This window comes from Microbacterium sp. Y547 (assembly GCF_057669785.1).
Genome location: NZ_JBYHFN010000001.1, coordinates 449964 through 507634, shown reverse-complemented (window position 1 = coordinate 507634; position 57671 = coordinate 449964). Strand labels below are relative to the sequence as shown.

Sequence of the window (57671 nt, the reverse complement as noted above, 5' to 3'; positions counted from 1 at the left end):
GACCGCGCGGCGCTGCGCACGGCGAACCGGCTCGTCGGCAACGACGAGGGCGCCGCTGTGATCGAGATCACGATGGGCGGCTTCCGCGCCGTGGCCGAGGTCGATGCGTGGTTCGCCGTCGCCGGAGCCTGGGGTCCGCTCACCCTCGACGGCCGCGCGATCGATCCGTACACGGCGCACGCGTGGCCGGCCGGAAGCGAGCTGCACATCGACTCCTTCGTACACGGTGCGCGGGCCTACCTCGCCGTGCGCGGCGGGTGGATCCCGGTGGGCGTGCTCGGCTCGCGATCGACCGACCTGCTGGCGGGCCTCGGCCCCGACCGGCTCGCCGCGGGCGACACGATCCCGATCGGCGCCGAGCCCGCCGCACGCATTCCGGTCGCCGACATCGCGCCGTGGGGAGCTCCGCGCCATGACGAGCTCCACCTCGAGCTCGCACCGGGACCGCGCGCCGACTGGTTCGCCGCATCTGCCCTCGAGTCGCTCTTCGCCGCGGTGTGGACCGTCTCTCCCGCCGCCGACCGCGTCGGAATCCGTCTCGACGGCCCCGCGTTGACGCACGTGCGTGACGAGGAGCTGCCGAGCGAGGGCATGGTTCCGGGTGCGCTGCAGGTTCCTCCCGACGGGCTGCCCGTCGTGCTCGGCGTCGACGGGCCTGTGACCGGCGGCTACCCCGTCATCGCCGTCATGACGGATGCTGCGCTGGATCTGCTGGCCCAAGCACGACCGGGAACACGCGTGCGATTCCGGCACGCGCGCGCCGTCATCGTGTGACACGACGCGCGTCTATACCGCAGCAGGGCAAGCTCGTCAAGAATCGAGCTGGACACGGCGCGTCTGGCGGGCTATAGTCGGTAGTTGCGCTCTGGTTCCCCTGCCCTCATATGGTGGTCGGCTGTGCCCGTGTGCCCCCGCCTCACTCACCATCGGAGTGTCGCGCGCGTGGCGCCGGGCTTCGGGAGGACGGAGCACTCCACCTGACGACAAGGAAACGGGCCCTCGGGTCCACGGAGGTATTCCCCTTGGCTGCTGCGCGCAACGCAACCAACCCCACCACCCCCAAGAGCGGACGCGGCGCTTCTCGCCTCTCGTTCGCCAAGATCTCCGACACGCTGGAGGTCCCAGACCTCCTCGCGTTGCAGACGGAGTCGTTCGACTGGCTCGTCGGCAACGACGGCTGGAAGGCCCGCGTCGCCGACGCGAAGGCCGCCGGACGCACCGATGTCCCCGAGATCAGCGGTCTCGAGGAGATCTTCGAGGAGATCTCGCCCATCGAGGACCTGAGCGAGACGATGCAGCTCTCGTTCACGAACCCCTACCTCGAGCCTGAGAAGTACTCGATCGACGAGTGCAAGGAGCGCGGCAAGACCTACGCCGCCCCGCTGTACGTCGAGGCCGAGTTCATGAACCACCAGACCGGTGAGATCAAGACGCAGACGGTCTTCATGGGCGACTTCCCCCTGCAGACCGGCAAGGGCACGTTCATCATCAACGGCACCGAGCGCGTCGTCGTCTCGCAGCTCGTCCGCTCGCCCGGCGTGTACTTCGACCGCACGCCCGACAAGACCTCCGACAAGGACATCGTCTCGGCGCGCGTCATCCCCAGCCGCGGCGCATGGCTCGAGTTCGAGGTCGACAAGCGCGACCAGGTCGGCGTGCGCATCGACCGCAAGCGCAAGCAGTCGGTCACCGTCTTCCTCAAGGCCCTCGGCCTCACGACCGAGGACATCCAGAACGAGTTCGCCGGCTTCGACTCGATCGAAGAGACCCTCGCGAAGGACACGATCCTCTCGAAGGAAGACGCGCTGCGCGACATCTACCGCAAGCTCCGTCCCGGCGAGCAGGTCGCCGCTGAGGCCGCCCGCGCGCTGCTGGACAACTTCTACTTCAACCCGAAGCGCTACGACCTCGCGAAGGTCGGTCGCTACAAGATCAACCAGAAGCTCGGTCTCGACACGCCGCTGAGCGATTCGGTCCTCACCGTCGACGACATCGTCGCGACGATCAAGTACCTCGTGCGCCTGCACCGTGGCGACCACACCTTCGAGGGCATGCGCGACGGCAAGCCGGCCGAGATCCGTCTCAACATCGACGACATCGACAACTTCGGCAACCGTCGTATCCGCGCCGTCGGCGAGCTCATCCAGAACCAGGTCCGCACGGGTCTTTCCCGTATGGAGCGCGTCGTGCGTGAGCGCATGACGACGCAGGACATCGAGGCCATCACGCCGCAGACGCTCATCAACGTGCGTCCCGTCGTGGCCGCGATCAAGGAGTTCTTCGGAACGAGCCAGCTGTCGCAGTTCATGGATCAGAACAACCCGCTCGCGGGCCTGACCCACAAGCGCCGCCTCTCGGCCCTCGGCCCCGGCGGTCTGTCGCGTGAGCGTGCCGGCGTCGAGGTTCGTGACGTCCACCCCTCGCACTACGGCCGCATGTGCCCGATCGAGACGCCGGAAGGCCCGAACATCGGCCTGATCGGCTCGCTCGCGTCGTTCGCACGCATCAACGCGTTCGGCTTCATCGAGACGCCGTACCGCAAGGTCGTCGACGGCAAGGTCAGCGAGCAGATCGACTACCTCACGGCATCCGTCGAGAGCGACTACATCGTCGCGCAGGCCGGAGTCGCCCTCAACCCCGACGGTTCGTTCGTCGACGAGCGCGTCCTCGCCCGTCGCGGACAGGGTGGCGAGGTCGACCTCTTCCACGCCGACGAGATCGGGTACATGGACGTCTCGCCGCGCCAGATGGTGTCGGTTGCGACCTCGCTCATCCCGTTCCTCGAGCACGACGATGCGAACCGCGCTCTCATGGGTGCGAACATGCAGCGTCAGGCTGTTCCGCTCCTGCGCTCGGACTCGCCCGTCGTGGGCACCGGTATGGAGGGCTACGCCGCGATCGACGCCGGCGATGTCGTCACGGCAGCCAAGGCCGGTGTCGTCGCCGAGGTCTCGGCAGACGTCGTCACGGTCCAGCTCGACGAGGGCGGCACGCAGGACTACTACCTGCGCAAGTTCGACCGCTCGAACCAGGGCACGTCCTACAACCAGCGCGTCGTCGTGTCGGCCGGTGACCGGGTCGAGGTCGGCGAGGTCATCGCCGACGGACCGGCCACCGAGAACGGCGAGCTCGCGCTCGGCAAGAACCTCCTCGTCGCGTTCATGATGTGGGAAGGCCACAACTTCGAGGATGCGATCATCCTCAGCCAGGAACTCGTCAAGGACGACACCCTCTCTTCGATTCACATCGAGGAGTACGAGGTGGATGCCCGTGACACGAAGCTCGGCAAGGAGGAGATCACCCGTGACCTCCCCAACGTCAGCCCCGACCTGCTGAAGGACCTCGACGAGCGCGGCATCATCCGCATCGGCGCCGAGGTTCGCCCCGGCGACATCCTCGTCGGCAAAGTCACGCCCAAGGGTGAGACCGAGCTGTCGGCCGAGGAGCGCCTGCTCCGCGCGATCTTCAACGAGAAGAGCCGCGAAGTGCGCGACACGTCGCTGAAGGTTCCCCACGGCGAGCAGGGCACGATCATCGCCGTCAAGGAGTTCAACGCCGAGGACGGCGACGACGAGCTCGGCTCGGGCGTCAACCGCCGCGTCGTGGTCTACATCGCCCAGAAGCGAAAGATCACCGAGGGTGACAAGCTCGCCGGCCGTCACGGCAACAAGGGCGTCATCGCGAAGATCCTCCCCGTCGAAGACATGCCGTTCCTCGCGGACGGCACGCCGGTCCAGGTCGTCCTGAACCCGCTCGGCATCCCCGGCCGCATGAACTTCGGCCAGGTTCTCGAGCTGCACCTCGGCTGGATCGCCCAGCAGGGCTGGAAGGTCGAAGGCACGCCGAAGTGGGCCATGGGCCTGCCCGACGCCGCACGTGAGGCCGCCCCCGGCACGAAGGTCGCGACCCCCGTGTTCGACGGTGCGTTCGAGGAGGAGATCGCAGGTCTGCTCGACTCGACCCTTCCCACGCGCGACGGTGAGCGCCTCATCGACTCGACGGGTAAGACGCGTCTGTTCGACGGCCGCTCCGGCGAGCCGTTCCCGGCGCCCATCTCGGTCGGCTACATGTACATCCTGAAGCTGCACCACCTGGTCGATGACAAGATCCACGCGCGTTCGACGGGTCCCTACTCGATGATCACGCAGCAGCCCCTGGGTGGTAAGGCCCAGTTCGGTGGTCAGCGGTTCGGTGAGATGGAGGTGTGGGCACTTGAGGCCTACGGTGCCGCGTACGCGCTGCAGGAACTCCTCACGATCAAGTCCGACGACATCCTCGGCCGCGTCAAGGTCTACGAGGCGATCGTCAAGGGCGAGAACATCCAGGAACCCGGGATTCCCGAGTCGTTCAAGGTCCTCATGAAGGAGATGCAGTCGCTCTGCCTGAACGTCGAGGTGCTCTCGGCCGACGGCACGCCGGTCAACCTCCGCGATACGGACGACGACGCATTCCGCGCGGCAGAGGAGCTCGGAATCAACATCTCCAGCCGCTTCGAGTCGTCCTCGATCGACGAGATCTGACGCTTCGGCGCTCAGACCAACGACTGACTCACCAAGAATTCCGATACAGGAGAACTGAGACTAGTGCTCGAATCAACAACTTTCGATGAGCTTCGCATCGGTCTCGCCACCGCCGACGACATCCGTCGTTGGTCGTACGGCGAGGTCAAGAAGCCCGAGACCATCAACTACCGCACGCTCAAGCCCGAGAAGGACGGCCTCTTCGGCGAGCAGATCTTCGGACCTTCCCGTGACTGGGAGTGCGCCTGCGGCAAGTACAAGCGCGTCCGCTTCAAGGGCATCGTCTGCGAGCGCTGCGGCGTCGAGGTCACCAAGTCCTCGGTCCGCCGCGAGCGCATGGGCCACATCGAGCTCGCCGCGCCCGTCACGCACATCTGGTACTTCAAGGGTGTGCCTTCGCGCCTCGGCTACCTGCTGGACATGGCTCCGAAGGACCTCGAGAAGGTCATCTACTTCGCTGCCTACATGGTGATCTCCGTCGACGAAGAGGCGCGTCACCGCGACCTCGCGACGCAGGAGAACAACATCCGCCTCGAGATCAAGACGCTCGGCGACCGCCGTGACGCCAAGGTCGCCGAGCGCCTGCTGAAGCTGGAAGAAGAGCTCGCGGCGCTTGAGGAAGAGGGCGCCAAGGCCGACCAGAAGAAGAAGGTCAAGGACGCCGCCGAGAAGGAGATGGCTCAGACGCGCAAGAGCGCCGACGAGCAGATCGCCAAGCTCGAGCGCGTGTGGGAGGACTTCCGCACCCTCGACGTCGGTTCGCTCAAGGGCGAAGACGAGATCTTCCACGAGCTGCAGGACCGCTTCGGTCAGTACTTCGAGGCCTACATGGGCGCCGAGTCGATCCAGCGCCGCCTGCAGGCGTTCGACCTGGCCGCCGAGGCCGAGAGCCTGCACCTGCAGATCTCCGAGGGTAAGGGGCAGCGCAAGATCCGCGCGATCAAGCGTCTGAAGGTGGTCAACTCGTTCCTGCAGACGGGCATGTCGCCCGCCGCGATGGTGCTGGATGTCGTTCCGGTGATCCCGCCGGAGCTGCGTCCCATGGTCCAGCTCGACGGTGGCCGCTTCGCGACCTCCGACCTCAACGATCTGTATCGTCGCGTGATCAACCGCAACAACCGTCTTCGTCGACTGCTCGACCTCGGTGCCCCCGAGATCATCGTCAACAACGAGAAGCGGATGCTGCAGGAAGCCGTCGACGCACTGTTCGACAACGGTCGTCGTGGTCGTCCCGTCACGGGCACCGGCAACCGTGCGCTCAAGTCGCTCTCGGACATGCTCAAGGGCAAGCAGGGCCGGTTCCGTCAGAACCTCCTCGGCAAGCGCGTCGACTACTCGGGCCGTTCGGTCATCATCGTGGGCCCGCAGCTGAAGCTGCACCAGTGTGGTCTTCCGAAGCAGATGGCGCTCGAGCTGTTCAAGCCGTTCGTCATCAAGCGCCTGATCGATCTGGGTCACTCGCAGAACATCAAGGCGGCCAAGCGTGCCGTCGAGCGCACGCGTCCCGAGGTGTGGGACGTGCTCGAGGAGATCATCCGCGAGCGTCCTGTGCTGCTCAACCGTGCGCCCACGCTGCACCGCCTGGGCATCCAGGCCTTCGAGCCTCAGCTCGTCGAGGGCAAGGCGATCCAGCTGCACCCGCTCGTCTGCGCCGCGTTCAACGCGGACTTCGACGGTGACCAGATGGCCGTCCACCTGCCGCTGTCGGTCGAGGCCCAGGCCGAGGCCCGCATTCTGATGCTCGCGTCGAACAACATCCTGAAGCCGTCTGACGGCCGCCCCGTCACGCTGCCTTCGCAGGACATGATCATCGGCCTGCACCACCTGACCACGGTCATCGAGGGTGCTCAGGGCGAGGGCCGTGTGTTCGGCTCGGTCAGCGAGGCGATTCTCGCTCGCGACGAAGGCACGCTCGATCTGCAGGCCAAGGTGCGCATCCGCATTCCGGGTCTGACGTTCCTCGAGGGTGACGCCCCCGACGGCTACGAGCGTCACGGAATCGTCGATGCCTCGCTCGGTCAGGCGATCTTCAACGACACGCTGCCCAAGGGCTACCCGTTCGTGCGGGAGCAGGCCGACAAGGGCAAGCTGTCGCAGATCGTCAACAAGCTCGCCGAGGAATACCCCAAGGTCGAGGTCGCTGCATCGCTGGACCGGATCAAGGACGCCGGCTTCTACTGGGCCACGCGTTCGGGTGTCACCGTCGCGCTCTCGGATGTCCTCACGCCGCCCAACAAGGCGGAGATCGTCGCGGGCTACGAGAAGCAGGCCGCCAAGGTGCAGGCGCAGTTCGAGAAGGGCCTCACGACCGACGCCGAGCGTCGTCAGGAGCTCATCAAGATCTGGACCGAGGCGACCGACGAGGTCCAGAAGGCGATGCGGGACAACTTCCCCGCCGACAACACGATCAACCGCATGGTGTCTTCGGGCGCCCGTGGTAACTGGCTGCAGATCCGCAACATCGCGGGTATGCGCGGTCTCGTGAACAACCCGAAGGGTGAGATCATCCCTCGCCCGATCATCTCCTCGTACCGCGAGGGGCTGTCGGTTGCGGAGTACTTCATCGCCACGCACGGTGCCCGTAAGGGTCTCGCCGACACGGCTCTGCGTACGGCCGACTCGGGTTACCTCACCCGTCGCCTCGTCGACGTCTCGCAGGATGTCATCATCCGTGAAGAGGACTGCGGAACGTCCAAGGGTCTCGAGTTCACGATCGCGGCGCCCGGCGCCGACGGTGCGCTCATCAAGGACGCCAACGTCGAGAACTCGGTCTTCGCGCGCACCCTCGCCGAGCAGGTCACGTCGCCCTCGGGCGAGGTGCTCGCCGCCGCGGGTGACGACGTCGGCGACGTGCTCATCAACGCGCTCGTCGAGGCCGGTGTCGAGACCATCAAGGTCCGCTCCGTGCTCACGTGCGACTCGGCTGTCGGCGTCTGCGCGCAGTGCTACGGCCGTTCGCTCGCGACGGGCAAGATCGTCGACATCGGCGAGGCGGTCGGCATCATCGCCGCCCAGTCGATCGGTGAGCCCGGTACGCAGCTGACGATGCGTACCTTCCACACCGGTGGATCGGCCTCGGCCGATGACATCACGCAGGGTCTTCCCCGCGTGCAGGAGCTGTTCGAAGCGCGTACCCCCAAGGGTGCGTCGCCGATCGCAGAGTCTGACGGTCGCATCACGATCGACGAGACCGATAAGGCGAAGAAGATCATCCTGACGCCCGACTCGGGCGACGAGCCGCATGTCTACCCCGTGCTCAAGCGCGCGACGCTGCTGGTCGAGGACGGCCAGCACGTCACGGTCGGCCAGCAGATGCAGGTCGGAACGCTCGACCCCAAGGAGGTCATGCGTGTCATGGGTGCTCGCGAGGTGCAGAAGTACCTCGTGAACGGCGTCCAGGGTGTGTACCGCTCGCAGGGTGTGCCGATCCACGACAAGCACATCGAGGTCATCGTGCGCCAGATGCTGCGCAAGGTCACCGTCGTCGACCACGCCGACACGAAGCTGCTCCCGGGTGAACTGGTGGACTTCAAGCGCTACCAGCGCATCAACCGCGAGACGGTCGCCGAGGGCAAGCGCCCCGCGTCGGGACGTCCCGAGCTGATGGGTATCACGAAGGCGTCGCTCGCGACGGAGTCGTGGCTGTCGGCCGCGTCGTTCCAGGAGACCACCCGCGTCCTGACGCAGGCGGCCATGGAGGGCAAGAGCGACCCGCTCCTCGGCCTCAAGGAGAACGTCATCATCGGAAAGCTCATCCCCGCCGGAACCGGCCTTGCGAAGTACCGCAACGTCGTGGTCGAGGCGACGGAGGAGGCCAAGAGCGAGCGGTACCCCAACCGCATCTTCGCCTCGGACGGGGCGTTCTCGGACGCCGACCTGAGCTACGTCGATTTCGACAGCTTCTCGACGGACGGCGACTTCACGTCGTACAACTGACGACCAGCTGAACGAAGGCCCCCGGCACGCGCCGGGGGCCTTCGTCGTTCCGAGGCGACGGAAACAGTTCCGCCCCGCGCGCCGGGCGTGCTCGCTGACATCCCGTGCCTACCGTTGAGGGGGAGGACGGCATGGCGCGCACGGAGGGACGTAACCTCTGGTTCGCCGTACCCTCGGTGCTCGCGTGCCTCGCTGTCATCGGCGCACTCGTGTGGCTTGCGGCGCCGATGGTTCCGGTCGCCGTCGACTGGGTCGGCGACACGCTTCGGGCCAGGGCCGACGCCCAGGAAGAGGCAGAGAGCAAGCCCGCCCCGATCGAGCGGATCGCGGCCGGCGAGACCGTGGACTGCCGTGATCTCTATCCCGACCACCTGTGGGCAGAGCTCATCTGGCACGGCGATGTGCTGCTGAGCCAGACGATGGCACGTCCCGCCATCGCAGCGGGCGACCTCGTCGAGGCGCTCGCGCCGACCGTCTCCGTCAACTGCAGCTGGGCCCTCGGGGGCGGGGAGTCGATCTCATCGACGATCTCGGTCATCTCCCCCGACGCCGTCGGCATCGCGCAGGCGGCGCTCTCGGCGCAGGGGTTCGCGTGCACGACAGGCGACGCGGGGCTCGAGTGCGCGCGGGTGCGGGACGGCGTGCGCGAAGAGCACGTCATACGCGACACGGTGTGGCTCGTGAGTGTTGGCACGGGATGGCGCCCGGACGACTACTTGGCACGCCTCACGGCACACATCTGGCCGTGACCCCGGGCTGCGGAGGCGAATTCCGTCCGTCTCTCTCGCGCCTCGACCGGCATGGCTACGCACATGCGGGCACGGACGGGGTTACCCTCGCACATGTGGGGAGCGGCCCCGCGTGAGGAGTGCGTCCGATGAGTGACCCCAAGTCGTCCTACGGCGAGCCGGTCGAGGAACCCACAGCGGTCGACGATGTCGTCGGCCGTGCTCACGAAGGTCTCGCCGACGCAGAGGCGGCCCGCCGCGACGCCGTCGACCCGTCCGCGACCCCCGAGGTCGAAGAGATCGTCGTCGAAGAGGAGATCGTCGTCGCCGACACGCCGTCGGCTGCGAACGAGTGGGCCGCTGAGCCCCCCTCGTGGGCCGTCGATGCACCGATGGACGACGAGCCCGTCGCAGCGGCAGAAGAGGTCGTCGTCGTCGAAAGGACCATCGACAAGCCCACCGTGGCCGACGACTCGACCGTCGCCTACGAGCCCGTCGCCGCCCCCGAGCCCGTCGCCGAAACCGTCATGGTGCCGCCCGCCGCGTCTCCGCAGCCCATCTTCGTGCAGGCACCCGAGGCGCCGCGCCTGCGTGGCAACCGTGGCGCCGCCGGCGCGATCGGCCTGCTCGCCGCGCTCGCCTTCGCCGTCCTCTACCTCGGCGCGACCCTCGGCTTCGGCGCGATCCAGGGCGACGTCACGGCAGAGACCTTCGCCACCGATGCCGTCGCCGCGCTCACGACGTGGGCTCTGTGGGTGCCGACCGTCGTCTTCTTCATCGCCTTCTGGCTGCTCGGCGCGATCATCAACCGAGGCCGCTGGGCGGCGTGGGTGATCATGGGCGTGCTCGTGGGCGCCGCCGCCTACGGCGGCCACCTTCTCGGCCAGCTCTTCCAGGCGCCGTTCTGGATGCTCACGGCGTCCGAGGGAGCCGCGCTCGTCGAAGCACAGCTGCTCGCACCGCTCGCGATCGTCGCATTCGTGCTGGGTCGCGAGCTCACCATCTGGTTCGGAGCATGGGCCGCCGCGCGCGGCAAGCGCGTGACCGAGCTCAACGTCGAAGCGCAGCGCGAGTACGAGCGCACGCTCGAGGCCGGTCCGCAGCTCGTCCGGCCATGACGACCGGCGGCGCGGGTGGGGGGACCGATCGCGGTCCCGTCGCACCCGCGCTCGCGGTCGTCTTCGCGACGATCGGATACGTCGCTCTCCTCATCTTCGGGCTGGGGATGCTGTCGCTCGCCCTCGATGAGAGCGTCATCGAGGCGCCGGGCCTGGGCCCGCTTCCCGGGGTCGCCGCGACGACCCTGTCGGTCGTCGTCTTCGGGGCGAGCCTGTGGGGCACCGTGCGGCACGCGCAGCCGTCGTTCTGGAACGCGGCGTGGATCGTGGCGACGACCTTCCTGGCGTATCTCGCGGGGCTGTGGATCATGGCCGTCGCCACGGGGACCTCGGTCGGAGTCGCCACGGGTGTCGCGGGCCGAATCGCGACGACGGGGTTCGGTGTGGTGATCGCCGCGGCCGCCCTCGTCGCCGGCTGGTCGGGGATCGCTCTCGTCCGCACGCGGGCTCGCCGCCCCCAATGGCCCTGGGAATCCGACGACGAAGAGACGCTGTGACGGCGCAAAAGCCGGGATCCGGCGCGCCGAGAGGATAGCGTTGTCGCGTGGAGCGCTCGCTCGAGACGCAGGTCAGCCAGGCGGTGGACGCCTGGCTCGTGTGGCTGCCGCGCTGGCAACCCGCGACTCACCGCGGGCGCGTCGCTCCTTGCCGTCGCTGTTTCGGATCTCCGATCCTGTCGGCGGCGGGTCTGGGCTCCGACGTCCCCCACGGCGTGCAGCACGGGCTGTCCATCCGCATCAAGGCGATCGTCGACCGCTCCGTCGCCGACTACACGTCGCGCAACCTCCCCATGCTGCAGGCCGAGCTCGACCAGCAGGCTGCGCGCAACCGTGCGCGCGCCTACCGCCCCGCCGAGGGTCTCGAGCCCGAGTTCGAGGGGATGCCGCTGGACCCTGAGCCCCAGCCGGGTGCTCCGTTCCTGTTCACTCTGTCGGGGATGGCCGAAGAGGCCGAAGCGCAGGTGCCCGACCTCCCACCGCTCACGGAGGAGGCCAAGGCGGCGCTGCGCCAAGAGGTCGCGCTCGCCGACGACTACGCGAACATGGTGGGCCGCGAAGTGTGCGCCGTGCTGCTGCCGCACCGCCTGCGGATCCAGGCCGCCGTGACACAGCACGTCGAGCCGCAGATCGCGGCCCTTCTCGATGATCTGGCGCGCACCCTCGACGCACCGTTCGACCCGCAGGCACCCGGCGACTGAGGTTGTGCACACGGCCCGGGCGATTGCCCAGGTCCCCGGAGCGGGTTTTGTTAGCATTGCCCCACTTCTGCGCACCGTTGCGCACTTGATGCTGATCACTCGGCGCAATCATCCTGGGGGAGGGATCGGTGGCCGCACGCCTGCCCTCGGCACCTCCGCTGCTTCCCGGGCTCGCCTACATCCGGCCCCTCGGCTCGGGTGGGTTCGCCGACGTCTTCCTGTACGAACAGGACATGCCTCGGCGCAACGTCGCCGTCAAGGTGCTGCCGAGCGACGTGCGCGATCCGGATCTTCGGCGCATGTTCAACGCCGAGGCCGATGTGCTCGCCCGCTTGTCGGCGCATCCCGCGATCGTCACGGTGTACCAGGCGGGCATCTCGGCTGACGGGCGCCCCTATATCGTCATGGAGAACTGCCCCGGGTCGCTCGCGCGCCGGTACCGCATCGAGCGGATCCCGGTCGACGAGGTGCTCGCAACCGGGGTGCGCATGGCGGGCGCGCTCGAGTCGGCGCACCGTGCCGGCGTGCTCCACCGCGACGTGAAGCCCAGCAACATCCTCATCACGACCTTCGGCACGCCCGTGCTCGCCGACTTCGGCATCTCGTCGTCTCTGCTGCGCGAGACAGCCGACGAGGTGCTCGCGATGTCGGTCCCGTGGAGTGCGCCCGAAGTGGTCGCCGAGCAGACGGCCGGCACCGTCGCGAGCGAAGTGTGGAGCCTGGGCGCGACGGTGTACTCGCTGCTCGCGGGGCAGAGTCCTTTCGAGCGGCGCGAGCGCGGCCAGAACACGAAAGAGCTGCTGCGCCGCCGGATCGCCCGGGCGTCGTACACCGACATCTCGCGCGCCGATGTCCCCGCATCCCTACAGGCGGTGCTCTCCCGGGCGATGAGCCGCGATCCCGCCAAGCGGTACCCGTCGGCGTGGGCGTTCGCCGAGGCTCTGCAGCAGGTGCAGATCGAGCAGGGCTCGTCGCCGACGCCGATCGATGTGCCCGAGACCGAGTGGGCCCCCGCCTCGGAGCGCGTCGACTTCTCGGATGCCGGTCTGCGCGGTCCCGTCCGCTCCAGCGTCGACCACGTCCGCCGCCGCAAGGCGCCGACGGATCCGGGTGTCGCGCGGCTCGCGCGCGATGAGGAGACCGCCTTCTCCGCGCCCGGCAGCGGTCGTCCGCGGCGCGCCGGGCTCGTCGTGGGCATCATCGGTGCGACCGTCGTGGTCGCGTCGTCGGCGGTCGTCGCGGTGCTCTACGCGACGGGGATGCTGTGATGCGCCGGCGTACGCTGGCCGGACTCGCCGCGGCTGCCGCCGCTGTCACGCTCGTGACGACGGCGAGCATCGTGTGGCCCGGCCTCGATGCGAAGGAGACTCCGGCAGTCGACGCATCGGTGTGGGCGCTGCAGACGGGCGACGGCAGTCGCTACGCGCGTGTCAACACCACGGTCGGCGAGCTGGATACGGTCCGCAGCGTCAGCAACCCCGACCTCGTCGTTCAGACGCCCGAGGCGGCCTATCTTTTCAGCGACAGTCTCAGCACGCTGACCCGCATCGACGAGGCCCTGCCCGCCCACCTCGACGACGAGACGCTCGACACGTCCACCCCGACGCCGCAGGGCACGATCGACGTCGCGACCGCCGATGACTTCGTCGCCTACCTCACCGACGCCGGCACGGTCTTCGCGGGGCGGCTGTCGCTCGGCGACGCCGCGCAGCTCGCGCCGTTCACCGACGGTGACGACAATCCGCGGTACACCGCCGACGCGATCGCCGTCGACGAGCGCGGCATCCTCTTCGCGTACTCCCGCGCCGATCGCTCGGTGCTGCGATACGACATCGCGGCGTCGGTGGTCCGCGGTCGCGACGCCGTCGCGGTCGGTGCCTCCGAAGCGCTCGCGATCACGGCAGCCGGCGATACGTGGACGATCGTGGACACCGAGACGGGAGCGCTGTGGCGGCGAGGGGCGGATGCCGCCGAGCAGGCACCCCTGGCCGGACCCGTCGTCGTGAGCGAGCCCGATGCCGACGGCGACGGGGTGTATCTCGCCGACGAGACGTCGATCGTGCGGGTCCCCGTCGACGGCGCTGTCGAGCGCGCATTCGGCGGCATCGGCGACACGGTCCTCGGGGTTCCCGCGGCGCCGGTCGTGTACGACGGCGACATCTATGCCGCGTGGCTCGGCCAAGGCGGCGCGGCCGGCGTGATGTGGAACTCGCGCGACGATGTCGGCGTGCCGCTGGACTACGGCGGCGATGTGCTGCCCGACCAGCGCCGGCCGGTCTTCGTCGAAGGACGCGATGCCCTGCTGCTCAATGAAGCACGATCGGGCTGGGTATGGACCGCGCCCGCGGGCGACCTCGTGCCGTCGAGTCAGGATTGGTCGCTCGATGAGCGCGTCGAGGCCGAGTCGGTTGTGAGCGACGAAGAGCTGCCGGTCATGCTCGACCCCAAGCCTCCTGTCGCCGAACCCGACGTCTTCGGCGTACGCGCGGGCGGCATCGCGGCGCTTCCCGTGCTCATGAACGACCACGACCCCAACGAAGACGTGCTCAGCATCGTGGGGTCGTCGGTCACGGGGCTCGATCCCGCCTTCGGCACGGTGTCGCTCACCGATGACGCGCAGCGGCTCGCCGTGCGGGTCGCCCCGGGGGCGACGGGATCAGCGACGTTCTCGTACGCGGTGACCGACGGCACGTCTGCCGACGGCCTCGTCTCAGAGCCCTCGACCGTGACGATCACGGTCGAACCCGAATCGATCAACACGGCCCCGCAGTGGTGCGGTGTCGACGGCTGCCTGCTCGAGTGGCCCGAGCCCGACGTGGCCCGCGGCGGCACCGTGACGGTTCCTGTGCTGCACGGCTGGGTCGATCCCGAAGGCGACCCCGTCATGCTGCTGTCGGTCGACAACGCCTCGCAGATAGGCAGTGTCGCCGCGACCCCCGGCGGCGAGGTCGTCTATCAGCACAGTGACGACGGGTCCGGCGGCGAACAGCTCGTCGAGCTCGCGCTGACCTTCGCCGACACGCGGGGCGCCACGACGGTCGAGGTGCTGAACGTCCGGGTCACGCCGCAGCCCGCGCTCGACGTGCGCTCGTTCGCGCTCGTCGATGTGCTCGGCCCCGGAACGACGGTTGACGTCGCGACCCACGTGACGGGCACGACGGGGATGCTCTCGCTCTCGTCCGTCCGCGTGCTCGACGATGCGCCGGCATCGGCGACGATCGTCGGCGGCACGACCGAGTTCGACTTCTCGGCGCGCGCCCCCGGCACGTTCCGCGTGGATTTCACGGTGACCGACGGCGTCGCAGAGGCCAGAGGCACGGCCCGCATCACGGTCCTTCCCGAAGGAGCCCCGCCGCAGCTCGCCACGGCGCCCGTCGTCGCTTTCGTGCATCCGCAGAAGGACGCCACGATCGACGTCCTCGAGGCGGTGTACAACCCGACCCGTCGCGTGCTGCTGCTCAGCGACATCGAGCCCATGCCCGAGCCGGGCGCGAGCCTCTCGGTCGACGCCGTCGGCCAGCGTCACCTGCGCGTCTCGGGCGCCACCGCGACCGGAGCACCCGGGCCGTTGGGCACGGTGCGTTATGTCGTGAGCGACGGCACCGAGGATGAAGGCGCCCGCGTCGAGGGCGAGGCCACCGTCTACCTGCTCCCGCCGGCTCCCGAGGTCGCCCCCATCGCCGTCGACGATCGTGTCGTCGTGCGCGCCGGCGCGCAGGTCGACATCCCGGTGCTCGAGAACGACATCGCCCCTGCCGGCGAACGGCCCGTCCTCGACCCGTCACGGGTCGTCTCGTCGACCGATGACGCGCTGGCCTTCGCCTCGGGCGACCTACTGCGCTATCTCGCGCCGACCGACCCCGGCGACTACACGGTGGACTACGCCGTCTTCACGGCCGGGTCGCCCTCGCTCGCCGACGTCGCGACCGTCCGCGTGCATGTGCTGGGCGACGAGACCAACCGAGCGCCGCTGCCCGAGCGGCTCGAGGGGCGGGTGCTCAGCGGACAGTCCACGGTGATCGACTTCACGCCGTTCGAGATGGATCCCGACGGCGATACCGTGTCGCTCGACAGCATCGTGACGCAGCCCGAGCGCGGCTCGGCGGCGCTGTCCGCCGACGGTGCGTCGATCGTCTACACCAGCGTCGCGGGCGACCGCGGACAAGTCTCGTTCACGTACCGCGTCGTCGATCCGTCGGGGGAGACCGGCGACGCCCGCGTGCGCATCGGCGTGCTCGATGCCCAATCGAACCCGAGTCCTGTGACGTACACCGATTACGTGCAGGTGCAGGCGGGTGAGGGCAAGTCGCTGCGGGTCCGCCCGCTCGCGAACGACGTCGACCCCGTCGGCGGCGTGCTCACGCTGACCGATGTGCGACCCGACCTGCCGCAGACGCTCGAGGGCGAACCCAACCCCGAGTTCGACCGGCTCGCGGACAGGCTGTTGTCCGTCGACGATCAGGAGGTCGTCGTCGAAGCCGGCGAGGAACCCGGCACGATGTCGTTCCTCTACGACGTCGCGTCGACGTCGGGCAACACGGCGCGCGGGCTCATCGTGGTCAGGGTCGTCCGCGAGAGCGTGCCCGACTACCCTCTCGTGAGCGACACGATCCTGACCGCCGAGACCCGCGAGAAATTTCCCGCGGGCGTGGATGTCCTGGACGGCAAGGTCGCGTGGTCGGGCGGATCCGTCCAGGACCTCGACGTATCGCTGTGGGGTGATCCCGGCGACGTTTCTGCCGCGGGGTCACGGATCCGCGGCCAGCTCGGCGCCCGCACACAGCTGATCCCGTTCGCCGTGACAGGCGAGGGTGCTGCGGGCGAGGTCACGACGTACGCGTTCCTGCGCGTCCCCGGCGAGAACGACGTCACGCTCGCGTTGCGAACGGGATTCGTCGCTCCGGAGGCGGTGGAGCTGGAATCGGTCGTCTTCGACATGACCGACCTCGTTGCCAAGCCTCGCGGAACACGGCTCGAAGTGGGCGCGGACGTTGCCTCGTCAGGTGCGCGCGCCGACTCGTCGTGCAGCGTCGAAGAGGGAACGCGTGTGCGCTACGACGCCGGCGTCGGCGCACCCTGGAGCGACGCGTGCCGCGTGGCGGTGCGTCTCGAAGGGCAGGCCGAATGGACGCAGCTGTCCGTGCCGATCACCGTCCTCGCGCGCGACCCGCAGCCCGAATTGAGGGCCGGCTCGGTGACCGTCGGACCGGGGGAGACGACGACGTTCGACCTTCGTTCGATGACGACGTGGCAGCTGCGCGATGACTGGGCCGGCATCGCCTACGACCTCGACTACACCGGCACCTCGTTCGCGGTCTCGCTCGACGGGTCGATCGTCACGGTGACAGGTGCCGATCGCGCCGTCCCCGGCGTGGACGATGCCGCTGTCGTGTCGGTCACGAGCCACGCCGAGGTGACGCCGGCGCGGCTCATCCTGCGCGTCGGGGCGGCGCCCTCGACCCTGCCGCGCGGCGGCTCCGTCACCCAGCAGTGCTCGCAGGCCGCCGGATCGTCGTGCACCTTCACCGTCGTCGGCGCCGCGGGCGAGGTCAACCCGCTGCCGCGCACACCGCTCGAGGTGACGTCGGTCCGCGACGCCGGTGCGTGCGCGGGAGTGACGTTCGCCCGCGTATCGACCACCACCGTCTCGGCATCATGGACTTCCGACACGGCCGGAACGACGTGTGCCGCTGCCTTCTCGGTGCGGGATGCGCAGGGCCGCGGCACGAACGGCGACCGCGATGGCCGGATCGCGTTCGATCTGCTCGGGTACCCGAAGGCGCCTGCCTCGATCGCGCAGACCGGCTACGCCGACGGCTCGGTCACGCTGCGCATCGATCCCGGCCCCGCCCGCATGGCCTATCCCGAGCTCTCGGGCTTCGTCGTCAGGTCGGACGGCCGCGACGTCGCCCGCTGCTCGGTCGACGGGGTATGCCCCGAGATCGCGGCGCCGAACGGCGAACAGCGCACCTACGAAGCGTTCGCGACGAACTCCGTCGGCCTGTCCGCAGCGGCCGTGCGCACCGTCGCGTGGGCCTACGACGCACCGGCAGCGCCGGCATCCGTCACCGCCCGCCCTGTGGCGGCCGGTGCCGGGGGCGGCGTCGTCGCACTCACGATCAGCGGCCTGACCGCCGACACCGGCTCGGTCGAGATCACGAGCGCGACAGGCGACACCGTCCGCGTGCCGGTCGGCCGGGGCTCGGGCACGCTCGACGTGCCGACGTACCGGGTCAGCACGAACACACGGTCGCCCATCACCGTGACCCCGTACTCGCGCTTCGACTTGCCGCCCGGGATCGGCGGCAGCCCGACGGGCACCTCGACGATCGGGTGGGGCAACGGTGTCGGGGCACCGCTCGTGCCCGATCTCGTGCTCTCCTCCGTGTCCGGCGGCGACGGCACCTCGACTGTGACGGCGAACGCCTCGGCGCAGCTCAACGGCACGGGCTCGACCCTGCGCTACGGCATCGTGCGCGACGGTCAGCAGTGTCGGGTGACGGCCGACGGGCAGTCCGCGACCTTCCCGGGCCTGGCCGACGGCGAGGAGTACCGGTTCATCCTGTGCGTCGAGTCCTTCTGGGGCGATGCATCCTTCGCCCGCGTCGAGACGTCGAGCGCAGTGCGCGCCGCGCAGTCCGGACGCGCCCCCTCCGGCTACACCTTCCGGGTGGATGCCACCCCCGACGTCCTGACGGCGCAGAACCGCGCGCAGTGGGTCATTCGCGAGGAGCCGCGGTCGAACGAGCCGGTCCCCAACCGCAACCGCGTCGAGTTCGACCGGTTCCCCGGCAACGGCACGTTCGGCCAGAATCCCGGCATCCGCGTGCGCTACGTGCACCAGGTGTGGGGTAACCCGACCGAGTGGTCGGCGGTGACACCCGCTGCCGGCAGCGCGCCCTACCAGATGCAGGCATCGTGGGGACTCGCCTCGGTATGCGTCGGCGGCGGCGCGCTCGCGCCGACGGGCTCGTCGTCGAATGGACCCGGCGGCACGGTGGCGACGTTCCGGTTCGACCCCTCCGGTCTCATGTACTACGACTCCGCGGGCGCTGTCGTGCCCCATCAGGTCGGCACGTGGGTCGTGCCCGTCGGAGCTGCGCGCGTCGAGGGCATAGCCGTCACGGCGAGCTGGTCGCAGTGGGGACTCAGCCCCGCCTCGGCGACCTTCGGCTCGACGTGCAACCCGAACCTGCCGCCCGAGCCCGAGGAAGCACCCTGAGCCATGTTGACGACAGATCGATCGAGGAATCCGCGATGACCATCTCCACAGAGCAGGCGACCTGGTTCGCCCAGACGTTCGCCCAGCTCGCCGACAACGTCGAGCGTGCCGTCCTGGGCAAGCGCCACGCGGTCGAGCTCGTCCTGACGGCCATGCTGAGCGACGGGCATGTGCTGCTCGAGGATGTCCCCGGAACCGGAAAGACCTCACTTGCGCGCGCCATGGCTCAGTCGGTGCAGGGCACGAACACCCGCATCCAGTTCACCCCCGACCTGCTCCCCGGTGACATCACGGGCATCAGCGTGTACGACCAGAAGGAGGGCGTCTTCGAGTTCCACGCCGGCCCCATCTTCGCGAACATCGTGCTCGCCGACGAGATCAACCGTGCGTCGCCCAAGACGCAGTCCGCGCTGCTGGAGGTCATGGAAGAGGGCAGCGTCACGATCGACGGCGTCTCGCGCCCCGTCGGCGACCCCTTCATCGTGCTCGCGACGCAGAACCCCATCGAGCAGGCCGGCACCTACCGGCTGCCCGAAGCGCAGCTCGACCGGTTCATGATGCGCACGTCGCTCGGGTACCCCGACCACGCGGCGACCGTGCGCATCCTCGACGGCGCCGCGACGCCGACCGCCGATCTCGCGCCCGTCATCACCCCCGACGCGCTCGTGGGCATGGCCGACCTCGCGGCGCAGGCCTACGTCGACGCCCTCGTGCTCGACTACATCGCGCGCATCATCGACGCGACCCGGTCCGCCGACGAAGTGCGCCTCGGGGTCAGCATCCGCGGGGCGCTCGCTCTCACCCGCGCCGCACGCACGCGTGCCGTCTCGCAGGCGCGCACCTACGTGACCCCCGACGACGTCAAGGCGCTCGCCGTCTCGGTGCTCTCGCACCGGCTGATCCTGCACGCCGAGGCGGAGTTCGACGGCGTGACGCAAGAGGCCGTCATCGGCCAGGTGCTTCTCGACATCGCGCCGCCGTCCCGTCGAGAGGCCGTATGAGCCTCACCGACACGCGCCGGACGCGAACCTCGACCGAAGGGACGGCCGGGCGCACCCACGCGACCTCGGTCACCTCGACGTCGATCTCGTCGGGGCGCATGGTCGGAATCGTCGTCCGGGCTGCGCGAGCGTGGCGCGCCGTCGTCGCGGCGGCGCAGGCGAGCACGGTCTGGGCCTCCCGCACCGTGCGGCCGGCGGGCGCTCTCGTGCTGCTCGCGGCGACTGGGGGCCTCGGCCTCGGCTTCGCCTTCGGCTGGATCGAATGGATGGTCGCCGGTGTCGCCGCGCTGCTGCTCCTGCTGGCCAGCATCCCGTTTCTGTTCGGATCGCGTTCGTACGAGGTCGATTTGTCGCTGGCGCGCGAGCGCATCGTCGCAGGCGACGGGCTGTCGGGCGACGTCGTCGTGCGCAACACGGGTGGTCGTCTGGCGCTGCCGGGTCGCATCGACATCCCGGTCGGGCCGGGCATCGTCGAGTTCAGCGTGCCGATGCTGCGCCCCGGCCACGCGGTCACCCAGCCGCTCCACATCCCGCAACCGCGACGCGGCATCGTGCGCGTCGGTCCCGCCACGACGGTGCGCAGCGACCCCGTGGGCATGCTGCGCCGCGAGCACGCCTTCGCCGACGTGAACGAGGTGTACGTGCACCCCCGCACGACATCGATCCCGTCCACGAGCGCGGGTCTCATCCGCGACCTCGAGGGTGCGCCGACGCGGCGCACGGTCGACGCCGACATCAACTTCCACGCGATCCGCCCCTACACCGCCGGCGATGGCCGGCGCCACATCCATTGGAAGTCGACGGCCAAGACCGGACAGCTCATGGTGCGGCAGTACGAGGAGTCCCGGCGCTCGCGGATGGCGATCGTGCTCGCCGTCGCCGAGCACGAGTTCCGCGACGCCGACGAGTTCGAGCTCGCCGTCTCGGCGGCGGCATCCCTCGGCCTGCGCGCCGTGCGCGACGCGCGCGATGTCGTCATCGTGACGGGCTCCGAGATCCCACGGGTCGTGCGCGGACGTCTGCGCACGATCCACCAGCTGCCGGCGGGGTCGCCCCGGCCCATGCTCGACGGCTTCAGCGCCGTGCGCACGTTCGAGAACACGATGGCGATCGGCGACGTCTGCCGGCTCACCGCCGAGTCCCGTGAGCAGCTCTCGGTCGCCGTCCTCGTGGTGGGCTCGGCTGTGACGCTGACGCGCCTGCGGCAGGCGGCGCTTGCGTTCCCCCCCGACACCGCCGTCATCGCCGTCGTGTGCAACGAGCTCGCACACCCTCGCATGCAGACGATCTCGAGCCTCACCGTCCTCACGATCGGCACTCTGGACGATCTGGCCGGGCTGCTGCTGAGGGGGGCCTCCCGATGACTCGGGCCGAGCGACGCCGGGAAGCCGGCTCGACCCGCCGCGTCGAGCCGCGCATCGTCACGGGCTCGGTGTTCACCGCTGCGGTCGTCGCGACGGCGGCCGTCGCGGCGTGGCCGATCTACCGCGAGCCGGCGTTCCTCCTCCTCGTGGCCGTGTCGGTGGCCGTCGCGCTCGGCATCGCGGTCGTCGCGACGCGACGACACTGGAGCGGCTGGGTCGTGACGGGCATCGTCGTCGCGGCGTTCCTCGTGCTGGGGGTGCCGCTCGCCGTACCCTCGCGCTTCGGCGGGCCGGACGAGATCCTGCGCGGACTCGGCGAGCTCGCGGCGGGCGCGGTCGTGGGGTGGAAGGACCTGCTCACCGTCGACCTGCCGGTCGGCTCGTACCGCAACCTGCTCGTGCCCGCGCTCGTCGTCTTCCTGATCGGCACGACCGCACTGCTGCGTCTCTCGTGGCGCGAGGGGCGCCGCGCGTACGTCGCGATCCCCGTGGCCCTGGCCATGGTCTCGTTCGGCCTCGTGTTCGGTCGCGCCGAGGTGAGCCCGCCCGTGACGCTCGGCGCGCTGACGCTGTACGCCCCGGTCGAGACGGCGCTCGGCATCGCGGGCTTGCTCGGATGCCTGCTCTGGCTCGCGTGGCGCGCGCACGACGAGCGTGTGCGCGCCGTTCAGCGCGCGGCCGTCGCGAGCGGAGTGCGTGCCGCACGGCACGCCTCGCCCGCCGACCGCCGTCGCGCGGCGCTCGGGGTCGGGATGATCGCCGCGGCCGTCGCTGTCGCGGTCGCCGTCGTGCCGTTCGCGGCGCGGGGGGTCGACCGCGATGTGCTGCGCGCGTCCGTCGGGCCCGAGATCGACCTCGCGACCGAGCTCAGCCCGCTCTCGCAGTACCGCGCCTTCTTCGGCGACGAGCGCGCTGATGAGGTGCTGTTCACGGTCGAGCAGACCGAGCGCATGCCTGACCGCGTGCGTCTCGCGACACTGGACGACTACGACGGCGAGGTGTTCCGCACGAGCGAGGGGACCGGTGAGGGCCGCTTCGTTCGCGTCGCCTCCGCCCTCGAGGCCGGAGACGGCGAGCCCATCGATCTGCGCGTGACCATCGACGGCTGGAACGAGCTGTGGATGCCGACGGCCGGTCAGCTGACACGTGTCGACTTCGACGGGCCACGGGCGGTCGCGCTGGCCGACGGCTTCTACTACAGCGCGGGTGCCGCCGCCGGGCTGCAGACCGCTCGCGCCGGCCTGCAGTCCGGCGATGCTTATCGCCTGACGGGCGTCGAACCGCCGCGGATCCCGCTCGCCGAAGCCCAGGCGCCCGGTGCGCAGACCCTCGTTGCCACCCCGCTGAGCCTTCGGGCGTGGGCCGACGCACACGCATCCGGGTCGGGCGGTGCGGCGCTCCAGGCGGCGGTCGACCTGCTGCGCGAGCGCGGCTACCTCAGCCATGCCCTGTCGCTCGGCGCGGACGGCCGAGCCGTGTGGGCGGACGCTCTGACCGGCTACCGGTTCCAGCCGAGCGCTTCGGGTCACTCGCTCGGCCGCGTGGATGCCCTGTTCACGCGCCTGCTCGAACGCGAAGCCGATCCGCGTGCCGCGGCATCCGACAACTTCGTCGCCGCGATCGGCGACGACGAGCAGTTCGCGACGGCCGTCGCCCTCATCGCCCGCGAACTCGGCTTCCCGTCGCGGGTCGTGGTGGGCACGCGTCTCGTGTCCGACGAAGCGGATCTGAGCGTCTGCGACGAGGGGGTATGTCGCGCGCGGGATCTCGCGGCGTGGGTCGAAGTCCAGGCCGTCGGGGGCGAGTGGATCCCGATCGACACGACGCCGCAGCACACGCAGTCGCCCAGTCTCGAGGTCACGCAGCAGCGCGACCCCGAGGTCGTCACCGAAGTGCACCCCGACTCCGTCGAGGAGATCATCCCGGCCGAACCCATGCAGCAGGATGCCGCCGCGGGCGACCCGCCCGACGAGGCGACCGGCCCCGATCTGGCGTGGCTGTGGCCCGTGCTGCGCACTACGGGGATCGTGCTGCTCGTGCTGCTGCTCGTGCTCGGCCCGTCCCTCGCGGTGATCACGGCCAAGCGCCTGCGCCGCCGCGCTCGCCGCACGACGGGGACCCCGGCCGAGCGCATCGCGGGGGGATGGGATGAATACGTGGATGCCGCGATCGACGCGCGTCGCGACGTGCCGCGCAGTGCGACTCGTACCGAGGCGGCGGCGGCGCTGGGCACCCCGGCGGGGGCCGAGCTTGCGGCATCCGCGGATGAAGCGGTCTTCGCGGGGGAGGACGCGGCGCCCTCGGAGGAGGCCGTCCACGTGTACTGGAAGACCGTCGATGCGCAGCGACACGCGATGCTCGGGGCGGATGGCGTCTGGCGCAGAGTCGCTGCGACCGTATCGTTGAGATCGATCATCCGCCCGCTGGCACCTGCGAACGGTGCTCGCACGCTCATCGCCGAGAGGGGGAGGCGTTCGGGGCTTCGGCTCCTGCGTCCCACGCCATGAACATCGTTGCATCTGCCGGCCCGATCTGGTTGCTCGTCGCCCTCGTGATCTACGTCTGGACGGCGATCGCGCTCGCCGCGGTGTTCCGCAAGTCCGGTCAGGAGGCGTGGGCGGCGTGGGTGCCGGTGTACAACCAGGTCGTGCTCTTCCGCCTCGGCGCGGTCACACCCTTCGTGCTCCTGCTCTATCTCGTGCCGATCGCCGGTGCGGTCGCGGTCTGGGTCTTCCAGATCATCGCGTGCCATCGCATCAATGCGGCGTTCACGCTCGGCACGGGGATGACCCTGCTGGCAGCTGTGCTGTTTCCCGTGTGGGCGACCGTCCTGGGCTTCGGCAGCGCGCGCTGGGTGGGCGAAGAAGAAGAAGTGGGTCCGCGCCGCACGGGCTTCCCGGCTCCCATCGCCGACGGTCCCTTCGGCCCGGCGCCGGGGTTTCCTCGGACGGGTCCGATTCCGCCCATGCCCGGCGCGGGTGGGTCCATCCACGGGCGCTCGACGCTCGTCGCGGCCGAGGATCCCCTCCTGTCGATGTCGGCCGATGCTGTCGCGCCTCCCGCGCCCGCACCGGGCCGCCCGACGCCGTTCGCCCCATCGGCAGAACCGGCACCCGTCGACGAGGGGCCGGTCCCCCCCGCGACGAGCCGTGCCGAGTCGCCCGTTTCGGCGCCGCCCGGTGGCTGGGCGCCGTTGACCGAGGACGACGACGGCCTCACCCGCAGCCGTGAGGAGCTCGATGCGCTGCGCGCACCGGATGCTCCGCAGGGCGGCGGCGAGGTGGCTCCGGATGTACCGCCGTCGGCCGATCCCTGGGTGCTTCCCGCGAGCCCGCCCGTGCAGCCGGACCCCGAACCGCTGGCCGAGCCCGAGCCCTGGGTGCCCACACGGGCGCCGCTGATCGAGTCCGAAGCGTTTCCGGACACCTCCGGACCCGTCTCGGCGATCGCCGGGGCTCCCGCTGCGGGTTCTCCCCGGTCGGCGGTCTCGTCGGTCTCGGCGCAGACCAGGCGTTCGCAGATCCCCGACGGCGCGTTCGACGAGACGATCATCGCGCGTCGCCGGCGCACCGACTGGTCGATCATCACGCCGGGCGGCACCTTTGTTCCGATCGGCTCCGACGTCGTGCTGCTCGGTCGGCGCCCGAAGCTCGAGTCCGCGCATCCCGGTGCGCAGCTCGTCTCGATCGACGACGGCACAGTCTCCAAGACCCACGCGCGGCTCGAACTGCGCGGCGACACGTGGTGGGTGACCGACCTCAACTCCACGAACGGCGTCGTCTTCGCGACGCTCATGGGCACCGAGATCGAGGCGACGCCGGGCGTCGCGATCGAGGCGGGTGACCGCTTCCTGCTCGGCGACGCCGAGATCCGACTCACCCGGAGCGCGGAGTGACCGACGAGCCCGACGACGAGACCCGGGTCGTACGGCGACGTGGTTCTCGGCCGTCCGACGACGATCTCGAACGCACCCGGGTGAGCGCACCGCGAGGTGCGAGAGCGGCCGCTGCAGAGACGACGGTGCCCGCCGACGACGATCCGGAGGATGCCACGCTGCTCTCCCGACGCTCTCAGGGAGAAGCGCGCGACCGCGCGCCGGGCGTCGACGACCTGACGCGTCGCGCCGCCCGCGGCCGACCGGATGCCGCGCACCCGGCCGACATCGGCGCCGCCGGCCCTCGGCGCGCCTCGGCCGGGGCCCCGGCCGAGGTCGACCCCGACGATGGCTCGACCGTCGTCGTGCGCCGCGAGTCCCGCCGCCGCGCCGATCTCGCCGCGGCAGGGGACAAGCCCGTCGAGGACACCGTGCTCACCCGCGGACACGGGCCGTCTTCGGGTGAGGGCAGCGCGCGACCGGCACCGCGGCGTGACCTGCCGACGCCCCCCGTGACGTACGGCCCGCGCACATCCGAGCCCGCTCGCGTGCCCCGGACCGCGCCGCCCCAACGCCCCGCCCAGCAGGCCGTCGACACGGATGCGCTGGCCGCGCGCCGCCGCCGTGTCGCGCGTCGACGACTCATCGTGACCGTCGCCGCTGCGGCGGTGATCGTTCTCGTGGCGGGGGCCACGCTGTGGGTCGTCCTGTTGACGAGCGCCGGATGACCGCCCGCCGGTTTTCCGAACACGGTGCCCTTCGTGAGAGTGTGGGGCGGTCCGTGCGCCCGCACCGTGCGGACCGAAACCTGCTGCCGTGACGCGAGGAAGACGATGACACAGGCTGACGTGCCCACGGGCGAATTCGACGACTCCGATCCTGCCGTCGCGGCTGCTCTCGGGCTCGTGCCCGCGGGCGCCGGCATCCGCTCGCTGGCCTTCGCGATCGACGTCGCGCTGTGGATGATCCTCGCCGCGATCCCCATCACGGGCGCCGTGCTGCTGGTGAACGGAACGCCGCCACTCGTGCCGATCATCCTGATCGCCGCCGGCGGGTTTCTCGCGACGCTCTTCGTCCTCATCCAGCTCATCGTGCACGGGCGTCGTGGTGTCACCGCCGGCAAGGCCATGCTGCGCTTGCGCTCGGTCTCGGCCGTCGACTTCAGCCGGCCCGGGTTCTGGCGGGTCGTGGGGCGCGCTCTCGTGCTCTCGGCGAGCAACATCGTGCCGCTCATCGGCCCCGGCGTGCTCTTCGCCTCGGGGCTGTGGGACCCGCAGGCCCGAGGGCGCAGCATCCTGGATCGAATCGGCGGGTGCTGGGTGGTCGACACCCGCGCGGGCATCGACCCGTTCGATGCCAAGGCCATGCGTCATGCCCGCCGCACGCTGCGCGGTCGCCCCGATGACAGCGAGGACCTGCCGTCCATGGCGACCGGAGTCGGCGCAGCCGACGCGCTGCGGATCCTCGGTGCGCGTTCGCGCGCCGGCGTCGTGGGCTCGGGCAGCACCGGCGCGCAGTGGTCGGGAAGAACCCCCGCGCCCGCTGCGCTCATCGACGCCGTCCCCACCGCGGCCGGGGTGCAGGTGCCTGCGCCTATCCGTGAGGCACCCGTCCCGTCCCGCGGGGTCGTCGAGGTCTCACCCCCCGCTGCGGCCGCGCCGACCGACGCCGGCGCAAGCCGCCGCGCACGGCCGACCGTACGATTCGACGACGGATCGACGATGCGGGTCCCCGCCTTCGCGCTGATCGGTCGCGATCCTGAAGCCGCCGACGGCGAGCAGGTCGACGCGCTCGTGCAGCTCGACGACCCCGAGCGGCTCATGTCGAAGACCCACGCGGCGTTCGGCCAGGACGCCGAGGGCGTGTGGATCACCGATCGAGGATCGCGCAACGGCACACATCTGCGCTCCCCCGGGGGCGACACGGTCGCGGTTCCGACGGCCGAGGCGATGCGGGTGCCCCTGGGGTGGACCGTGCACGTGGGCGGGCGCTCATTCGAAGTCGTCGCGAGAGGAGCTGATTCGTGAAGCTCAAGCTGAGCCTGCGTCGGGGAGTGGGCACGTCGGTCGACGTGCTCGTCACGGCGGATTCCACCGCGACCGTGCAGGATGTCGCGCGCGAGCTCGCCGACGGCGACGCCCTCGCGCAGGGTGGTGCAGTCAATGCGAGCGCCGTTCCGACACTGCTCGTCGCTCCGCCTGCCGGTGAGCCCGTGCACCTCGACCCCGCGACGCCCATCGGCGACGCCCCGATCGGCTCCGGCTTCGCCGCGTCGGTCGTCCCGGCGGCCACCGCGGCGGACGGAGGCGCCGCGACGGCGGCGGTCATGCACATCCTGAACGGCCCCGACGCCGGCCGCACCGTGCCGATCGCGGCGGGCAGCACCGTCATCGGCCGCGCCGCCCCGTCCGAAGTGCTGATCGACGATCCGCTCGTATCGAAGCGGCATGCGAGGCTCGACGTCGACCAGGGCATCGAACTCGTCGACCTCAACTCGGCCAACGGCCTCGTGGTCGACGGCGGACTCGTGCAGCGCGTGCGGGTGATTCCCGGTCAGCGCATCACGATCGGCGCGACCGACGTGTCGTTCACGCTCGCCGAACGCGTCGCGACCGATGACGCCCTCGTTCTCGAGCGCGGCGGCGCGCTCATGTTCAACCGATCGCCGCGCGTCGAAGACCGCTACGCCGGCGAAGAGTTCCGGCATCCGATCATCCCGAACGAAGCCGACCCGCGGATGTTCCCGTGGCCCATGATCATGGCGCCCGTGCTGCTCGGCCTCGCGATGTACGCCTTGACGCAGCGCCCCACGTCGCTGCTCATCGTCGCCATGGCGCCGCTGATGATGCTCGGCAACTTCATCGGCCAGCGCACGCAGCAGGGCAAGAAGCTCAAGCTCGAGATCGAGACGTTCGAGTCGCAACTCGACGAGCTCGACGAGAACCTCGCCAACGAAGAACTCGTCGAGCGCGAGCGTCGCCGAGCCGAAGCCCCCGCGACGGCGGCGGTCTACGAGGACGCGATCTCGTTGGGCCCCATGCTGTGGACGCGGCGCCCCGAGCACTGGAACTTCCTGGGGCTGCGCCTCGGCGTGGGAACGGCTAAGAGCCGCAACACCGTCGCACAGCCGAACGACCAGCGCGGCATCGCCGAGTACTCGCACCAGGTCGAGGCGGTGCGGCAGCGCTACGCGCGCATCGAGGACGTGCCCGTGATCGAGCTGCTGCCCTCGGCCGGCGCGATCGGCATCGCCGGCACGCGCGAGCTCGCAGCCGACGTCGTGCGCGGACTCGGCGTTCAGCTGTTCGGTCTGCACGCTCCGAACGAGGTCGTGACGGCCGCGATCGTCGACCCCGGCTGGACGGCGGACATGGAGTGGATGAAGTGGCTGCCTCACACGACGAGCCCGCGGTCGCCCTTTGCCGAGATGGCGCTCGCCGACAGTCAGTCCGCCGGCACGGCGCTGCTCAACGGTCTCGAAGAGGCGATTCTGGAGCGCCTCTCGGGATCGGCCACCCGGCGGGGGCCGCTCGCTGCGAAAGACACATCGATGGCTCTCGGTCAGCACGTCGGCGAGCAGTCCGGGGGGTCTGAGGGAAAGATCGGCGACGTGTCGCTCGTGCTCTTCGTGACCCATGACGCGCCCGTCGACCGGCCTCGCCTGACGCAGGTGATCGAACGCGGCCCCGATGCGGGGGTCTACACGATCTTCGTCGCACCGACCGTGGAATCCCTCCCCGCCGCGTGCCGCACCTTCATCGACGTGACCGACGGCCTCGAAAACGCGCACGTGGGCTGGGTGCGCGCCGGTGAACGAGCCGTCGATGTCGAGATCGAGGGCGTCTCGCGCGACTATGCCGAGATCTTCGCCAAGCGACTTGCTCCCGTCGTCGACTCGAGCTCGGTCGCGGCCGACTCGTCGGACCTGCCCGCGAGCGTCTCGCTGCTGCGACTGATCGGCAGCGACCTCGCGCAGGAGCCGCAGGCTGTCGTCGAGCGCTGGCGGCAGAACAACTCGATCATCGACCGCGCGCGAGGGCCGCGGCCCCGGTTGAAACGCGCCGGAACGCTCAAGGCCTACGTCGGTCAGGGCAGTCCTGACGCCATGACGCTGGACCTGCGAACACAGGGCCCGCACGCGCTCGTGGGCGGCACGACCGGTTCGGGAAAGTCCGAGTTCCTGCAGGCGTGGGTGCTCGGCATGGCGGCCGAATACAGCCCCGACCGCGTGACGTTCCTCTTCGTCGACTACAAGGGCGGGTCGGCCTTCGCCGACTGCGTCGAGCTGCCGCACACGGTGGGCCTGGTCACCGACCTGAGCCCCCACCTCGTGCGACGGGCGCTCACGAGCCTGCGCGCCGAACTGCACCACCGCGAGCACCTGTTCAACCGCAAGAAGGCCAAAGACCTGCTTGAGCTGGAGAAGCGCCAGGACCCCGAGACGCCGCCCGCCCTCGTGCTCGTCATCGACGAGTTCGCCGCGCTCGCGACCGAAGTGCCCGAGTTCGTCGACGGCGTCGTCGACATCGCGCAGCGGGGTCGCTCCCTCGGCATCCACCTGATCATGGCGACACAGCGGCCCGCCGGTGTCATCAAAGACAACCTGCGTGCCAACACCAACCTGCGCGTTGCGCTGCGGATGGCTGACGCTGCGGACTCGAACGATGTCGTCGGCGATGTCGTCGCCTCGACCTTCGACCCCTCGATCCCCGGTCGCGGCATCGCCAAGACCGGCCCGGGGCGGCTCGTGCCGTTCCAGTCGGGCTACGCCGGCGGGTGGACGACCGACGAGCCCGACCGGGCAGAGGTGCGTGTCGCCGACCTGCGCTTCGGCTCGGTGACCCTGTGGGAGTCAGGCGCAGAGGGCGAATCCGACACGCACGACGAAGATCTCGGTCCCAACGATCAGAAGCGACTCGTCGCGAATCTCGTGCGCGGGGCTGCCGAAGCGGGCATCCCGGTTCCGCGGCGGCCGTGGCTCGACGACCTCACGACGACGATCGACCTGCGCGACCTGCCGCTCGACGGAGATGGGCACATCCCCCTCGGGCTCGCCGACATCCCGCAGCGCCAGCTGCAGGAGGCGGTCTTCTTCTCGCCCGACACCGACGGGCACATGCTCGTGTACGGCACGAGCGGCGCGGGCAAGAGCGCCGCGCTGCGCACGGTCGCCATCGCCGCAGGAGCGCGGCCCGACCTCGCCCGCACGGCCGTGTACGGCATCGACTTCGGCACCGGGGCGCTGCGCTCGCTCGAGATCATGCCGCACGTCGGCTCGATCGTCTCTGGTGATGACGCCGAGCGCGTGCAGCGGCTGTTCCGCACGCTGCGTGGCATCCTCGACAATCGCGCCAAGCGCTACTCGGCCGTCAACGCCGCGACGATCACGGAGTACCGCCAGATCACGGGTGATGTCACCGAGCCGCGCATCCTGCTGCTGCTGGACGGCTTCGGCGTCTTCAAGCAGGACTGGGAGACGACGTCGGCCCGTGCGCCCTTCTACGCCATCTTCATGCGGATGCTCGGCGAGGGTCGCCCGCTCGGCGTGCACGTCGTTGCGACGGCCGACCGCTACGGTGCCGTGCCGACGGCTGTGAGCGCCAACGTCACCAAGCGCATCGTGCTGCGCATGTCGGACGAGAGCGCGTATGCGATCCTCGGCGTCGCGAAAGACGTCCTGAACGAGCGCAGCGCGCCCGGCCGCGCGATCGTCGACGGCCTCGAGACGCAGGTCGCCGTCATCGGCGGCACATCCAACGTCGCCGAGCAGAACGCCGCAGCCGAGGCCTTCGCCGCGTCGCTGCGGCGGGCGGGCGCTGCCGAGGCGCAGAACATCGGGGCGCTTCCCACCGAGCTCGACCTGGCTGAGCTTCCCGAACGCGTCGGCGAGATGCCCACTCTCGGCATCGGCGACGACACCCTCGGCCCCACGGGCTTCGAGCCCGTCGGCACGTTCGTCGTGGCAGGTCCGCCCCAGAGCGGCAAGACGACGGCTCTGCGCGGCATCGTCGCGGCACTGGAGCGCTTCGACCCGGCGGTCGAGCTCTTCCACATCGGCGGTCGCCGCGCGGCCCTGCGCTCCTTCCGCCCGTGGCGCGGAGAGGCGAGCGCAATCGAGGACGTGCGGGCCCTCGCCAAAGAGCTCAAAGACGTCGTGGCAGACGAGACGATCCCGACGCGGATCGCGATCATCGTCGAGAACGTCACCGAGTTCGGCGACACCGATGCCGAACGGCCCCTCAAGGAGCTCTTCCAGGCGATCAACCGCAGCGACCACTTCCTCGTGGCCGACGGCGACGTCTCGCAGCTCAGCAGCGGCTACGGCCTCATCGGCGAGCTCAAGGCCGGGCGACACGGCATCGCCCTCCGCCCGGAGACGTACGACGGCGAGTCGCTGTTCAAGGTGGGCTTCCCCAAGGTGCAGCGTCACGAGTTCCCCCCCGGACGAGGGCTCTTCGTGGAGAATGGACGCTTCATCACGGTGCAGCTGCCGCTCGTGGGCGAAGGGGATGGGGAATCCTCCCCATAGGGCGCCTGAGGCGCCTCGGTTAGCCTGATCAACGACCGGGGGTACTCGGTCCGGTGACCGAGAGGGTGGATGATGGCTGACTTCAAGGCTTCCTATGGCGAGATGGACGCGATGGCGGGCAAGCTCGAGACCGGTCGCGAAGAGATCGGTGACGTGCTTCGTCGCCTCAAGGCCGACGTCGATCGCCTGCTGGGCGACGACTTCAAGACCGAGCACGCCTCGGGCAAGTTCGGCGAGGGCTACAACGAGCTCACGACGGGTCTCGAGAAGGCCATCGAGGGCATCAGCGACATGGGCGAGTCGCTGCGCAAGATGATGCAGGCCATCAAGGACACCGACCAGGCACTCGCCGGCAACTGACCTTCCTTCACGCGACCACCGGCCCTGTGTCGGTGGTCGCGTCTTTGTGCCACCGGGCGCGGGGGAGCGCGGCGCCCTCTCGCCGCTCCGCCAGAGGCGGCGTCTGGACCCTGCGGTTGACCGACCTCTGCAATCCGGCCTATCATAGATCGGGTGTGCGCATTGCGCGCCGTCCACCGTGCCTCGGCGCGGATGCCGGTGTGCGAGGTGCCGCATCTCAGGGATCGGCCTGCGAACAGGTCGCCCCCACGGCATATCCACCAACGACTCGCGTTCAGACCATTCTGGCGCGCGGTGGGTTCGCGTGAGTCTGCAGCGTCATGAATCGAAAGATCCGGATGCTGCGGGTGAGACCACGACGCTGTCACCGTGCAGCACAACAAGGAGAGAACGTGCCAACCATTCAGCAGTTGGTTCGCAAGGGGCGGACGCCGAAGGTCTCGAAGACCAAGGCTCCCGCTCTGAAGTCGAACCCCCAGCAGGCGGGCGTCTGCACCCGCGTGTACACCACGACGCCGAAGAAGCCGAACTCCGCGATGCGCAAGGTCGCTCGTGTGAAGCTTCGCAACGGTGCCGAGGTCACGGCATACATCCCGGGTGAAGGACACAACCTGCAGGAGCACTCCCTCGTGCTCGTGCGCGGCGGTCGTGTGAAGGACCTTCCGGGTGTCCGTTACAAGATCGTCCGTGGTGCCCTGGACACCCAGGCCGTCAAGAACCGTAAGCAGGCTCGCAGCCGCTACGGTGCGAAGAAGGGTTGAGTTAGATGCCTCGTAAGGGACCCGCCCCGAAGCGCCCTGTCGTCAACGATCCGGTCTACGGTGCGCCGATCGTCACGCAGCTCGTCAACAAGATCCTCGTCGACGGCAAGAAGTCGCTGGCCGAGTCGATCGTCTACGACGCCCTCCGCGGTGTCGAGGCGAAGAACAGCCAGGACGCCGTCGCAACGCTCAAGAAGGCCCTCGACAACGTGCGCCCGACCCTCGAGGTCAAGTCGCGCCGCGTCGGTGGCTCGACCTACCAGGTGCCGATCGAGGTCAAGCCTCACCGCGCCAACACGCTGGCTCTGCGCTGGCTCGTCAGCTACGCGAAGGGTCGTCGTGAGAAGACGATGACCGAGCGTCTGCAGAACGAGATCCTCGACGCCTCGAACGGCCTGGGTGCCGCGGTCAAGCGCCGCGAAGACACCCACAAGATGGCCGAGTCGAACCGGGCGTTCGCGCACTACCGCTGGTAAACCCGTCGACAGGTTCAGGAGCCGGGCGCAACCCGCCCGGCCCTGGACCCATCGAAGGGTCGGACTCCACGAAACCCGATCGATCCACAAGATAAGGACACCCCGTGGCACAAGAAGTGCTCACCGACCTGAACAAGGTCCGCAACATCGGCATCATGGCGCACATCGATGCTGGCAAGACGACCACCACCGAGCGCATCCTGTTCTACACGGGCGTCAACCACAAGATGGGTGAGACGCACGATGGCGGTGCGACCACCGACTGGATGGAGCAGGAGCAGGAGCGTGGCATCACGATCACCTCTGCCGCTGTCACCTGCTTCTGGAACAAGAACCAGATCAACATCATCGACACCCCCGGACACGTCGACTTCACGGTCGAGGTCGAGCGCTCGCTGCGCGTCCTCGACGGCGCAGTCGCTGTCTTCGACGGCAAGGAGGGCGTCGAGCCCCAGTCCGAGACGGTGTGGCGCCAGGCCGACAAGTACGACGTCCCGCGTATCTGCTTCGTCAACAAGATGGACAAGCTGGGCGCCGACTTCTACTTCACGGTCGACACGATCATCAACCGCCTGAAGGCCAAGCCGCTCGTGCTTCAGCTGCCGATCGGCTCGGAGAGCGAGTTCGTCGGGGTCGTCGACCTCGTCGAGATGCGCGCACTCGTGTGGCCTGGTGACTCCAAGGGTGATGTCACCATGGGCGCCAAGTACGAGGTCCAGGAGATCCCCGCCGAGCTCGCCGACAAGGTCGAGGAGTACCGCAAGAAGCTCCTCGAGACCGTCGCCGAGACGGACGACGCGCTGCTCGAGAAGTACTTCGGTGGCGAAGAGCTCACGGTGGCCGAGGTCAAGGCCGCGATCCGCAAGCTGACCGTTGCGGGCGACATCTACCCCGTGCTGTGTGGCTCGGCGTTCAAGAACCGCGGCGTGCAGCCGATGCTCGACGCGGTCGTGGACTACCTCCCTTCGCCCCTGGACGTGCCCGCCATCGAGGCGCGCGACCCCAAGGACGAAGAGATCATCATCGAGCGTCACGCCGACAAGGACGAGCCGTTCACGGCGCTGGCCTTCAAGATCGCCGTGCACCCGTTCTTCGGTCGACTGACGTACATCCGCGTGTACTCGGGCGCGATCGACTCCGGCGCTGCGGTCGTGAACTCGACCAAGGGCAAGAAGGAGCGCATCGGGAAGATCTTCCAGATGCACGCCAACAAGGAGATGCCGGTCGACTCGGTCACCGCCGGTCACATCTACGCCGTCATCGGCCTCAAGGACACCACGACCGGTGACACGCTCTCGGATGCCGCGAACCCGGTCGTCCTCGAGTCGATGACCTTCCCCGAGCCCGTGCTCGAGGTCGCGATCGAGCCGAAGACGAAGGCCGACCAGGAGAAGCTGGGTCTTGCGATCCAGAAGCTCGCTGAAGAGGACCCCACGTTCCGTGTCGAGCAGAACTCCGAGACCGGCCAGACCGTCATCAAGGGCATGGGCGAGCTGCACCTCGACATCCTGGTCGACCGCATGAAGCGGGAGTTCAAGGTCGAGGCCAACGTCGGAAAGCCCCAGGTGGCTTACCGCGAGACGATCCGCAAGGCCGTCGAGCGTCACGACTACACCCACAAGAAGCAGACGGGTGGATCGGGTCAGTTCGCCAAGATCCAGTTCGCGATCGAGCCTCTCGAGGTCACGGCGGACAAGACCTACGAGTTCGTCAACAAGGTCACCGGTGGTCGCATCCCTCGCGAGTACATCCCCTCGGTCGACCAGGGCTTCCAGGACGCCATGAACGTCGGCGTGCTCGCGGGCTACCCGATGGTCGGCGTCAAGGCGACGCTCATGGACGGTGCGGCGCACGACGTCGACTCGTCCGAAATGGCGTTCAAGATCGCCGGCTCGATGGGCTTCAAGGAGGCCGTCCGCAAGGCGAACCCCGTCATCCTCGAGCCGATCATGGCCGTCGAGGTGCGTACTCCCGAGGAGTACATGGGTGACGTCATCGGCGACCTGAACTCGCGTCGCGGCCAGATCCAGTCGATGGAGGATGCCGCAGGCGTCAAGGTCGTGCGCGCTCAGGTGCCGCTGTCCGAGATGTTCGGCTATATCGGCGACCTGCGTTCGAAGACGTCGGGCCGTGCCGTCTACTCCATGGAGTTCGACAGCTACGCCGAGGTGCCGCGCAACGTCATGGACGAGATCGTCCAGAAGACCAAGGGCGAGTAATCCCCGCGCAGCCGCAGGCTGCGTATCAGACAGGGATGCCGCGGGCCCCGGCTCGCGGCATCCGCACAACTTCATATCGCACCAGTCATTAGACTGACAACCATCCCCGTAGACGACCGGTCGCAAACCAGTGCCCGGACGCTCTACATGACAGTCCTGAGGAGGACCCAGTGGCCAAGGCCAAGTTCGAGCGGACCAAGCCGCACGTCAACATCGGAACCATCGGGCACGTCGACCACGGCAAGACCACGCTCTCGGCGGCGATCTCGAAGGTGCTCGCCGACAAGTACCCGTCGTCCACCAACGTGCAGCGCGACTTCGCCACGATCGACTCGGCTCCCGAAGAGCGTCAGCGTGGAATCACGATCAACATCTCGCACATCGAGTACGAGACCCCGAAGCGTCACTACGCGCACGTCGATGCGCCCGGTCACGCCGACTACATCAAGAACATGATCACGGGTGCCGCTCAGATGGACGGCGCGATCCTCGTGGTCGCCGCAACCGACGGTCCCATGGCTCAGACGCGCGAGCACGTGCTGCTGGCCAAGCAGGTCGGCGTGCCGTACCTGCTCGTCGCGCTGAACAAGTCCGACGCAGTCGATGACGAAGAGATCCTCGAGCTCGTCGAGCTCGAGGTCCGTGAGCTCCTCTCGAGCCAGGGCTTCGACGGCGACAACGCGCCGGTCGTGCGCGTCTCGGCACTCAAGGCGCTCGAGGGCGACGAGAAGTGGTCCGAGGCCATCGTCGAGCTCATGGACGCCGTCGACGAGAACGTGCCCGACCCGGTGCGTGACCGCGACAAGCCCTTCCTCATGCCCATCGAGGACGTCTTCACGATCACCGGTCGTGGAACGGTCGTCACGGGTCGCGCCGAGCGTGGCACGCTCGCGATCAACTCCGAGGTCGAGATCGTCGGTCTGCGTCCGACGCAGAAGACGATCGTCACGGGTATCGAGATGTTCCACAAGCAGCTCGACGAGGCCTGGGCCGGCGAGAACTGTGGTCTGCTCCTGCGCGGCACCAAGCGTGACGACGTCGAGCGCGGCCAGGTCGTCGTGAAGCCCGGTTCGGTCACCCCGCACACGGACTTCGAGGGCACGGCGTACATCCTCGCCAAGGACGAGGGCGGCCGTCACAACCCGTTCTTCACGAACTACCGCCCGCAGTTCTACTTCCGCACCACCGACGTCACCGGCGTCATCACGCTGCCCGAGGGCACCGAGATGGTCATGCCCGGCGACACCACCGACATGTCGGTCGAGCTGATCCAGCCGATCGCCATGGAAGAGGGCCTCGGCTTCGCGATCCGTGAGGGTGGCCGCACCGTCGGCGCCGGCACGGTCACGAAGATCCTGAAGTAACACTTCGTCGCTGTTCACGAAACCCCCCGGAGAAATCCGGGGGGTTTCGTGCGTTCGGGCGCCATCACCACGCGGGCGGCGGAGCGACTCTTCCGCGCCGCCAGCGGGCCGCCTGCGAAGGCGGGACCAAGGTCACTTCACGTCCTTCAAGGCCAGGGTTAGCGTTTGCCCGGCGGCTCGTTGCACGTGGTTCGGCGAGGAACACACCGGCAGATGAACGCGCGGCGCAAGGTCCGGCCCGGACGATCCGGGTGCGGCCCTCACCTGACGTAGGTGTGAAGGAGAGCAGCGTGGACGCAATCGAGACGGGCCGATGAAGCGGCACGGAAGCGCCCCCACATCGCGGCGCACAGCGGTCCGGCGAGGCTCGGGCGCGACGCTTGCCTCGCTGCTGGTCGCGGCTCTGGTGTTCGCCGGCGGCACGACCGCAGGCGCTGCAGCATTCTCGCCGACGCAGGAGACTACGCCCGTCGCCGACACGACGTCTGCCGACGACGCGAGCGTCGCGGGCGCGGGTGCCGACGTCGCACCCCCTGAGCCGGCGGCATCCCCGGACCCGGGGATCGAGGGGCCCCAGCTGGAGGATTCCCCGGCCGTGCCCCCGCCCGTGCCCACCGGACCGGCGGCGACCGAGCCTGCGTCCCCTGAGCCGGCGACCGGTAGCGGGGAGTCCGCTGCACAGGCCGCCCGCGCCCAGATCGAGGGTTCGGCCGAAGGCGCCGGCGTCAGCCTCCTCCTCGACAATGTGCCGGACTGCGTAGGTGGAAACGGGCCATGCGGCACCCTGAGCATGGTCAACGTGGTGGTGGGCGGCGATGCGACACCGGCCGACTGGGCGCTGCGAGCCCTCATCGTCGGGTCGGATAACTGGTATGACTTCACGAGCGGTCAGTCCCGCCGGGTCACGAAGCCCGGCTCGTACACGCTTGAAGCAACCGGCACCCCCGGAGTCACCGACGAGTACACCACCACCGTCAGCTGCTTCCTCAACGACACCACCGGGCTGACACGTCTGCAGTTCACCTCGGCGACCGCACTGCTGCAGTACATCGGCACCGGGAACACGTCGCTGGTGGCAGCGTGCACGTTCACGCACACGTCCACGGCGCCCGGCACCCTGACGCTGACGAAAGGCGGAGAGCGCACCTCGCCGCAGAGTGTGGGCGCCCTCGCCGGGGCGACATTCTCCGTCTACAGCGGCGGCACGGACACGGAACCCGACACGTCGCCCGCGAACCTGGTCGGCACCTGCGTGACCGAGGCCGACGGCCAGTGCGACGTCGTGGTGCCGTCGGGCGCACAGTACTGGGTCATCGAGACGGCGCCGGCGCCGGGATACCGCATTCTCGAAAGCTTCGACGTGGGCACGAACGTGTCCGCGCAGCCATACCGTCTGCGCACAGCCGTCGTCCCCCCGGGTGAGACAGTGGTGTACCCGCAGCAGACGGGCGGCGGCACGAACCTGCAGGCCCGCGGCGGGCAGTGGGCGAATGCCGCGGTGAACCCGCCGCTGGCGCAGACGTGCGGGTTGCGCGTCGGGCTGCTCGTAGACCTGTCGAATTCTTTGGCGAGTTCGCAGCAGGACCTGCGCAATGCTGCCGCTGGTTTCGTCGACGTCCTGGAAGGCACGCCATCCTCGATCGGCGTATGGACGTTCGCCGGCAGTGCTCCGGCGCTGGGAGCGGCTAATACGACCCTGCACCTCACCCCCGTGTCCACCAGCGCCGGCGCGGCGACGGTGCGCAACAAGGTGAACGGGCTGACGGTGGTCAACACCGGCGGGTGGGAGCAGGGCACGAACTGGGATCAAGGGCTGTGGCAGGTCTCCCAGACCAGCACCGCAGACACGCTGGACGTGGTGCTGGTGCTCACGGACGGCAGCCCGACCTTCTACGGTCCTCCCGGAGCGGGGGACGACGGTGCGCCTGCCGGCCCCGGCAATCGCACGCGCTTCGCAGAGATGGAGAACGCCGTCTTCTCTGCCAACACGCTCAAGATCGAACGAGGCACGACCGTCGTCGGGGTGGGTATCGGCGCTGCTTCAGCAGCGGGCGAGCAGAACCTTCAGGCGATCTCCGGCCCCACCTCTGGTCAGGACTATTTCCTGGTCGAGGACTACGAGGCCCTCCAGGAGTTCCTCGAGCAGCGCGCACTCGGCGAGTGCGCCGGAACCGTCAACGTCACCAAGCTCGTGATCCCGGCCGGGGGTGAGATCGCCGACGCGGTGCCCACTGCGGGGTGGACCTTCGGCGCGACGACCGACACAGCGGGGGTCACCATCGAGCCGACGTCCGGCCAGACGAACGACACCGGTGCCGTGAGCTTCGCGGCGCAAGACATCCCGGCGACCGGCAGCGCGTCGGTGACGGTCACCGAGACGCAGCAGGCGGGGTACGAACTGGTGCCTCAGGGCACCGCTAACGCCTCGTGCCAGGACAACACCGGCGCTGCGGTGCCGGTCACCAACAGCGGAGTGCTCGGCTTCACCACGACCGCGCAACAGGGCGGCATCGTCTCATGCACCGTCTACAACCGGGCCCCGGACCCGACTGTCTCGCTCCGTGTGGAGAAGCAGTGGATCGTCGATGGGGTGCCCTATGACAACGGAGCGCAGCCTGTGGGTTCCTCCCAGCTGTTCCTCGACGGGGCGCCCAGGAACTTCGGCACCACCTACCCGCAGTACACCGTCGGTGACACCGTCGCGATAACGGAACAGGTGACCGACCTTCCGCCCGGATGCACGAACACCGCCACGGGTGCGGGTGACCACGAGATCACCGCGGACGACCCCAACGTCGTCATCATCACCAACACGGTCACCTGTGTGACGACCCTCACTCTGGCCAAAACTGTCGCGAACGGCAGTGCTGCTGTGACCGAGTTCGAACTCACGGCCACGCCGATCGGCGGCACGGGGCAGCCCGGGCCGACCGGCGTAAGCGGAGTCTCGGCGCCTGTGACACCCGGCGTGCGCTATCTGCTCACGGAAACCGGTCCGGGCACCTACGTGCAGACCGTCGAAGAAGGGGCCACGTTGATCGAGGGGGCCACCGGCAGCTGGGACTGCGTCGCCGGTGGGACGGACTTCGACGGGGCTGACGGCGGTGTCACCCTTTCTCTGGGACAGGAGGTCACCTGTACGGCCACCAACCAGACGGCCACGATGGTGCTCCTCAAGCAGGTCGTCAACGACGAGGGTGGAACCCTGACATCGGACGCCTGGGAACTGACCGCTGATCCCGGTCAGACCGAGTTCGGCCTGGAGCCGACCACAGTGACCGGAGCGCCGAGCGCGACGACAGCGAACACGTTCGCCGTGAGGCCGGGTCAGACCTATAACCTCTCCGAAGAGGGTGGCGGACCCGGATATCGGCAGTTCGCGCTTGAACAGCTGGTCAACGGGGAGTGGGTCTCGGTGGATCCGGCCGTCAGCGTTCCGGCCCTGGACACCAACACGTATCGCTTCGTCAACGTCGATATCGCGCCGTTGTTGACGCTTGTGAAAACCGTCACGAACGACAACGGGGGAACCGCCGCCGACACCGACTGGACTCTGACGGCGACAAGTCCCGGTGAGCCCAGCCTGTCCGGAGCGACCGGTACCCCGGAGGTGACCTCCGTGCCCGCCTTCGGCGGCGTTCCCTACACGCTCGGGGAGACAGGGCCGGATGGCTACTCGTGGACATCGCTTTCGTGCGACAACGGCGCGAATGTGTCACCGTCCAGTCCCACGCTGACGCTCGCGGTGGGCGAGGATGTCACCTGCACGTTCGTCAACAACGACATCGCCCCGACGCTCACCCTGGTCAAGACCGTCACGAACTCGCAAGGCGGCACTGCGGTGCCAGCGGATTGGACGCTGTCGGCGACCACTCCCGGCGGTCCCAATCTGAGCGGAGTGACGGGAACACCCGAGGTGACCGGCGTCGCCGTGACGGCGGGGGCTTCCTACACCCTCGCGGAGGCCAACGGACCCTCCGGTTACCAATGGGTCTCGCTCTCGTGCGACAACGGCGCGGAGATCTCGCCCGAGAGCCCCACTCTCACCCTCGCGCTGGACGAAGACGTCACCTGCACCTTCGCGAACACCGACCTGGCGGGCAGTCTCACGATGGTCAAGCAGGTCGTCAACGACGGCGGCGGCACCGCCGTTCCGGCGGACTGGGACCAGCGGCTCACAGCGCAGCCTGCCACCGGCGAGACCCTCGTCTTCGACAACAACGAGACCATCCCCGTTCCGGGCGGGACGTACACGCTGGCCGAGGTCGACCAACTCGCGGGCTATACCTGGACGGACCTCTCCTGCACCGTCGACGGCACGTCGCTGGCAGCGCCGACGGTAACGGTGCCCAACGGCGAGAACGTGACCTGCACCTTCGTCAACGACGACATCGCTCCCACCCTCACGCTCGTCAAGACGGTCGTCAATGACTCCGGCGGCTCTGCGGCGCCGACCGATTGGACCATCTCGGCGACCACTGACGGAGGCCCCGACCTGTCGGGGGCAAGTGGGGCGCCCGAGGTCACCTCCGTCACCGTTCGGGCGAACACGGAGTACACCCTCGGCGAGAGCGGTGGTCCAGAGGGCTATGGCTGGGAGTCGCTGTCATGCGACAACGGCTCCGACACGTCGGTGACGGACCCGACACTGACGCTGGCACTCGACGAGGATGTCACCTGCACCTTTGTGAACAACGACGTGCCCGGCACCCTCACCCTGCTCAAGCAGGTCGTCAACGACAGCGGTGGAACCGCTGTGCCGACCGACTGGAACCAGTTGCTCAGCGCCCAGCTCACCGGGGGAGCAGCGATCGCCTTCGACCACGACGTCTCGCAGCAGGTCGCAGCGGGCGAGTACACGCTCGCCGAAGGCGCCGGCCCGGCGGGCTACGAGTGGACGGCTCTGTCCTGCAGCACGGGTGACACGAGCCTGACCGCGCCCACCGTCACCGTTCCCAACGGTGCCGCGGTGACCTGCACGTTCACCAACGACGATGTCGCGCCCACCCTGACTCTCGTGAAGACCGTGACCAACGCCAACGGCGGATCCGCGGCGCCCGCCGATTGGACGCTCTCTGCCACGACACCGAATGGGCCGAACCTCACCGGGCAGACCGGCACGCCTGCAGTGACCTCGGTGACGGTGCCCGCAGGCGTCGAGTACACCCTCGCCGAGTCCGACGGCCCAGACGGTTATGAATGGTCGACGCTCGTCTGCGACGACGGTGCCACCATCAGTCCCCAGGCGCCGACTCTGACGCTGGGTCTGGCGGAGAACGTCACATGCACGTTCGGCAACACCGATCTGCCGGGATCCCTCACCCTGGTCAAAGACGTCGACAACACGCTCGGTGGTTCGGCTGTGCCCGCCGATTGGGATCAGCGGCTGACAGCCCAGCCCGCGACCGGAGACACGCTGGTCTTCGACCACGCCCAGACCCAGCAGGTCCCAGCCGGCGACTACACGCTGGCCGAGGTCGACCAGCTCGCCAACTACGCGTGGAGGGCGTTGTCGTGCACGACCGGAGGCGTGACCCTCGCCTCGCCGGTGGTCACCATCGCCAACGGCCAGGCCGTCACCTGCACGTTCTCCAACGCCGCGATCCCCCCGACGCTCACACTCGTGAAGAACGTCGACAACCAGGACGGCGTCGGCACCGCCGAGCCGGAGCAATGGACCCTCAACGCCGTCGCCGGCGAGAACGATCCCCTCCTGACGGGTGAAGGCACACGAACGGGGACGACGACCGCCGCGGTCTCCGGGCAGGTCGCCGCCGATGTCGACTACAGGCTGTCGGAGACATTCGGTCCGTCTGGATACACCGCCGGTGAATGGGCCTGCGTCGAGACCTCGGGCGGAGCGTCCTACCCACTCGCCGCGGCCGGAGTCGTGCGGCTCAGCCTCGGCGTCGACGTGACCTGCGAGATCGTCAATACGGCGATCCGCGCCGTGGGCACGATCGACAAGCGCGTGGCAGACGGCTCACCGGTGCAGAACGCCGACGGCACGTGGACCATCTCGTACGACATCGTCGTGACGAACAACTCGGACACCTCGACATTCATCTACAGCCTGTCCGACGCGCTGGACTACGGCGCAGGGATCACCCCGACCGCGGCGAGCTGGACGGGGCCGAACAGCACATCGGGCACCTTCCCTCTCCCGGACGGCACCGCCACTCTGGCCACCGGGGCCGCGCTCCCCACGTCCGGCGATCCTGCCGAGCGGGCGACGCACGTCTACACGGTGACCGTGACCGCGACGATCGCGAACGGCACTCAGGACGGCGAGACATGGCGATGCGACACGACCTCGGGTACGCCCTCGGCCGGTGGTTTCCTCAACGCCGCGACGCTGTCGGCGACGGGCGAGGACGACCAGACGGTGTTCGGCTGCGCCGAGCCGGCGTTCCCCGAGCTCGTGAAGACCGGAGCCGATCCGGCCACTCAGAACCCGGATGCGTCGTGGAACGTCACGTACACGCTCACGGTGAGCAATCCCGGTGAGGTCGCCGTGCAGGCTGCGCTCACCGAGACGCTTCCGACCGTGCCCACGGGTTGGGTGCTCGGAGGGGGAGTCTGGACGATCACAGCGGTCGGCGACGCCCCCGCTCCGACGACCCCCACCGCAGCACCGGGGGCGACGGCTGATGTGTGGACCGGCGCGCTGGATCCGGAGGCGTCCCTCTCGTACACCGTGACGGGCGTGCTCTCACCCACCGTCGAGGCGGTCGCGCCCGGCGATTGCGCCGCGGGAGGCGGCATCATCAACACGGCCGGGGTGACCTCGGGCGAGATCGTGGTGGACGCGGAGGGCTGCGTGACGGTCCGTGTGGCTCCCGTGACGGTCGTGAAGTCCGACGGTGCGGCGCAGCAGCTCCCCGACGGGGACTGGCAGATCGACTACGTCGTGACGGTGACCAACTCCAGCGAGACCGTGGCCACCGTGTACACCCTCACCGACGTCCCCGACCTGGGCAGCGGCATCGACCTCGTGTCGAGCACGTGGGTGGGGACGGCACCTGCCCCCGACAGTCCGCTGGCGGCCGGGGCATCCGCTGAATACACCTACCGCATCGTCGCCTCGATAGATCCGGAGGCCGCCGAGCCGGCGCTCGTGTGTGAGCCCGGCGAAGGAGGAGGCTTCTTCAACACCGTCGAGGTGGCCTTCCCCGGCGGAAGCGACACCGATGACGGCTGCGCCGAACCCGGTGGGCCGTCGGTGCTCAAGACGGCGCAGCCCCCCACGCCGCTGGGTGCAGGCATCTGGATCGTGTCCTACGCGGTCGAGGTGTCCAACAGCAGCGGAGTCACCGTCGCCTACACGCTGGAAGACCGCCCCCAGCCGACGACCGGTGGCATCGCACTCGTGACGCCGTGGGCCGTGGAGGGCCCCGTCGTCCGACCCGCCGGAGGAGGGTCGGGCGCGCTCACGCCAGGCTGGGACGGCGCGCTGCAGCCCCAAGCGGGGACCGGCCTTCTGCCCGATGGTGCGACTCACACGTACACCGTCAGCGCCCAGGTCAGCATCGTGGCGGCCGACCCCGACGACCTGGTCTGCGGCGAGACGCCTGAGGACCAGGGTGGCGTGTGGAACGTTTCCCGCGTCGACAACGGCGTCTTCGAAGAGACCGATCAGGACTGCAGCGAGATCATCGTGGCACCGGTCGAGCTCGAGAAGTCCGATGGCACGGTGAGTGTCCTCGGTGAAGGCCGCTGGCGCATCGATTACACCGTCGCGGTGACCAACCCCGGTCTCGCCTCCACCACCTACACCCTCACCGACGCGCCGCAGTTCGATTCTGCGTTCACCATCGTCGCGCAGGGTTGGGTGGGGTCGCCGAACGTCGCCGATGTCGAAATCGAGCCCGGCGGCGTCGACGTCTACACGTACCGCGTGGATGCCACATCCTCCACGAGTCCGCTTCCCCCCTCGGCGCTCATCTGCACCGCGGACGGCGGGGGCTTCTTCAACACCGCAACCGCCGTGCATCTGCGCGGGACGGTCTCGGACACGGGGTGTGCCGCGCCCCCGGTGACGCCTCCCCGCCCGGACCACGGTCCGGGCCTCGCTGGCACCGGCGGGAGCAGCCCGGGCGGGTTGGCGAACGTCGGCATGGGCGTGCTGCTGGCAGGGATCCTGGCGCTGATGGTGGCCCGCCGGAGGGCGGGGCGCCCGGGCCGTTGACCGCCGGTCCCGCGGGATCGAGAATGATACCGACGGCCCTGCGGGGCGACCGGAGGAGCGGACATGGGCATTGAAGATCTCGTGAACCAGGGCAAGGGCTTCCTGGAGCAGAACAAGGAAAAGATCGACGAGGCGCTCAAGAGCGATCAGGCCGAAAAGGTCAGCGACGACGTCCTGAACGCTGCGGCGGCCTTCGTCAAGAAGGTCGCGCCTGAAGGTGCCCACGAGCGCGTCGACGGCGTGCGCGCCACGATCGACGGAGCCGTCGGCAACGACAAGAAGGAGTCCCCTTCGGGCTGATCGCACCGACGCAGACGACGCTCGACCCCGGCGCAGGTTCGCGCGCGGTGGCGAATGAGGAGCTTGTGCGCCGCGGGGCTCTCCCCCTAGATTGGCGCCATTCAAGCCCTAGGCCACTGAATGAAGCTGAATGACATGGTTTCGTCCTTCGGCCGTCGGCACAGCGAAGTGACGATGCAAGGAGCGCAATGCCCAACCACATCAGGCGGGGCGTCGGCGTCGCGGGGGTGTTCGCGCTTGCGGCGAGCCTTCTCGCCGTCGGTGCCACACCCGCGTTCGCGGACGTTCCGAGCGGGAACGACGACTACAAGACCACCGTCGCAGAGTACGTCGCCGAGCGCGATTACCTCGTGGCCACCTACCCGGATCTCGCTCGCGTCGTGGAACTGCCCGAGCCCTCGACGAAGGGCACCCCGATCTGGGGACTCGAGATAACGCGTGACGTCGACGTCCCCGACGGCAAGCCCGTCTTCGTCCAGGTCGGCACCCACCACGGCAACGAGTGGACGAGTACCGAACTCACGTGGGAGTTCGCGTGGGATCTGCTCCTCAATGCCGACTCTCCCGAGTACGCCGATCTTCTCGACAAGTCGCGCGTCGTGATCGTTCCCCTCGTGAATCCGGATGGCTTCGAGGCGCACGCCCGCGCGACGCAGACGGGCGTCGACATGAACCGCAACTACGGCTACGGCTGGATCCCGGCCACCCGGGGCTCCGGCAACGGTACGGCCGCCTGGTCAGAGCCCGAAACCCGCAACATCCAGTGGCTGATGTCGACGAGGCAGGCGACGGTGTTCAACACGCAGCACACGTGCATCCAGGTCGTGCTCTATCCGCCCCTGCTCAAGGCTGCGGGACTGGCCCAGGACAACGACCGGCTGCACGCCATCGCAGCGGAGATGGCCGCCGCCCTCGGTCCGACCTACAAGGCCCTCGCCTCGGCCTGGGACTACGAGACCAACGGTGAAGCGATCGACTGGGCTTACTACGCGACGCGCGCCCTGTCGGTGACGACCGAGACCTGCCACCCGGGTGTGAGCAACAGTCGCCACAATTACAAGCTCGAAGTCGGCGACTACTATCCGACGTTCAAGAACGCCGTGCTCATCGCGCTGCGCGAGACCGCGAACCCGGCTCAGCACTCGCAGATCACCGGTGTCGCCGTACCCGGCACGACGCTGGAGCTGAGCAAGACGTTCCCGATGTACACGCGGCCGTACGCCCAGGCTGACGGCACGGTCGCTCCCACGAGCTTCGATCAGTCGCTCACGAGCGAGATGGTCGTCACCAGCGCGGACGGCTCTTTCACATGGGCGGTGAACCCGTCGGTGCGACCCGCTGGCGCGTACACGGCCGAAGGAGTGCGGGACGTCTCGAAGCTTCCGGCTGACGAGGCATTCGTCACCGATGAGCCGTGGGTGCTGACCTGCACCACCCCAGACGGCGCGACGCAGAGTGTTGAGGTGCACGTCGACCTCGGGCAGATCGCCGATGTCGAGATGGGCGAATGTGCACCTGACGCAGTGACCGCCGAAACGACGGTGCGCGCACTCGGTGGCAAGGTCTACCTGTCCGTGGCGGCGACGAACTTCGCGCGGGTGCCTGCTGACATCAAGATCACCACCTCCTACGGGAGCAAGACGTTCACGAACGTCGCGCCCGGTGCAACGGTCGCGGTCTCGATGAACTCGCGCCTGAGCGCCGTACCGGCCGGAGAAGCCACGATCAGCTCGACGACGGAGATCGGCGGTGAGGTCGTCGTCAATGTAGCCAAGGCTCCATACGCCGCGTACCCCGCAGGCTGACCTGCGAGCGCGACAAGGGGTGAGAGACAATGGGCGTCTCTCACCCCTTGTCGCGCCGCAACGCCCATCGGGCACGCCCGCGCGCGACGCGAGAAAGCGCGACACGCCCGAGTTTGCGACACGCCCGGGCTGCACGTACACTAGTGAGGTTCCACATTCCTGCGTGCCGTTGGCGCGCGATGGATCACTGCCAGGGCAGTGCATAGGCGGCGCGAAAGCGCAGGGTCCTAGGCCGCGGGCAGCAGAACACCAATCCCGCCCTCATCATGCAGGCCCCGTGCCATGCGTATGCGTGCGGGAGGCCGGATGCCGAGGCGTCCGGGATGACATCAGAACAGTGGTGCAGCATGCGCCGCGGCAACGCGGTGAACGAAGTGCCAAGGGCGAGGGATGATCCCTCCCACGCCCCCGTGCGTCCAATGCCCCAGAGGTAAGACGCGGAAAGAGAGTGAGCAGACAATGGCGGGACAGAAGATCCGCATTCGCCTCAAGTCGTACGACCATGCCGGCCTCGATTCGTCGGCCCGCAAGATCGTCGACACCGTGACCCGTGCAGGCGCGACCGTCGTGGGCCCCGTGCCCCTTCCGACCGAGAAGAACGTCGTGTGCGTCATCCGGTCGCCCCACAAGTACAAGGACAGCCGCGAGCACTTCGAGATGCGCACCCACAAGCGCCTCATCGACATCATTGACCCGACGCCCAAGGCCGTCGATTCGCTGATGCGTCTCGACCTCCCGGCCGACGTCAACATCGAGATCAAGCTCTGAGGTCGATATGGCTGACATCAACTCCAAGGTTTCCAAGGGCCTGCTGGGCACGAAGCTCGGCATGACCCAGGTCTGGGACGAGAACGGCAAGCTCGTTCCCGTCACCGTCATCGAAGTGGCCCCCAACGTGGTCACCCAGGTGCGCACCCCCGAGAAGGACGGCTACAAGGCCATCCAGATCGCCTACGGCCAGATTGACCCCCGCAAGGTCAACAAGCCGCAGTCGGCTCACTTCGAGGCCGCCGGTGTGACCCCGCGTCGCCACCTCACCGAAATCCGCACGGCGGATGCTGCTGACTACTCACTCGGTCAGGAGCTCACGGCAGAGGGCACGTTCGAGGCCGGCCAGCTCGTCGACGTCGTCGGCACGAGCAAGGGCAAGGGCACCGCAGGTGTCATGAAGCGTCACAACTTCAAGGGCGTCTCGGCATCGCACGGTGCACACCGCAACCACCGCAAGCCCGGTTCGATCGGCGCATCGTCGACCCCGAGCCGCGTCTTCAAGGGCATGCGCATGGCTGGCCGCATGGGCGGCGAGCGCGTGACCGTCCTCAACCTCACGGTGCACGCCATCGACGCCGAGAAGGGTCTGCTGCTCGTCAAGGGCGCCGTCCCCGGCGCACGTGGCCGCATCGTCTACGTCCGCAACGCAGTGAAGGGTGCCTGAACTCATGGCTGACTCGACTCTCGCGCTCGACGTGCGCAAGTCCGACGGCAAGAAGGCCGGCTCCGTGGAGCTGCCCGCCGCGATCTTCGACGTCAAGACGAACATCCCGCTGATCCACCAGGTCGTCGTCGCGCAGCGCGCGGCGGCTCGCCAGGGCACGCACGCGACCAAGACCCGAGGCGATGTCTCGGGCTCGGGCCGCAAGCCGTTCAAGCAGAAGGGCACCGGTAACGCCCGTCAGGGCTCGGTGCGCATGCCGCAGCACCGCGGCGGTGGCACCGTCCACGGCCCGCAGCCGCGCGACTACTCGCAGCGCACGCCCAAGAAGATGATCGCCGCAGCGCTCCTCGGTGCGCTGAGCGACCGTGCACGTGGCGAGCGTCTGCACATCGTCGAGTCCTTCGGCATCGAAGGAACCCCCTCGACGAAGGCCGCAGCCGCCGTTCTTGCGGGCTTCGGCGCCGCGAAGAACGTCCTGGTCGTCATCGGCCGGGATGACGAGCTGAGCATTCGCAGCCTGCGCAACCTCGCGTACGTGCACGTGCTGACCTTCGACCAGCTGAACGCCTACGACGTGATCGTCTCTGACGACATCGTCTTCACCAAGGCCGCCTTCGACGCTTTCGTCGCTGCGAAGTCCGGCACCGCGAGCACCGAGGAGGTCTCGGCATGAGCACCGTGAACAAGGACCCGCGCGACATCATCCTGCGGCCGGTCGTCTCCGAGAAGAGCTACGGGCTCATCGACGAGGGCAAGTACACGTTCCTCGTGGACCCCCGCTCGACGAAGACCGAGATCAAGCTCGCCATCGAGAAGATCTTCGGCGTCAAGGTCGCTGCGGTCAACACGATCAATCGCGTCGGCAAGTCCCGCCGCACCCGCTTCGGCACGGGCAAGCGCAAGGACACCAAGCGCGCCATCGTGACGCTCAAGTCGGGCACCATCGACATCTTCACGGCAGTCGGCTGACGGTCGGGATAGAGGACTAGAGAACATGGCTATTCGCAAGCACAAGCCCACGACCCCGGGTCGCCGCGGCTCGTCGGTGGCTGACTTCGCCGAGATCACCCGATCGACGCCTGAGAAGTCGCTCCTTCGCCCGCTGAGCAAGACCGGTGGCCGCAACAACCAGGGCCGCATCACGACGCGTCACATCGGTGGCGGTCACAAGCGCCAGTACCGCGTCATCGACTTCCGTCGTAACGACAAGGACGGCGTCAACGCCAAGGTCGCTCACATCGAGTACGACCCCAACCGCACCGCGCGCATCGCGCTGCTGCACTACTTCGACGGCGAGAAGCGCTACATCATCGCGCCGAACAAGCTGAAGCAGGGCGACATCGTCGAGTCGGGTGCCGGCGCCGACATCAAGCCCGGCAACAACCTGCCGCTGCGCAACATTCCCACCGGTACCGTGATCCACGCGATCGAGCTCCGCCCCGGTGGCGGCGCGAAGATGGCGCGTTCGGCCGGTGTCTCGGTGCGTCTGGTCGCCAAGGACGGTCCCTACGCGCAGCTGCGGCTGCCGTCGGGCGAGATCCGCAACGTCGACGCACGCTGCCGCGCCACGATCGGCGAGGTCGGCAACGCCGAGCAGTCGAACATCAACTGGGGCAAGGCCGGCCGTATGCGCTGGAAGGGCGTCCGCCCGACCGTCCGTGGTGTCGCGATGAACCCGGTCGACCACCCGCACGGTGGTGGCGAGGGCAAGACGTCCGGTGGACGTCACCCCGTTTCCCCCTGGGGTCAGGCAGAGGGTCGCACCCGCCGCCCCAACAAGGAAAGCGACAAGTACATCGTCCGCCGTCGCAACGCCGGCAAGAAGCGCAAGTAGGAGTAGAGGATGCCTCGCAGCCTTAAGAAGGGCCCCTTCGTCGACGAGCACCTGCTTCGCAAGGTCGTCTCACAGAACGAAGCCGGTTCCAAGAACGTCATCAAGACCTGGTCACGTCGGTCCATGATCATCCCGGCCATGCTGGGTCACACGATCGCGGTCCACGACGGTCGCAAGCACATCCCTGTGTTCGTGTCCGAGACCATGGTCGGCCACAAGCTGGGCGAATTCGCGCCCACCCGCACCTTCCGCGGCCATGAGAAGGACGACAAGAAGGGTCGCCGCCGCTGACGCGGGGGCGCCTCGAGAAGCAGAGATAGGAGGAGAAGCAATGGTGGATTCCATCGCACGCGTGAAGCACATCCGCGTGACCCCTCAGAAGGCTCGCCGTGTCGTCGCTCTCATCAAGGGCAAGCAGGCTCAGGAGGCCTTGGCCATCCTGAAGTTCGCGCCCCAGAGTGCCAGCGAGCCGATCTACAAGCTCGTCGCCGCAGCGATCGCGAATGCTCGCGTGAAGGCAGACAAGGACGGCGAGTTCCTGGACGAGCAGGACCTGTACGTGGCCAACGCGTACGTCGACGAGGGCTCGACGCTCAAGCGTTTCCGCCCCCGCGCTCAGGGTCGCGCTTTCCAGATCAAGAAGCGCACGAGCCACATCACGGTCGTGCTCTCCACGCCCGAGGTCGCTGACGCGGCTCCGGCGGCGTCGACAAGCTCAACGACCGGTAAGAAGAAGGCGAGCAAGTAATGGGCCAGAAAGTCAACCCGTACGGCTTCCGCCTCGGCATCACCACCGACCACGTGTCGCGCTGGTTTTCCGACTCGACGAAGCCCGGCCAGCGTTACGCGGACTACGTGGCTGAGGACATCAAGATCCGCAAGCTGCTGCAGAAGAACCTCGACCGCGCGGGCGTCAGCAACATCGAGATCGAGCGCACGCGTGACCGCGTCCGCGTCGACATCCACACCGCCCGCCCGGGCATCGTGATCGGCCGCCGCGGCGCCGAGGCCGAGCGCATCCGCGCTGACCTCGAGAAGCTCACCGGCAAGCAGATCCAGCTCAACATCCTCGAGGTCAAGAACCCCGAGGCCGACGCGCAGCTGGTCGCCCAGGGTGTCGCTGAGCAGCTCTCGGCTCGTGTGGCGTTCCGCCGCGCGATGCGCAAGGGTCTGCAGGGCGCACAGCGTGCCGGCGCCAAGGGTGTCCGCATCCAGGTGTCGGGCCGTCTCGGCGGCGCTGAGATGAGCCGTTCGGAGTTCTACCGCGAAGGCCGTGTGCCGCTGCACACGCTCCGCGCGAACATCGACTACGGGTTCTACGAGGCCAAGACCACCTTCGGCCGCATCGGCGTGAAGGTCTGGATCTACAAGGGCGACCTCACCAACAAGGAACTCGCGCGTGAGCAGGCGAATGCGCCGAAGGCACCCCGCGGTCGTGACGACCGTGGTGGCGACCGTCGCCGTAGCCCCCGCAACGAGGCCCCCGTCGCAGAAGGAGCGTCTGCCTGATGCTTATTCCCCGCAAGGTCAAGTACCGCAAGCAGCACCACCCCGGTCGCTCGGGTCAGGCCACCGGTGGCACCAAGGTGTCGTTCGGTGAGTTCGGCATCCAGGCAATCACGCCGGCATATGTGACGAACCGTCAGATCGAGTCCGCTCGTATCGCCATGACGCGTCACATCAAGCGTGGCGGAAAGGTGTGGATCAACATCTACCCCGACCGTCCGCTCACCAAGAAGCCCGCCGAAACCCGCATGGGTTCGGGTAAGGGCTCGCCCGAGTGGTGGGTCGCGAACGTCAAGCCGGGTCGCGTCCTCTTCGAGGTCGCCGGTGTCAGCGAAGAACTCGCTCGCGAGGCGCTCACCCGGGCAATCCACAAACTGCCGCTCAAGGCACGCATCATCAAGCGCGAGGAGGGCGACGCGTAATGGCGATCGGCACCAAGACGCTCGCCCCTAGCGAGCTCGATACGTTCGAAGACCAGCGTCTGGTCGAAGAGCTGCGCAAGGCCAAGGAAGAGCTGTTCAACCTGCGCTTCCAGTCGGCCACGGGCCAGCTCGAGAGCCACGGCCGCATCCGTGCGGTAAAGCGCGACATCGCGCGGCTCTACACCGTCATCCGTGAGCGCGAGCTGGGCATCCGTGCCACGCCCGCCCCCGTGGAGACGGCGACGAAGGCGAAGAAGACCAAGGCCAAGAAGGCGGATGCCGCTGACGAGGCGACGAAGGAAGAGGCTGAGTGATGGCCACCAAGAAGGCTGAAGAAGCCGTCGTGACCGGTCACGAATCGGCCGAGCACGACGTGCGTGACGCGGACGCCCGCGGTTACCGCAAGTCGCGCCGCGGCTACGTCGTGAGCGACAAGATGGACAAGACGATCGTCGTCGAGGTCGAGGACCGCGTAAAGCACCCTCTCTACGGCAAGGTCATCCGTCGCACGTCCAAGGTCAAGGCACACGATGAGGGCAACACCGCCGGCATCGGCGATCTGGTCGTCATCAACGAGACCCGCCCGCTGAGCGCCACCAAGCGCTGGCGCCTCGTGGAGATTCTGGAGAAGGCCAAGTGATTCAGAACGAATCCCGCATCAAGGTCGCTGATAACACCGGCGCGAAGGAGCTGCTCACCATCCGCGTGCTCGGCGGGTCCGCCCGCCGCTACGCCGGTGTGGGCGACATCATCGTCGCGACGGTCAAGGACGCGATCCCCGGCGGCAACGTCAAGAAGGGCGATATCGTCAAGGCTGTCGTCGTTCGCACCGTCAAGTCCACCCGTCGTTCCGACGGTTCGTACATCAAGTTCGACGAGAACGCCGCCGTCATCCTGAAGAGCGACGGGGAGCCCCGCGGCACCCGCATCTTCGGACCGGTCGGTCGTGAGCTTCGTGACAAGAAGTTCATGAAGATCGTCTCGCTCGCCCCGGAGGTCATTTGATCATGGCGAACATCAAGAAGGGCGACCTGGTTCAGGTCATCACGGGCGCCAAGCCCGAGCGCGGCGGCGACCGCGGCAAGCAGGGCAAGGTCCTCGAGATCCTGACCGAGCAGAACCGCGTCATCGTCGAGGGCGTGAACTACGTCACCAAGCACACGCGCGTGGGTCAGACCCAGCGCGGAGCCAAGACGGGCGGCATCGAAACGATGGAAGCCCCGATCCATATCTCCAACGTCGCACTCGTCGACCCCTCGAGCAAGAAGCCGACCCGCGTCGGTCACCGCGTCGAGGAGCAGACGAAGGATGGCGTCAAGCGCACCGTCCGCGTGCGTTACGCGAAGAAGTCAGGCAAGGACCTCTGAATATGAGCAACGCCACTGCCGTGGAGGCTGGCAAGATCCAGCCCCGCCTGAAGCAGAAGTACCGGGACGAGATCAAGAAGCAGCTGCAGGAAGAGTTCGGTTACGCGAACGTCATGCAGATCCCCGGTCTCGTGAAGATCGTCGTGAACACGGGTGTCGGCGAGGCCGCACGCGACAGCAAGGTGATCGATGGCGCGGTCTCTGACCTCGTCAAGATCACCGGTCAGAAGCCGCTGGTCACGAAGGCACGCAAGTCGATCGCCCAGTTCAAGCTGCGCGAGGGCCAGCCCATCGGCGCGCACGTCACCCTTCGTGGTGACCGCGCGTGGGAGTTCCTCGACCGCCTCGTGAACCTCGCTCTTCCGCGTATCCGTGACTTCCGCGGGCTTTCGCCCAAGCAGTTCGACGGTCACGGCAACTACACGTTCGGTCTCCAGGAGCAGTCCGTGTTCCACGAGATCGACCAGGACCGGATCGATCGCGTCCGGGGCTTCGACATCACGATCGTCACCGACGCGAAGACGGACGACGAGGGCCGCGCACTCCTGCGCCACCTCGGATTCCCCTTCCGCGCCGAGAACGCCCAGGTCTGATCATCGGATGCCGCGGGCTAGCGCGCCGCGCCTGCCCGCGGCATCCGTTCCCACAACTGAATACTGCTGAATCATCGAAGGTCGGCCCGCGTGTAACGCTGTGTCGAAACCTCATGAACAAAGGAAAACAACCATGACGATGACAGACCCGGTCGCAGACATGCTGACCCGTCTGCGCAACGCGAACTCGGCACACCACGACTCCGTGGCTATGCCCAACTCGAAGCTCAAGACGAACATCGCCGAGATCCTCACAAAAGAGGGCTACATCGCGGGGTGGGAGGTCAGCGACGCACGCGTCGGCCAGACCCTCACCATTTCGCTGAAGTACGGCCCCAACCGCGAGCGGTCGATCGCCGGCATCAAGCGCGTGTCCAAGCCCGGTCTGCGCGTCTACGCACGCTCGACCGAGCTGCCCACCGTCCTCGGTGGCCTCGGCGTCGCGATCCTGTCCACCTCCTCCGGTCTCCTCACGGACCGCCAGGCCGAGCAGAAGGGCGTGGGCGGAGAAGTTCTCGCCTACGTGTGGTGATCTGACATGTCGCGTATTGGACGCCTTCCCATCGACATCCCCGCCGGCGTGACCATCTCGGTCGCCGGTCAGGACGTCACCGTCACGGGCCCCAAGGGTGAGCTCGCTCTCACCGTGGCCCGCCCGCTCGAGGTCAAGGTCGAGGACAACCAGGTCATCGTGACCCGTCCCGACGACGAGCGCGAATCGCGCTCGCTGCACGGTCTCACCCGCACCCTGATCAGCAACAACATCATCGGTGTCACGCAGGGCTACTCGAAGGGCCTCGAAGTCGTCGGCACGGGTTACCGTGTCGTGCAGAAGGGCAGCTCGCTCGAGTTCGCTCTCGGCTTCTCGCACCCCGTGAACGTCGACCCGCCCGCCGGGATCACCTTCGCCGTCGAGGGCAACAACAAGGTCATCGTGACCGGCATCGACAAGCAGGCCGTCGGTGAGGCTGCCGCGAACATCCGCAAGATCCGCAAGCCCGAGCCTTACAAGGGCAAGGGTGTGCGTTACGCGGGCGAGGTCGTCCGCCGCAAGGCCGGAAAGGCTGGTAAGTAAGCATGGCTGTCAAGTCGAAGTCAGACGCCCGCGCGCGTCGTCACGCCCGCCTTCGCAAGAAGGTCATCGGCACCGCCGAGCGTCCCCGCCTCGTCGTCACGCGCTCGTCGCGTCACGTGTTCGTTCAGCTCGTCGACGACGCCCAGGGACACACCGTCGCCTCGGCCTCGACGCTCGAGACTGACCTGCGTTCGTTCGAAGGTGACAAGACCGCCAAGGCGCGCAAGGTCGGCGAGCTCGTCGCCGAGCGCGCGAAGGCCGCCGGCGTCGCAGACGCCGTGTTCGACCGCGGTGGCAACCGCTACGCGGGCCGGGTCGCGGCAATCGCCGACGGCGCCCGCGAGGGAGGTCTGAACCTGTGAGTGAGAACAAGGAGAACGAAGTGACCACGACCGCTGAGCCGGCTGCGGCCACCGAGGCGCCTGCCACTGAGGCGCCCGCCGAGCGCGAACCGCGCCGCGGCGGACGTGAGCGCAACCAGAACCAGCGTGACCGTGGCCGCGACCGCAACGAGAGCCAGTTCCTCGAGCGCGTCGTCACGATCAACCGCGTGTCGAAGGTCGTCAAGGGCGGCCGTCGCTTCAGCTTCACGGCGCTCGTCGTCGTGGGTGACGGCAACGGCATGGTCGGCGTCGGCTACGGCAAGGCCCGCGAGGTGCCCCTGGCCATCTCCAAGGGTGTCGAAGAGGCCAAGCGCAACTTCTTCCGCGTGCCCCGCGTCGGCAAGACCATCCCGCACCCCGTGCAGGGTGAGACCGCCGCAGGCGTCGTGCTGCTTCGTCCCGCCGCCGCGGGTACCGGTGTTATCGCCGGTGGCCCCGTGCGCGCCGTGCTCGAGTGCGCTGGTATCCACGACATTCTGTCGAAGTCGCTCGGTTCGTCGAACACGATCAACATCGTGCACGCGACGGTCACCGCGCTGAAGATGCTCGAGGAGCCCCGCGCGGTTGCTGCTCGTCGCGGCCTGGACTACGACCAGGTGGCACCGGCGATCCTGCTCCGCAACGAGGCCAAGGCCGCTGAGGCAGCGAAGGCAGGTTCATGATGGCCGACCGTCTGAAGGTCACACAGGTCAAGTCCAAGGTGAGCGAGAAGCAGAACCAGCGCGACACGCTGCGTTCCCTCGGTCTGAAGCGGATCGGCGACTCGGTCGTCCGTCCCGACGACGCGCAGACGCGCGGCTACGTCAAGACCGTCGCACACCTCGTGAAGGTTGAGGAGATCGACTAATGGCTGACAAGGCCGAAAAGAAGGACGAGACCGCCACGGCTGTCGCGCCCAAGAAGGCTGCCGCGAAGAAGTCGTCGGCTACCAAGGCTGCTCCGAAGAAGGATGCCCCGGCCTCGCGCCCGGGCGTTCTCAAGGTGCACCACCTGCGTCCCGTTCCGGGTGCCCACACCGCCAAGACCCGCGTCGGTCGCGGTGAGGGCTCGAAGGGTAAGACCGCCGGTCGCGGAACGAAGGGCACGAAGGCCCGCAACAAGGTCCGGATCGGGTTCGAGGGCGGCCAGATGCCGCTGCACATGCGTACGCCGAAGCTGCGCGGGTTCAAGAACCCGTTCCGCGTCGAGTACCAGGTCGTCAACCTCGACAAGCTCGCTGAGCTGTACCCGTCGGGTGGTGACGTCACCGTGAGCGACCTGGTCGCAAAGGGCGCCGTCCGTAAGAACGAGAAGGTAAAGGTGCTCGGCACCGGAGACATCTCGGTGAAGCTCACTGTGTCGGTCGACAAGGTCTCGGGATCCGCCGAGCAGAAGATCGTCGCAGCAGGCGGCACCGTCAAGTAACACGCGTAGTGAGGGCCGGAGAACAATCTCCGGCCCTCACTGGGCTAACCTGGATTTCGAATGCGCTGAGAGCGCATCGGCATCCCCCCTGGAGGCATCGTCTTGTTCAGCGCCATCGCGCGGATCTTCCGTACACCCGACCTGCGGCGGAAGATCGCCTTCACGCTCATGATCATCGCCATCTATCGACTCGGCGCGCATGTGCCGACGCCGTTCGTGGACTTCCCGAACGTGCAGTCATGTCTGAGAGATTCGGCGGGGACCGAGGGCCTCCTCTCGCTGGTCAACCTCTTCTCCGGCGGTGCGCTGCTGCAGCTGTCGATCTTCGCGCTGGGCGTCATGCCCTACATCACCGCGACGATCATCACCCAGCTGCTGCGCGTGGTCATCCCGCACTTCGAGGCTCTCCACAAGGAGGGCCAGGCCGGCCAGACGAAGCTGACGCAGTACACGCGCTACCTCACGATCGCGCTCGCACTGCTGCAGTCCACGACGCTGGTCACGGTCGCCCGCAGCGGTCAGCTGTTCGGGTTCACCGGCATCCCCGAGTGCGAGCAGCTGCTCACGAACGATGTGTGGTGGGCACAGCTGCTCATGATCATCACGATGACGGCCGGCACCGGACTCATCATGTGGTTCGCCGAGCTCGTCACCGAGCGAGGCATCGGCAACGGCATGTCGCTGCTGAT

Annotated in this window: 45 protein-coding genes (2 of these 45 cut by a window edge); all 45 read left to right on the top strand. The window is 68.4% G+C overall.

The window, feature by feature from the left end; translation table 11 throughout:
* Positions 1 to 774 carry the 3' end of a 5-oxoprolinase subunit B/C family protein gene (locus AC25Y0_RS02500; RefSeq protein ID WP_488134122.1) on the top strand. The gene continues 825 nt to the left of window position 1, outside the view, so 774 of the gene's 1599 nt are visible here — the last part of the coding sequence; its start codon lies beyond the left edge, outside the window; it ends in the stop codon at positions 772 to 774.
* Between the two features lie 248 nt (positions 775 to 1022).
* Positions 1023 to 4520 (top strand): DNA-directed RNA polymerase subunit beta, encoded by a 3498-nt coding sequence (gene rpoB / locus AC25Y0_RS02495; RefSeq protein WP_488122768.1) that lies wholly within the window; start codon positions 1023 to 1025, stop codon positions 4518 to 4520.
* A 63-nt stretch (positions 4521 to 4583) separates the two neighbouring features.
* Positions 4584 to 8456: a DNA-directed RNA polymerase subunit beta' gene (rpoC, locus tag AC25Y0_RS02490; RefSeq protein ID WP_488122767.1), complete on the top strand. Its 3873-nt coding sequence runs from the start codon at positions 4584 to 4586 to the stop codon at positions 8454 to 8456.
* Between the two features lie 131 nt (positions 8457 to 8587).
* Positions 8588 to 9205 (top strand): hypothetical protein, encoded by a 618-nt coding sequence (locus AC25Y0_RS02485; RefSeq protein ID WP_488134121.1) that lies wholly within the window; start codon positions 8588 to 8590, stop codon positions 9203 to 9205.
* Positions 9206 to 9333: 128 nt separating this feature from the next.
* On the top strand, positions 9334 to 10302 hold the full coding sequence (locus AC25Y0_RS02480; protein WP_488122765.1) for an ABC transporter: 969 nt from the start codon (positions 9334 to 9336) through the stop codon (positions 10300 to 10302).
* Entirely contained in the window at positions 10299 to 10799 is a 501-nt protein-coding gene (locus AC25Y0_RS02475; RefSeq protein ID WP_488134120.1) for a DUF6121 family protein, read from the top strand. Before AC25Y0_RS02480 ends, AC25Y0_RS02475 begins: the two co-directional genes overlap by 4 nt.
* A gap of 47 nt (positions 10800 to 10846) precedes the next feature.
* The gene (locus AC25Y0_RS02470; RefSeq protein ID WP_488122763.1) at positions 10847 to 11500 is read left to right on the top strand and encodes a spermidine/putrescine ABC transporter substrate-binding protein; all 654 of its coding nucleotides are present in this window, start codon (positions 10847 to 10849) and stop codon (positions 11498 to 11500) included.
* Between the two features lie 128 nt (positions 11501 to 11628).
* Entirely contained in the window at positions 11629 to 12768 is a 1140-nt protein-coding gene (locus AC25Y0_RS02465; RefSeq protein WP_488122762.1) for a serine/threonine-protein kinase, read from the top strand.
* Complete coding sequence (locus AC25Y0_RS02460; RefSeq protein ID WP_488134119.1) at positions 12768 to 18722, top strand: Ig-like domain-containing protein; 5955 nt, start codon at positions 12768 to 12770, stop codon at positions 18720 to 18722. The genes AC25Y0_RS02465 and AC25Y0_RS02460 overlap by 1 nt, the downstream gene beginning before the upstream one ends.
* A gap of 35 nt (positions 18723 to 18757) precedes the next feature.
* Entirely contained in the window at positions 18758 to 19723 is a 966-nt protein-coding gene (locus tag AC25Y0_RS02455; protein WP_488122760.1) for an AAA family ATPase, read from the top strand.
* Complete coding sequence (locus tag AC25Y0_RS02450; RefSeq protein WP_488122759.1) at positions 19720 to 21087, top strand: DUF58 domain-containing protein; 1368 nt, start codon at positions 19720 to 19722, stop codon at positions 21085 to 21087. Before AC25Y0_RS02455 ends, AC25Y0_RS02450 begins: the two co-directional genes overlap by 4 nt.
* Positions 21084 to 23594, top strand: coding sequence for a transglutaminaseTgpA domain-containing protein (locus AC25Y0_RS02445; protein WP_488122758.1), 2511 nt, complete (start codon positions 21084 to 21086; stop codon positions 23592 to 23594). The genes AC25Y0_RS02450 and AC25Y0_RS02445 overlap by 4 nt, the downstream gene beginning before the upstream one ends.
* Entirely contained in the window at positions 23591 to 24982 is a 1392-nt protein-coding gene (locus AC25Y0_RS02440; protein WP_488134118.1) for a DUF5684 domain-containing protein, read from the top strand. Before AC25Y0_RS02445 ends, AC25Y0_RS02440 begins: the two co-directional genes overlap by 4 nt.
* Entirely contained in the window at positions 24979 to 25689 is a 711-nt protein-coding gene (locus tag AC25Y0_RS02435; protein ID WP_488122756.1) for a hypothetical protein, read from the top strand. Before AC25Y0_RS02440 ends, AC25Y0_RS02435 begins: the two co-directional genes overlap by 4 nt.
* A 105-nt stretch (positions 25690 to 25794) precedes the next feature.
* Entirely contained in the window at positions 25795 to 26988 is a 1194-nt protein-coding gene (locus AC25Y0_RS02430; protein WP_488122755.1) for an RDD family protein, read from the top strand.
* Positions 26985 to 31490, top strand: a complete 4506-nt coding sequence (locus AC25Y0_RS02425; RefSeq protein ID WP_488122754.1) for a type VII secretion EssC family protein — start codon at positions 26985 to 26987, stop codon at positions 31488 to 31490. Before AC25Y0_RS02430 ends, AC25Y0_RS02425 begins: the two co-directional genes overlap by 4 nt.
* A 72-nt stretch (positions 31491 to 31562) precedes the next feature.
* Positions 31563 to 31850, top strand: coding sequence for a WXG100 family type VII secretion target (locus AC25Y0_RS02420; protein WP_488122753.1), 288 nt, complete (start codon positions 31563 to 31565; stop codon positions 31848 to 31850).
* Positions 31851 to 32242: 392 nt separating this feature from the next.
* Positions 32243 to 32611, top strand: a complete 369-nt coding sequence (gene rpsL / locus AC25Y0_RS02415; protein ID WP_488122752.1) for a 30S ribosomal protein S12 — start codon at positions 32243 to 32245, stop codon at positions 32609 to 32611.
* Between the two features lie 5 nt (positions 32612 to 32616).
* Positions 32617 to 33087 carry a 30S ribosomal protein S7 gene (gene rpsG, locus AC25Y0_RS02410; RefSeq protein ID WP_488122751.1) on the top strand — a complete coding sequence of 157 codons (471 nt, stop codon included), beginning with the start codon at positions 32617 to 32619 and terminating at the stop codon, positions 33085 to 33087.
* A 104-nt stretch (positions 33088 to 33191) separates the two neighbouring features.
* Entirely contained in the window at positions 33192 to 35306 is a 2115-nt protein-coding gene (fusA, locus tag AC25Y0_RS02405; RefSeq protein ID WP_488122750.1) for an elongation factor G, read from the top strand.
* 170 nt (positions 35307 to 35476) lie between these two features.
* Complete coding sequence (gene tuf, locus AC25Y0_RS02400; RefSeq protein ID WP_488122749.1) at positions 35477 to 36670, top strand: elongation factor Tu; 1194 nt, start codon at positions 35477 to 35479, stop codon at positions 36668 to 36670.
* Between the two features lie 313 nt (positions 36671 to 36983).
* Positions 36984 to 44858, top strand: a complete 7875-nt coding sequence (locus AC25Y0_RS02395; protein WP_488122748.1) for a prealbumin-like fold domain-containing protein — start codon at positions 36984 to 36986, stop codon at positions 44856 to 44858.
* A 63-nt stretch (positions 44859 to 44921) separates the two neighbouring features.
* Positions 44922 to 45158: a hypothetical protein gene (locus tag AC25Y0_RS02390; RefSeq protein WP_488122747.1), complete on the top strand. Its 237-nt coding sequence runs from the start codon at positions 44922 to 44924 to the stop codon at positions 45156 to 45158.
* 188 nt (positions 45159 to 45346) lie between these two features.
* Complete coding sequence (locus AC25Y0_RS02385; protein WP_488122746.1) at positions 45347 to 46963, top strand: M14 family zinc carboxypeptidase; 1617 nt, start codon at positions 45347 to 45349, stop codon at positions 46961 to 46963.
* 459 nt (positions 46964 to 47422) lie between these two features.
* Entirely contained in the window at positions 47423 to 47731 is a 309-nt protein-coding gene (gene rpsJ, locus AC25Y0_RS02380; protein ID WP_013584016.1) for a 30S ribosomal protein S10, read from the top strand.
* Between the two features lie 7 nt (positions 47732 to 47738).
* Positions 47739 to 48398, top strand: a complete 660-nt coding sequence (gene rplC / locus AC25Y0_RS02375; RefSeq protein ID WP_488122745.1) for a 50S ribosomal protein L3 — start codon at positions 47739 to 47741, stop codon at positions 48396 to 48398.
* A gap of 4 nt (positions 48399 to 48402) precedes the next feature.
* Entirely contained in the window at positions 48403 to 49071 is a 669-nt protein-coding gene (rplD, locus tag AC25Y0_RS02370; RefSeq protein WP_488122744.1) for a 50S ribosomal protein L4, read from the top strand.
* Complete coding sequence (gene rplW, locus AC25Y0_RS02365) at positions 49068 to 49367, top strand: 50S ribosomal protein L23 (RefSeq protein ID WP_488122743.1); 300 nt, start codon at positions 49068 to 49070, stop codon at positions 49365 to 49367. The genes rplD and rplW overlap by 4 nt, the downstream gene beginning before the upstream one ends.
* Before the next feature lie 25 nt (positions 49368 to 49392).
* Entirely contained in the window at positions 49393 to 50232 is an 840-nt protein-coding gene (rplB, locus tag AC25Y0_RS02360) for a 50S ribosomal protein L2 (protein WP_488122742.1), read from the top strand.
* A 9-nt stretch (positions 50233 to 50241) separates the two neighbouring features.
* Positions 50242 to 50523 (top strand): 30S ribosomal protein S19, encoded by a 282-nt coding sequence (rpsS, locus tag AC25Y0_RS02355; RefSeq protein ID WP_248170013.1) that lies wholly within the window; start codon positions 50242 to 50244, stop codon positions 50521 to 50523.
* Positions 50524 to 50563: 40 nt separating this feature from the next.
* The gene (gene rplV / locus AC25Y0_RS02350; RefSeq protein WP_488122741.1) at positions 50564 to 50980 is read left to right on the top strand and encodes a 50S ribosomal protein L22; all 417 of its coding nucleotides are present in this window, start codon (positions 50564 to 50566) and stop codon (positions 50978 to 50980) included.
* Positions 50980 to 51741 carry a 30S ribosomal protein S3 gene (gene rpsC / locus AC25Y0_RS02345; RefSeq protein ID WP_488122740.1) on the top strand — a complete coding sequence of 254 codons (762 nt, stop codon included), beginning with the start codon at positions 50980 to 50982 and terminating at the stop codon, positions 51739 to 51741. Before rplV ends, rpsC begins: the two co-directional genes overlap by 1 nt.
* Complete coding sequence (rplP, locus tag AC25Y0_RS02340) at positions 51741 to 52160, top strand: 50S ribosomal protein L16 (RefSeq protein WP_488122739.1); 420 nt, start codon at positions 51741 to 51743, stop codon at positions 52158 to 52160. The genes rpsC and rplP overlap by 1 nt, the downstream gene beginning before the upstream one ends.
* The gene (gene rpmC, locus AC25Y0_RS02335; protein ID WP_019181721.1) at positions 52160 to 52474 is read left to right on the top strand and encodes a 50S ribosomal protein L29; all 315 of its coding nucleotides are present in this window, start codon (positions 52160 to 52162) and stop codon (positions 52472 to 52474) included. The genes rplP and rpmC overlap by 1 nt, the downstream gene beginning before the upstream one ends.
* On the top strand, positions 52474 to 52800 hold the full coding sequence (rpsQ, locus tag AC25Y0_RS02330; protein WP_488122738.1) for a 30S ribosomal protein S17: 327 nt from the start codon (positions 52474 to 52476) through the stop codon (positions 52798 to 52800). The genes rpmC and rpsQ overlap by 1 nt, the downstream gene beginning before the upstream one ends.
* The gene (rplN, locus tag AC25Y0_RS02325) at positions 52797 to 53165 is read left to right on the top strand and encodes a 50S ribosomal protein L14 (protein WP_488122737.1); all 369 of its coding nucleotides are present in this window, start codon (positions 52797 to 52799) and stop codon (positions 53163 to 53165) included. The genes rpsQ and rplN overlap by 4 nt, the downstream gene beginning before the upstream one ends.
* 2 nt (positions 53166 to 53167) lie before the next feature.
* On the top strand, positions 53168 to 53527 hold the full coding sequence (gene rplX, locus AC25Y0_RS02320) for a 50S ribosomal protein L24 (protein ID WP_488122736.1): 360 nt from the start codon (positions 53168 to 53170) through the stop codon (positions 53525 to 53527).
* A 2-nt stretch (positions 53528 to 53529) separates the two neighbouring features.
* Complete coding sequence (gene rplE / locus AC25Y0_RS02315; protein ID WP_488122735.1) at positions 53530 to 54120, top strand: 50S ribosomal protein L5; 591 nt, start codon at positions 53530 to 53532, stop codon at positions 54118 to 54120.
* A gap of 133 nt (positions 54121 to 54253) precedes the next feature.
* Positions 54254 to 54652 (top strand): 30S ribosomal protein S8, encoded by a 399-nt coding sequence (gene rpsH / locus AC25Y0_RS02310; RefSeq protein ID WP_488122734.1) that lies wholly within the window; start codon positions 54254 to 54256, stop codon positions 54650 to 54652.
* A gap of 6 nt (positions 54653 to 54658) precedes the next feature.
* Positions 54659 to 55195, top strand: coding sequence for a 50S ribosomal protein L6 (gene rplF, locus AC25Y0_RS02305; RefSeq protein ID WP_488122733.1), 537 nt, complete (start codon positions 54659 to 54661; stop codon positions 55193 to 55195).
* A 2-nt stretch (positions 55196 to 55197) separates the two neighbouring features.
* On the top strand, positions 55198 to 55557 hold the full coding sequence (rplR, locus tag AC25Y0_RS02300) for a 50S ribosomal protein L18 (protein ID WP_488122732.1): 360 nt from the start codon (positions 55198 to 55200) through the stop codon (positions 55555 to 55557).
* The gene (gene rpsE, locus AC25Y0_RS02295; protein WP_488122731.1) at positions 55554 to 56240 is read left to right on the top strand and encodes a 30S ribosomal protein S5; all 687 of its coding nucleotides are present in this window, start codon (positions 55554 to 55556) and stop codon (positions 56238 to 56240) included. The genes rplR and rpsE overlap by 4 nt, the downstream gene beginning before the upstream one ends.
* On the top strand, positions 56240 to 56425 hold the full coding sequence (rpmD, locus tag AC25Y0_RS02290) for a 50S ribosomal protein L30 (protein WP_488122877.1): 186 nt from the start codon (positions 56240 to 56242) through the stop codon (positions 56423 to 56425). The genes rpsE and rpmD overlap by 1 nt, the downstream gene beginning before the upstream one ends.
* Positions 56425 to 56982, top strand: coding sequence for a 50S ribosomal protein L15 (gene rplO / locus AC25Y0_RS02285; RefSeq protein ID WP_488122730.1), 558 nt, complete (start codon positions 56425 to 56427; stop codon positions 56980 to 56982). Before rpmD ends, rplO begins: the two co-directional genes overlap by 1 nt.
* 102 nt (positions 56983 to 57084) lie before the next feature.
* Positions 57085 to 57671, top strand: partial view of a preprotein translocase subunit SecY gene (gene secY / locus AC25Y0_RS02280; RefSeq protein ID WP_488122729.1) — the 5' end (the start) only. Its footprint extends 736 nt past the window's final position; 587 of the gene's 1323 nt are visible here — the first part of the coding sequence; its start codon is at positions 57085 to 57087; its stop codon lies beyond the right edge, outside the window.

Bases quoted from the DNA above. Each gene is read 5' to 3' on its own strand.
- AC25Y0_RS02485 (WP_488134121.1), top strand. From the start codon at position 8,588: ATGGCGCGCACGGAGGGACGTAACCTCTGGTTCGCCGTACCCTCGGTG.
- AC25Y0_RS02480 (WP_488122765.1), top strand. From the start codon at position 9,334: ATGAGTGACCCCAAGTCGTCCTACGGCGAGCCGGTCGAGGAACCCACA.
- AC25Y0_RS02475 (WP_488134120.1), top strand. From the start codon at position 10,299: ATGACGACCGGCGGCGCGGGTGGGGGGACCGATCGCGGTCCCGTCGCA.
- AC25Y0_RS02460 (WP_488134119.1), top strand. From the start codon at position 12,768: ATGCGCCGGCGTACGCTGGCCGGACTCGCCGCGGCTGCCGCCGCTGTC.
- AC25Y0_RS02455 (WP_488122760.1), top strand. From the start codon at position 18,758: ATGACCATCTCCACAGAGCAGGCGACCTGGTTCGCCCAGACGTTCGCC.
- AC25Y0_RS02450 (WP_488122759.1), top strand. From the start codon at position 19,720: ATGAGCCTCACCGACACGCGCCGGACGCGAACCTCGACCGAAGGGACG.
- AC25Y0_RS02445 (WP_488122758.1), top strand. From the start codon at position 21,084: ATGACTCGGGCCGAGCGACGCCGGGAAGCCGGCTCGACCCGCCGCGTC.
- AC25Y0_RS02440 (WP_488134118.1), top strand. From the start codon at position 23,591: ATGAACATCGTTGCATCTGCCGGCCCGATCTGGTTGCTCGTCGCCCTC.
- AC25Y0_RS02430 (WP_488122755.1), top strand. From the start codon at position 25,795: ATGACACAGGCTGACGTGCCCACGGGCGAATTCGACGACTCCGATCCT.
- AC25Y0_RS02420 (WP_488122753.1), top strand. From the start codon at position 31,563: ATGGCTGACTTCAAGGCTTCCTATGGCGAGATGGACGCGATGGCGGGC.
- rpsG (WP_488122751.1), top strand. From the start codon at position 32,617: ATGCCTCGTAAGGGACCCGCCCCGAAGCGCCCTGTCGTCAACGATCCG.
- AC25Y0_RS02395 (WP_488122748.1), top strand. From the start codon at position 36,984: ATGAAGCGGCACGGAAGCGCCCCCACATCGCGGCGCACAGCGGTCCGG.
- AC25Y0_RS02390 (WP_488122747.1), top strand. From the start codon at position 44,922: ATGGGCATTGAAGATCTCGTGAACCAGGGCAAGGGCTTCCTGGAGCAG.
- AC25Y0_RS02385 (WP_488122746.1), top strand. From the start codon at position 45,347: ATGCCCAACCACATCAGGCGGGGCGTCGGCGTCGCGGGGGTGTTCGCG.
- rpsJ (WP_013584016.1), top strand. From the start codon at position 47,423: ATGGCGGGACAGAAGATCCGCATTCGCCTCAAGTCGTACGACCATGCC.
- rplC (WP_488122745.1), top strand. From the start codon at position 47,739: ATGGCTGACATCAACTCCAAGGTTTCCAAGGGCCTGCTGGGCACGAAG.
- rplD (WP_488122744.1), top strand. From the start codon at position 48,403: ATGGCTGACTCGACTCTCGCGCTCGACGTGCGCAAGTCCGACGGCAAG.
- rplW (WP_488122743.1), top strand. From the start codon at position 49,068: ATGAGCACCGTGAACAAGGACCCGCGCGACATCATCCTGCGGCCGGTC.
- rplB (WP_488122742.1), top strand. From the start codon at position 49,393: ATGGCTATTCGCAAGCACAAGCCCACGACCCCGGGTCGCCGCGGCTCG.
- rpsS (WP_248170013.1), top strand. From the start codon at position 50,242: ATGCCTCGCAGCCTTAAGAAGGGCCCCTTCGTCGACGAGCACCTGCTT.
- rplV (WP_488122741.1), top strand. From the start codon at position 50,564: ATGGTGGATTCCATCGCACGCGTGAAGCACATCCGCGTGACCCCTCAG.
- rpsC (WP_488122740.1), top strand. From the start codon at position 50,980: ATGGGCCAGAAAGTCAACCCGTACGGCTTCCGCCTCGGCATCACCACC.
- rplP (WP_488122739.1), top strand. From the start codon at position 51,741: ATGCTTATTCCCCGCAAGGTCAAGTACCGCAAGCAGCACCACCCCGGT.
- rpmC (WP_019181721.1), top strand. From the start codon at position 52,160: ATGGCGATCGGCACCAAGACGCTCGCCCCTAGCGAGCTCGATACGTTC.
- rpsQ (WP_488122738.1), top strand. From the start codon at position 52,474: ATGGCCACCAAGAAGGCTGAAGAAGCCGTCGTGACCGGTCACGAATCG.
- rplX (WP_488122736.1), top strand. From the start codon at position 53,168: ATGGCGAACATCAAGAAGGGCGACCTGGTTCAGGTCATCACGGGCGCC.
- rplE (WP_488122735.1), top strand. From the start codon at position 53,530: ATGAGCAACGCCACTGCCGTGGAGGCTGGCAAGATCCAGCCCCGCCTG.
- rpsH (WP_488122734.1), top strand. From the start codon at position 54,254: ATGACGATGACAGACCCGGTCGCAGACATGCTGACCCGTCTGCGCAAC.
- rplF (WP_488122733.1), top strand. From the start codon at position 54,659: ATGTCGCGTATTGGACGCCTTCCCATCGACATCCCCGCCGGCGTGACC.
- rplR (WP_488122732.1), top strand. From the start codon at position 55,198: ATGGCTGTCAAGTCGAAGTCAGACGCCCGCGCGCGTCGTCACGCCCGC.
- rpmD (WP_488122877.1), top strand. From the start codon at position 56,240: ATGGCCGACCGTCTGAAGGTCACACAGGTCAAGTCCAAGGTGAGCGAG.
- rplO (WP_488122730.1), top strand. From the start codon at position 56,425: ATGGCTGACAAGGCCGAAAAGAAGGACGAGACCGCCACGGCTGTCGCG.